Origin of the sequence: Falsiroseomonas sp. CW058 (assembly GCF_050563535.1) — a bacterium.
In the GTDB taxonomy this organism is placed as follows: Bacteria; Pseudomonadota; Alphaproteobacteria; order Acetobacterales; family Acetobacteraceae; genus Falsiroseomonas.
Window position 1 is genome coordinate 54,999 of record NZ_JBNXUO010000017.1, and the last position, 44,097, is coordinate 99,095.

The 44,097-nt window shown below is 72.0% G+C and carries 32 protein-coding genes and 2 pseudogenes (1 of these 34 cut by a window edge); 9 read left to right on the forward strand and 25 right to left on the reverse strand.

Annotated features, from left to right (window positions below):
- Positions 1 to 1,664, forward strand: partial view of a type IV secretory system conjugative DNA transfer family protein gene (locus ACK8OX_RS14850; RefSeq protein WP_430664944.1) — the 3' portion only. Its footprint begins 133 nt before the window's first position; only the last 1,664 of its 1,797 coding nucleotides appear in the window; its start codon lies beyond the left edge, outside the window; it ends in the stop codon at positions 1,662 to 1,664.
- Here ACK8OX_RS14850 and mobF read toward each other — a convergent pair.
- Together mobF and ACK8OX_RS14860 are read right to left on the reverse strand one after the other, a co-directional pair.
- Positions 1,653 to 4,988, reverse strand: a complete 3,336-nt coding sequence (mobF, locus tag ACK8OX_RS14855) for a MobF family relaxase (RefSeq protein ID WP_430664945.1) — start codon at positions 4,986 to 4,988, stop codon at positions 1,653 to 1,655. The genes ACK8OX_RS14850 and mobF overlap by 12 nt on opposite strands.
- 9 nt (positions 4,989 to 4,997) lie before the next feature.
- A complete protein-coding gene (locus tag ACK8OX_RS14860) occupies positions 4,998 to 5,297 on the reverse strand; it encodes a hypothetical protein (RefSeq protein ID WP_430664947.1) in 300 nt (99 codons plus the stop codon).
- Between the two features lie 182 nt (positions 5,298 to 5,479).
- On the opposite strand from ACK8OX_RS14860, the gene ACK8OX_RS14865 reads away from it, so the two are divergent.
- The 3 genes from ACK8OX_RS14865 to ACK8OX_RS14875 are packed head-to-tail and all read left to right on the forward strand — an operon-like array spanning position 5,480 to position 7,174.
- Complete coding sequence (locus ACK8OX_RS14865) at positions 5,480 to 5,908, forward strand: hypothetical protein (protein WP_430664949.1); 429 nt, start codon at positions 5,480 to 5,482, stop codon at positions 5,906 to 5,908.
- Positions 5,901 to 6,671 (forward strand): hypothetical protein, encoded by a 771-nt coding sequence (locus ACK8OX_RS14870; RefSeq protein WP_430664950.1) that lies wholly within the window; start codon positions 5,901 to 5,903, stop codon positions 6,669 to 6,671. Before ACK8OX_RS14865 ends, ACK8OX_RS14870 begins: the two co-directional genes overlap by 8 nt.
- Complete coding sequence (locus ACK8OX_RS14875; RefSeq protein WP_430664951.1) at positions 6,668 to 7,174, forward strand: hypothetical protein; 507 nt, start codon at positions 6,668 to 6,670, stop codon at positions 7,172 to 7,174. Before ACK8OX_RS14870 ends, ACK8OX_RS14875 begins: the two co-directional genes overlap by 4 nt.
- 330 nt (positions 7,175 to 7,504) lie before the next feature.
- On the opposite strand, the gene ACK8OX_RS14880 is transcribed toward ACK8OX_RS14875, so the two are convergent.
- From ACK8OX_RS14880 to ACK8OX_RS14895, 4 genes are all read right to left on the reverse strand, one after another.
- Positions 7,505 to 8,119 carry a DUF3800 domain-containing protein gene (locus ACK8OX_RS14880; protein ID WP_430664952.1) on the reverse strand — a complete coding sequence of 205 codons (615 nt, stop codon included), beginning with the start codon at positions 8,117 to 8,119 and terminating at the stop codon, positions 7,505 to 7,507.
- Positions 8,120 to 8,144: 25 nt separating this feature from the next.
- On the reverse strand, positions 8,145 to 9,152 hold the full coding sequence (locus tag ACK8OX_RS14885) for a replication protein RepA (protein WP_430664954.1): 1,008 nt from the start codon (positions 9,150 to 9,152) through the stop codon (positions 8,145 to 8,147).
- A 371-nt stretch (positions 9,153 to 9,523) separates the two neighbouring features.
- Complete coding sequence (locus ACK8OX_RS14890; RefSeq protein WP_430664955.1) at positions 9,524 to 9,853, reverse strand: hypothetical protein; 330 nt, start codon at positions 9,851 to 9,853, stop codon at positions 9,524 to 9,526.
- Between the two features lie 41 nt (positions 9,854 to 9,894).
- Positions 9,895 to 10,554: an AAA family ATPase gene (locus tag ACK8OX_RS14895; protein WP_430664956.1), complete on the reverse strand. Its 660-nt coding sequence runs from the start codon at positions 10,552 to 10,554 to the stop codon at positions 9,895 to 9,897.
- 241 nt (positions 10,555 to 10,795) lie between these two features.
- Between ACK8OX_RS14895 and ACK8OX_RS14900 the strand changes: the two are divergent.
- Together ACK8OX_RS14900 and ACK8OX_RS14905 are read left to right on the forward strand one after the other, a co-directional pair.
- Positions 10,796 to 11,008, forward strand: a pseudogene (locus ACK8OX_RS14900) (type II toxin-antitoxin system RelE/ParE family toxin); the annotation flags it as partial.
- 6 nt (positions 11,009 to 11,014) lie between these two features.
- Positions 11,015 to 11,473: a helix-turn-helix domain-containing protein gene (locus ACK8OX_RS14905; protein ID WP_430664957.1), complete on the forward strand. Its 459-nt coding sequence runs from the start codon at positions 11,015 to 11,017 to the stop codon at positions 11,471 to 11,473.
- 211 nt (positions 11,474 to 11,684) lie between these two features.
- Here ACK8OX_RS14905 and ACK8OX_RS14910 read toward each other — a convergent pair whose 3' ends face one another.
- The gene (locus ACK8OX_RS14910) at positions 11,685 to 12,782 is read right to left on the reverse strand and encodes a site-specific integrase (RefSeq protein ID WP_430664981.1); all 1,098 of its coding nucleotides are present in this window, start codon (positions 12,780 to 12,782) and stop codon (positions 11,685 to 11,687) included.
- A 204-nt stretch (positions 12,783 to 12,986) separates the two neighbouring features.
- Here ACK8OX_RS14910 and ACK8OX_RS14915 point away from each other — a divergent pair, with 204 nt between their 5' ends.
- Both ACK8OX_RS14915 and ACK8OX_RS14920 read left to right on the forward strand, forming a co-directional pair.
- The gene (locus ACK8OX_RS14915; RefSeq protein ID WP_430664958.1) at positions 12,987 to 14,222 is read left to right on the forward strand and encodes a hypothetical protein; all 1,236 of its coding nucleotides are present in this window, start codon (positions 12,987 to 12,989) and stop codon (positions 14,220 to 14,222) included.
- Positions 14,222 to 16,228: an RNA-binding domain-containing protein gene (locus tag ACK8OX_RS14920; protein WP_430664960.1), complete on the forward strand. Its 2,007-nt coding sequence runs from the start codon at positions 14,222 to 14,224 to the stop codon at positions 16,226 to 16,228. The genes ACK8OX_RS14915 and ACK8OX_RS14920 overlap by 1 nt, the downstream gene beginning before the upstream one ends.
- 108 nt (positions 16,229 to 16,336) lie before the next feature.
- On the opposite strand, the gene ACK8OX_RS14925 is transcribed toward ACK8OX_RS14920, so the two are convergent.
- The 12 genes from ACK8OX_RS14925 to ACK8OX_RS14980 all read right to left on the reverse strand — a co-directional run bounded on the left by ACK8OX_RS14925 (position 16,337) and on the right by ACK8OX_RS14980 (position 32,577).
- Positions 16,337 to 16,747, reverse strand: a complete 411-nt coding sequence (locus tag ACK8OX_RS14925; RefSeq protein WP_430664961.1) for a DUF6527 family protein — start codon at positions 16,745 to 16,747, stop codon at positions 16,337 to 16,339.
- Entirely contained in the window at positions 16,747 to 18,138 is a 1,392-nt protein-coding gene (locus ACK8OX_RS14930; RefSeq protein WP_430664963.1) for a ThiF family adenylyltransferase, read from the reverse strand. The genes ACK8OX_RS14925 and ACK8OX_RS14930 overlap by 1 nt, the downstream gene beginning before the upstream one ends.
- An 8-nt stretch (positions 18,139 to 18,146) precedes the next feature.
- Positions 18,147 to 19,010, reverse strand: a complete 864-nt coding sequence (locus ACK8OX_RS14935) for a multiubiquitin domain-containing protein (protein WP_430664964.1) — start codon at positions 19,008 to 19,010, stop codon at positions 18,147 to 18,149.
- Positions 19,011 to 19,107: 97 nt separating this feature from the next.
- Positions 19,108 to 22,497: a UvrD-helicase domain-containing protein gene (locus ACK8OX_RS14940; protein ID WP_430664965.1), complete on the reverse strand. Its 3,390-nt coding sequence runs from the start codon at positions 22,495 to 22,497 to the stop codon at positions 19,108 to 19,110.
- Positions 22,498 to 22,499: 2 nt separating this feature from the next.
- Positions 22,500 to 23,084 carry a hypothetical protein gene (locus ACK8OX_RS14945; RefSeq protein ID WP_430664966.1) on the reverse strand — a complete coding sequence of 195 codons (585 nt, stop codon included), beginning with the start codon at positions 23,082 to 23,084 and terminating at the stop codon, positions 22,500 to 22,502.
- Positions 23,081 to 23,881 carry a hypothetical protein gene (locus ACK8OX_RS14950; RefSeq protein ID WP_430664967.1) on the reverse strand — a complete coding sequence of 267 codons (801 nt, stop codon included), beginning with the start codon at positions 23,879 to 23,881 and terminating at the stop codon, positions 23,081 to 23,083. Before ACK8OX_RS14950 ends, ACK8OX_RS14945 begins: the two co-directional genes overlap by 4 nt.
- 130 nt (positions 23,882 to 24,011) lie before the next feature.
- Entirely contained in the window at positions 24,012 to 26,258 is a 2,247-nt protein-coding gene (locus tag ACK8OX_RS14955; protein WP_430664968.1) for a DEAD/DEAH box helicase, read from the reverse strand.
- Positions 26,227 to 27,570, reverse strand: a complete 1,344-nt coding sequence (locus ACK8OX_RS14960) for an ATP-binding protein (protein ID WP_430664969.1) — start codon at positions 27,568 to 27,570, stop codon at positions 26,227 to 26,229. Before ACK8OX_RS14960 ends, ACK8OX_RS14955 begins: the two co-directional genes overlap by 32 nt.
- Positions 27,567 to 29,927 carry a TerB N-terminal domain-containing protein gene (locus ACK8OX_RS14965; RefSeq protein WP_430664970.1) on the reverse strand — a complete coding sequence of 787 codons (2,361 nt, stop codon included), beginning with the start codon at positions 29,925 to 29,927 and terminating at the stop codon, positions 27,567 to 27,569. Before ACK8OX_RS14965 ends, ACK8OX_RS14960 begins: the two co-directional genes overlap by 4 nt.
- 214 nt (positions 29,928 to 30,141) lie before the next feature.
- Complete coding sequence (locus ACK8OX_RS14970; RefSeq protein ID WP_430664971.1) at positions 30,142 to 30,828, reverse strand: hypothetical protein; 687 nt, start codon at positions 30,826 to 30,828, stop codon at positions 30,142 to 30,144.
- Between the two features lie 197 nt (positions 30,829 to 31,025).
- Complete coding sequence (locus ACK8OX_RS14975; RefSeq protein WP_430664972.1) at positions 31,026 to 31,892, reverse strand: DUF932 domain-containing protein; 867 nt, start codon at positions 31,890 to 31,892, stop codon at positions 31,026 to 31,028.
- 283 nt (positions 31,893 to 32,175) lie between these two features.
- Complete coding sequence (locus ACK8OX_RS14980) at positions 32,176 to 32,577, reverse strand: hypothetical protein (protein WP_430664973.1); 402 nt, start codon at positions 32,575 to 32,577, stop codon at positions 32,176 to 32,178.
- Positions 32,578 to 32,692: 115 nt separating this feature from the next.
- Between ACK8OX_RS14980 and ACK8OX_RS14985 the strand changes: the two genes are divergently transcribed.
- Entirely contained in the window at positions 32,693 to 34,609 is a 1,917-nt protein-coding gene (locus ACK8OX_RS14985) for a DEAD/DEAH box helicase (protein ID WP_430664975.1), read from the forward strand.
- 96 nt (positions 34,610 to 34,705) lie between these two features.
- On the opposite strand, the gene ACK8OX_RS14990 is transcribed toward ACK8OX_RS14985, so the two are convergent.
- From ACK8OX_RS14990 to ACK8OX_RS15015, 6 genes and pseudogenes are all read right to left on the reverse strand, one after another.
- A complete protein-coding gene (locus tag ACK8OX_RS14990) occupies positions 34,706 to 35,023 on the reverse strand; it encodes a DUF736 domain-containing protein (RefSeq protein WP_430664976.1) in 318 nt (105 codons plus the stop codon).
- Positions 35,024 to 35,759: 736 nt separating this feature from the next.
- Entirely contained in the window at positions 35,760 to 36,686 is a 927-nt protein-coding gene (locus ACK8OX_RS14995; RefSeq protein ID WP_430664977.1) for a DUF2493 domain-containing protein, read from the reverse strand.
- Between the two features lie 303 nt (positions 36,687 to 36,989).
- The gene (locus ACK8OX_RS15000; RefSeq protein ID WP_430664983.1) at positions 36,990 to 38,018 is read right to left on the reverse strand and encodes a DUF7146 domain-containing protein; all 1,029 of its coding nucleotides are present in this window, start codon (positions 38,016 to 38,018) and stop codon (positions 36,990 to 36,992) included.
- 4 nt (positions 38,019 to 38,022) lie between these two features.
- Entirely contained in the window at positions 38,023 to 42,216 is a 4,194-nt protein-coding gene (locus ACK8OX_RS15005; RefSeq protein WP_430664978.1) for a strawberry notch-like NTP hydrolase domain-containing protein, read from the reverse strand.
- A 300-nt stretch (positions 42,217 to 42,516) separates the two neighbouring features.
- Positions 42,517 to 43,098, reverse strand: a complete 582-nt coding sequence (locus ACK8OX_RS15010; protein ID WP_430664979.1) for a DUF6927 domain-containing protein — start codon at positions 43,096 to 43,098, stop codon at positions 42,517 to 42,519.
- A 104-nt stretch (positions 43,099 to 43,202) separates the two neighbouring features.
- Positions 43,203 to 44,097 (reverse strand): annotated as a pseudogene (locus ACK8OX_RS15015) (DNA-binding protein); the annotation flags it as partial.

Here is a 44,097-nt window from a genome sequence, read left to right on the forward strand (position 1 = left end):
GGACGAAGGCGACCGCCTGGATGCTCTACGCGCCCCAGGCAGGAGCCAACTGGTGGGCGGCGGTCACCGTCGGCCTGTCCGGGTTCCTTGGCCTCGCGCCGCTGCTGCTGACGGGGACCGCGGCCGTCGCGGTGCGGCGCCGCGGCGGGCGGCCCCTGCACGGCGAATCCCACTTCGCCACCCGGCGCGAGGCGGAGGGCAGCGGGATCGTCTTCGCGGCCCGGCCGGTGCCGGATGGGATCCTGCTCGGCAAGTGGGGCCGCGGCCCCTTCGCACGCTACGCCTGCCTACCCGGCCAGCAGCACGTCGCGGTCTACGCGCCGACCGAGGAGGGCAAGGGCGTCTCCTTCGTGGTACCCAACGCGATGAACTGGGGCGGCGCGCTCGTCGCCTTCTCGGTCAAGCGCGACCTGGTGAAGTGGACGGCCGCGGAGCGGGCGCGGAAGGGCGACGACATGTTCGTGCTCGACATCGGCGACCCGGAGGGCCGCACGCACCGCTGGAACCCGCTCGGCCTCGTGCGGCGGGGCACGCCCGACGCCACCGACGACCTTCAGAAGGCGATGTTCGCCCTCGTGCCGGAGACGCGGGCGAACAACCCATACTGGGACAACGCGGGCCGGCGTGTCGCCACCGCCCTCGCGGTGATCCAGTCGGAGACGCCCAGCGCGCCGCTCACGGTGGCGGCCGTGGCCGGCCTCGCTCGCCGGGGCGACTGCGCGGCGCATCTTCGTACCCTGGTGACGGAGGCACGGACGGCGAACCGGCCGTACCCGCGCGCGGCCGTCGAGACCGCGCTCGGCTGGGCCGACGGCCTCGACAAGGGCAGCGAGGAGGCGCGCGGGGTGCGCCAGACGATCCTCACCGCGCTCTCGCTCTGGGAGGTGCCACGGATCGCCGCGGCAACGGCGGCGAGCGACTTCGACGTACGCGAGCTGCGGTCGCGCCGGATGTCGGTCTATCTCTGCGCCCAGCCCTCCGACCTGCGCAGGCTGCGGCCGATCTACGCGATCTTCTTCCAGCAGCTCATCGACGCGATGGCGCGGGAGGAGTTCGGCGAGCGGCCGGAGCACAGGCACCGCGTGCTGGCGATCCTCGATGAGTTCTGGGCGCTCGGCGAGCACCGCGTGCTGGCCGACGCCACGGCCTTCATCCGCTCCTCCGGCCTGCGCATGGCGATCGTCGTGCAGTCGAAGGACCAGACCCGGCTCGCCTTCGGCGAGGACGGGTCGCGGAACATCTACGCCAACGCCGGCGCCGAGCTCGCCCTCGGCGGGCTCGACCAGCGTCAGGCGGAAGAGATTAGCCAGCGCGGCGGCAGCGACACCGTCGTGGAGACGACGCAGAGCCGGCCGCGCTTCTTCGGCTGGCTCAGCCCGTCGCGGCAGAGCGAGAGCGAGACGGTGCGCCGCCGCGCGCTGATGCTGGCGCAGGAGGTGCAGCGCCTGCCGGCCGACAAGCTCCTCGTGCTGCGCCGCCGGCTGCCCCTGCTGATGCTCGACCGTCTCGTCTGGTATCGCGACCGCTGCTTCCGCAACCGCGCGGCCGATCCGCCCGCAATCCCGACGCTTGCCGTCACCGTGGAGCGCGACGCGGCGCCAGCGGGCGATGCCGGCCCGCCGTCCGATGCAGGCGCGGCGGCGGCCGGCCGCTCAGCGGCGTAGCGTCATGGTCGGTTCGTCCCGCCCGCGGCCGGGGCTCGGAGAGCGCATGCGCGCGACCCGCGCCCGCACCGCCCCTGCGACCTCCGCCCCGAGCCGGGAGAGCCGCCCGACGAGTTCCTCGCCGGCCCGCACGGCGCCGGCGATGCGCGCGGCGACCGGCTTCACCGCTAGGCGCTCGCGGCTACCTGCTAGCCGCTTTTCGAGGACCGTCGGCGGCAGTCCCGCCGCCTCCCGCCTCTCGGCCGGCCGCACGCCCCCGCGCAGCGCGCGCGTCGCGCCCCGGCGCACCTCGCCGGCGCGGGCGAGGAATTCGAGCGCGCCTTCCTGCCGGGGCTGGCGGCCGAGGTTGCGCGCCGCGTTCGCCCAGGCGTCCGCCTCGGTCACCGGCCGCACGTCGTTCAGCGGGCGGCGCCGCACCACCTCCGCGTGCTCGGCGCCGGCCGAGACGAGGAGCCAGGAGGCCCGGCGGTGACGCGTGCCCGAGGCGTAGGCCGCGAAGCCGGTGACCGCCTTCGTCCCGGCCGGGAGGGCGTGGACGTGCTCGGTTGCGGTCGAGCCCTGCGCTGTGTGGGTCGTCATGACCTCGCCGTAGGCGAGCCGCACGCGACCCGTGGCGCGGTCGGCGAGCGCGGACCAGGCGACCCGCCCCTCGCGGCCGGAGGAGGTGCGGACCTGCATGCCCCCTGCGTCGGCCGAGAGCACGGTGAGCACCGAGCCGTTGCGACCGATGCTGCCCCCCTCCCCCTCCGCGCGGGTGCTCGCGAAGAGCCGCACCCGGTCGCCCGGCGCGAGCGCCATCTCGTAGGCGTTCCCGTCGCGGTCCGCGGCGCGAACCTTTACTTGGTCGTCCCCGACTTGGCCGAGCCCGCGGCGCACCTCGCGGATGGCCAGCCCGAGCCGGTGCGCGTCGGCGTTCGTCGGCGCGGAGACGGTGAGGCTGTAGCCGGCGTCGCCGGCGTTCGCCCGCAGCCGCTCGCCGACGAGGGCCGCGACGCGCTCCACCGCCTCGCGGTAGCCGCCGGGCACCATCTCGGCCGTGCCGTCCGCCCGCTTCATGGCGAGCGCCTCAGCGGCGCGGCCCTCGCGCCAGTGGCCGGCGATCTCGCGCTCCCGCTCCGCGCGCTGCCGGACCGTGGTGAGGATCTCGGGCACCTGGTCAGGGCCGAGCGCGCGGCGGACGAGGTCCACGATCGGGCCCGCCTCGATCGCCTGGCACTGCCGGTCATCGCCGAGCATGGCGAGGCGGAAGCCGCGCGCCTCCTGCAGCCGCAGCAGCTCGAGCCCCTGGCGCGTGCCGAGCAAGCCGAGCTCGTCCACGACCACGACCGAGCGTCGGTCAAGTACGAACCGATCCGCCTTTGCGCCGTCGAGGAAGACGCTGAGCGCGTGGACGTTGCCGCGGCCGATGCCCGCATCGGCAAGGTCGTCGGCCTGCCGCCAGGCGAGGGATACGCCGTGCACCGCCCTCCCCTGCCCCGCCCAAGCCTCGACCAGGGGTCGGAGCAGCGTCGTCTTGCCGCTGCCGGCGGCGCCGACCACGACGCCGAAGCGCCCCCCTTCCCCGAGCCGGTGCATGGCGCGCCGCTGCGCCTGGCCGTGCTCGCACTCGAAGGCGAGGCCAGCCCGCGCGGCCGCGGCCTCGATCTCCGCGGGCCGCAGCGCGCCCGTCCGATCGGCCGCCGCGGCGCGCGCGAGGCGGATGAAGGCGGCCTCGTCGGCGGCGTGCAGCGCGGTCGTGATGCCGACGTCGCCGCGCTCCCCTGCCCTGCCCCAGACGAGCGCCGTCGCCTCGCCGTACTGGCGCACGCCCTCGCTCCGGAAGAGCGCGGTCACGCGCTCGACGTCGCGGGTCTCCTCGATGCCGGCAGCGATGAGCCCACGGAGCGCAGCCGTGCGCGCGTCGGCGCCGGTGACAACGGCGCGCCGGTCCAGCTCCTTCTCGAGCCACGGCAGCGCCTCCTCGTAGGCCAGCGCGATGCGCTCCTCGCGGGTCGGTCCGGGTCCTTCCCGGCGCGGCCCCTCGATCCCGCCGTAGTTCCAGCCGAGCTCGCGCGCCTGGCGGCGCCAGTCGGCGAAGTCGGCCACATCGTCCTTCCGGAGCTTCTCCCGCGCCTCCGCGTCGATCCCGGCCGGGGTACCCTGCACGCCGGCCTTCAGCAGCCCGGCCCGGCGCGCGGGCGGCAGGGCGTCCCAGTCGAGGCCGAGCGTCCTGGCATAGGCCCGCGCAGCCTCCTCGCCGCCGAGGGTGCGCTTCGAGAAGTGGTCGCGCACTCGGTCGGGGATCGCCGCGAGGCGAGCCATGCCGGTGCGGTCGTCCAGCGCCACCTCCGCGCCGAGCCGGCGGAGGTTCGCGGCCAGGTGCGCCTGGTAGAGCGCGCCGGCCTCCTTGATCAGTCCATCGAGCCGGTCGAGGTCGAGCGAGCCAACGCGGCCGTTCTCGCAGAACACCGCATTCGGCACGGTGAAGTGGGTGTGCAGGTCCGGGTCGCCGGCGACCTGCACGGCGACGCTCTCGGTGACGGTCCGCTCGCCCTCCTGGCGCGCGGTCCAGAGGGTCGGGCGCGAGGTGTAGTGGTCGAAGGCGATCCAGGCGACGTGGCCGGGCTCGGCGCCGTCGCGCCCGCCCTTGCCGTGGCGCGCCTGCCCGATCCGCCCCTCGATGGCGGCCATGGCTTCGGCGGCGGCCTCGCGGTGCGCGACGTAGATCGAGGCCGCCTCCGCGGGCCGGGCGAAGGCCCAGGCGACCGACACCGACTTGTCGGGCGTCAAGCAGAAGTCGACGGAGCCGATCGGCGTGATTTCCTTCGCCTCGCCCGTGCGGCGGTCCGTGACCTGACGGGCGACGGCGTACTGCTTGCCCTCGATCTTCGCCCCGTCGGCCCGGCGGCCGGCGAGCAGGGCGTTGATCTCGTCCCGGCCCACGGCGCGATCGGGGTCGAGCCCGAGGCCGCGCGCGACGAGGGGGTGCATGTCACGCCGCGGCTCAGCGACCGGGCGGCCGTAGGCGGCCTCGAAGTCGCGCCGCTCGATCGCCATCGAGAGCCGCTCGGCGAGGCGGTCCTCCTCGTCCTGGAGGTCGGCCCCGCGGTCGGCGTGCCCGACGACGAGCTCGTCCAGGGCTTGGCTATACGCTATCTGCTCGCTGCTAACTGCTTCGGCCAGCTCGGCGAGCGCGCGGTCCTCGGCGGAGACGGCCTCGACTCCCTGCGTGTAGTAGCGCGCGAGGTCGGCCACATCCCGCGGCAGGGTGCGGGTGAGGAGGTGGTCGGTCATCGCGCCGGCCGCCGCCGGCTCGCCCGCCGCGATCGTAGAGTAGGTCAGCACGCCGGGCGCTCAGGCCGGCTCGGTCGCCAGCGCCCCGGCGATCTCGCCGGGCAGCGCCGCGAGCCGGGCCTCCAGCCGCGTCATGGCGGCCTCCTGGCCCGTCAGCGCGTCCGCCATGCGCCGGAGCGCGTCGGCGAGGTCGCCCCCGTCGCCCGGCGGCTCCTCGGCGGCGGCGAGCAGGATCCGCTCCAGCATCGCGGTATGCGCCGCGAGGGTCTCGTTCATCTGCGCCACGCCGCGGACGAGCGCGTCCTGGCGCTCCTCCATCCGGGCGAGGCGGTCGTCGTCGCGGCTCGTGGTCGTCCGCATCCCCTGTCCTCTTCCATTCCCGTGCCGGATGCACGGACCGCACTGGTGGGTGCCTTGGTCTGTGCAGCTTGTTTCCTCCAACGGACGGTGAACACCCGCTCCACGACGCGCGTCACTCAACTCCACGCGGTTGAATCACCGGAACGTCGCAGACCGCTGCTGCGGCACGGGGATGGCGGGCGATGAAGCGCGACGCCGAACTGCGCCGGATCGCCGAAGTGGCCCGCGGCGGCGCCGGGCGCTCACCGCTCTACCGCTGGCTCCGGGGGCGCCACGACGCCTTCGCCGAACTGCTGGACGAGACGCGGCCGAGCTGGGGCTCGCTCACCGACGGCTTCAACGACCTCGGCCTCGCGGGCCCGGGCGGACGCGCGCTCACCCCCGAGACCGTCCGGCACACCTGGTGGCGCGTGCGGCGGGACGTGGCGGCGGCCCGAGCCAGGCGGGAAGCGGCCGCGCCGCCTCCGCCGGTCGTGCCCGTCACCCGGCCGGCACCGACACCCCCCTCCCCTGCCCCGCCGCCGGCCTCTGCGCCGGGCGGGGCGGAGACGGCCCTCGCAAGGCTGAGGGCCGAGATGGACCAACGCAGCGGAAGGAAGAGAGATGGCTAAGGGCAACGGACACGCGCTGGCGGCGGGCGACCCCGGCGCGCAGGTGGTCCTCGCGGTCGGCCTCGGGCGCGGCTTCGGGGGCAAGTCCACCGGCCTCGCCGAGCTCGTCTGGCGGGCGCGCAACGCCGGCCGCGAGGTGATCGTGGCGGACGGCGATCCGCGGAGCCGGACGCTCGCCGGCATGTTCGAGGGGGCGACCTACCCGCCGACGGAGGAGCTGCCGGACGTGAAGGCCTGGCTGACGGGCGTCCTGAACCGGATGGTGCGGGAGCGCCGGTCGGCCGTGCTCGACCTCGGCGGCGGCGACAGGGTGCTCCAGGAGTACGGGCGCGACCTCCGCCTGGTAGAATTCTGCGCGCGGCGGGGCATCCAGCCGCTGGCGCTCTACTTCCTCGGCCCAGAGGAGGAGGACCTGCGGCACGTCCTCTCCATCTGGGACGCTCGCTACTTCCGGCCGGAGCGGGCGCTGCTCGTGCTGAACGAGGGGGTCATCCGCGAGGGCCGGACGGTCGCCGGCGCCTTCGAGCGCACGCACCAGCACCCCGACTTCGAGCGGATGGTGGCCGAGGGCGCCGTCCCCGTGCTGATGCAGCGCCTCGCCTGCATGGACCTGCTCCGCCAGCGCGGCTTGGGCCTCTACGCCGCGGCGGCGGGGGACGGCGACGCCCCGCTCGACCCGGTCGAGCAGTTCATGGTCGAGGACTGGCTCGCCGACCTCGAGAAGCGGCGGACTGACCTCGGCGCGGCCGGATGGCTGCCGTGACGGAGGCCCCCTCCCCTGCCCCGGTCGCCGCGACGGCGCAGGACGTGCGGGGATGGTGCGACCTCGCCGGCATGCGCGCCGACAGCCCGCTGCGCGCGGCACTGCTGGCCACCGTCGAGGCGGCGTCCACGGCGCGGGAGGCGGCCGACGGCGTGCGGCGCCTCACGCCCGAGGGCGAGGCCGCCCTGGTCAAGCGGGTGGCGGAGGCCGCGGCGGCAGGGGCGGAGCGCGAGGTGGAACGGCTTGCGCGGCGCGTGGAGCTGCGCACCGTGGTCGCCCTAGCGGCTAGCGGCATCGTTCTACTTTGTAGCGGCTACGCGCTAGGGCGATGGGACGCGGGCGGGATGGGCGCGGCGCGCGGCGGCGTCAGCTTCCTCGCTCAAGTGGCGGAGCTGAACGATGCGGCGGCGCTTCGCCGGCACTGCGAACGGACCGCCTACGAGCAGGGCGGCCGGCGTGCCTGCTCCCTTCCTTCTGTCTGGATCGGGGCACATAGCCCATAGATCTCTCCATATAGGAGCTAGCAGCGACCTGCTACACTCGCCCGCTGGTTGTCAGCATGGCATCCATCCCCGGTAATCGCCGGTTGTGGCAAGCCAGTAGCTCCTATCTCGTAGCACATACCTGCTACGTGACGTCCTAAGCCCCGGGACGTCGAGTTCCTTGAATGCGGGCTGCTCAGGGGCTATCTCTGGCCGCGCAGGGAGCCCTGCGTGCGACTCGTCCGGCCGCGTGTCTGGCGAGCGCCGTGGCCACCCGGAGGCCGAAAGCCCCGGTTGCCGGCCACACCTCCCTGCCCCGAGGGCCGCCCCGCAAGGGCGGCTCTCTCGCGTTCAGGGCATCTGGATCCCGAACCGCTCCCGCAGGCCGGCCGCGTTCGCCTCGGCGCCGACGATCCACTTCCGCGAGTAGGCCACGGCGTCGGCGAGCTGGAGCAGCCGGGAGGTGGCCGAATCCAGCTTGGTGACGCGGTTGACCCCGCGGAACCGGCCGTCCTCTCGCCTGGCGCGCGCGATCTCCGCGTCGAAGGCGGGATGGTCGTTGTGGTGGTTCACGTCCGTGACGACATCCACGTTGCCGATAGTCTCGCGGCCCAGCACGTCGCGCTTGAACCGGGCCAGGCCGGCCTTGACGGTTTCCACGACGGCTGCGGCGTAGAGCACCGGCGCGGGGCCGCCCCGCGCAGTGGCCCTCTGGTTGACCAGCACGATCTTGTCGCGCGGCGCCTCTGCCCAGAAGCGCTGCAGCAGCCCCTGGAGGTAGCCGTCGTCGAGCCGTGAGGCGTGGATCTCGCCGGCTCCGGTTTCGAGGAGGTCGCTGAGGCAATTGTCCACCCGAGGGGCGTCGCGGGCGAGCACGACGACGGCGCCGAGGTAGAGGGGGCCCGTGCCGGCCGTGCCGTACTCGTCGAGGAAGACGAGGACCTTCTTGTTGAGCCGCCCCGCCAATCCCGCAGCGCCTACCTGCTAGCTTCTAACCTCTAAGCCTTAGGCGCTTCGGCGGAGCTGAGGACGACGGGCGCAGCCGCTCGGGCACCGGGGCAGGGGAGGGCATGAGGACCACGGTCTCCTCGTCCACGCGCACCTCCGCCTCGGGGTAGGCGGCGAGGGCGAGCGCCAGCGCCTCGCGCGCGTGGGCCCGGAACTGCCGCTGGAGCGCGAAGCCGGAGCCGAACTGCCGGTAGAGGGCCGGCCAGGGGACGCGGGTCGGCTTCGTGAGGTGGTGCAGCCGGTAGGCGAGCCAGATGTAAAGGTCGATCGCCATGCTGCGGCCGGCGAGCGCCCGTATGGCGGCCTCGCGGACGGGCAGGGGGTGCCGGATGAGGCTCTCGTAGAACACCTCGTCGAGGACGACCGTCTCCCGCCAGAGGGAGAGCTGCGCGCCGCCCGCGTCCCGCCCGGGCAGGATCGCCTCCCGGACGAAGCCGCCGTTCATCACGGCCTCGCCGCCCTCGCCGATGCGGTAGAAGGTCAGGCGGCAGAGGGAAAGGCGCCGGCTCTGCTCCCGGACCGCCTCATAGCCCTTTCCGCCGCTGTTCAGGCCCATCGCCTTGAGCCAGCTATGCATGGACCGGCCGAGCTCGACCTCGCGGGAGCGGGTCTTGATGGCCTCCGTCTGCAGGTAGAGGAGGATCAGCCGGGCCACGTAGCCGAACGGGACGCCGACGGACGTGCCGTCGTGGGTCTTGCCGCTCTCGATGCGGAGCCGCACGTCGGCGCCGTCGCGGACCCATTCGGTGGCCTCGATCCGCTTGTGGGGCAGGGCGGTCATCGCGAAGCCGGCGTGGACGAAGCCGGGCGCGCCGTCCTCGTCGGTGAGCACGAGGTGCATCGCCTCGACGCAGCGGCGATCGAGCGCTGTCTGGGCGAGGCCCAGGGCCTGCTGGATGCCGAGGGCCTCGAACCGGCCGCGGAGGCGCCCTTCAAGAGCCTCTTCAGCGCCGATGGACATGGGCCAGGCTGTGTCGATGGAGTCGCGCATCACGAGCTAACCTGCACATCCGGGGCAGGTGCCGCAATTCGTACCCTACCGACGCCGTCTGCCGGCCCCGATCCATGCCCAGCAGCCGTTCGTACCCTGCCGACGGCCCTAGGAGAGTTATTTGAATCCCTATTTGGATGCGTAACCAGGGTACGGGGGACGACTCCGGTTTGCGTCAGTCGGGTACGAATCGGCGTCACCCCGGTACGAATCGCCTGTGGATAACTCGCCGGGCCGCCCTGCACAGCCGGGCGTCACCAGGGTACGAATCGGCCCGGGGGGCGGAAGCCGCGCGAATTGGCGGTCTGCTGGGCCAGGGCAGGGGAGAGGCGGCCCCGATTCGTACTCCACTGACGCCCCGTCCGTAGCTGCTAGCTGCTTCCACGCCGCCGGGGCGCCGGCGTGGCGCGCAGGTCGTCCGGGTGAACGTCGAAGCCGGCGGCCGCCAGTGCCCGGCACACGAGGACCTTCTGCGTCGTTCCCTCGGCACGCGCCCGGTCGGCGAGCTGATCGCCGAGGGCACGACGGACGCGGATGTTCACCTGCACCAGCTCCTCCTCCGGCGCCGGGGCAGGGGAGGGGGGGCGCGGCGAGAGGGCCGCCGGCGGGAGCCCCGCCTGCTGGGCGACGGTGTTGGCGGCCGCCAGCGCGTCCCGCGCCGACGGCCTCGCGATGGCGGGCTTCAGCCCCTTGCTCGGCATCGTGGGTCTCGTGCTCCGTCGTATCTGCTAGCTGGTAGCGGCTATGCGCGTGCTCGGGCCGCGCGCGGCTTCGGCGGCAGCCAGCCGAGCTTGCGCAGCTCCGCAACGAGCGCGGCGATCTCCTGGCCGGCATCGCCGCCCGAGGGGATCCGGCCGGAGAAGGTCATCTCGGCGAAGGCCACCCGGTCGCCGACGCCGGCGGCGGTGCGGGGCAGGGCGGCCGCGTCCAGCTCGGCCACCGCGTGTCGCGAGACCGCCGTGGCCTGCTTGAGGCGGGAAGGGACCACCCGGGCGGGGATGGCGCGCCGCGCAGCCCGCGCGGCGCCGTCGACCAGCTCCAGGGTCTTGGCGGCCTGCTCGACGTCGGCGCGGCTGGGGGTGCAGGGCACGATGACGGCGTCGGCCGCAGCCATGGCGAGGAGGGCGGCGCGGTTGCCGAAGCCCGCCGTGTCCACCAGCACCAGGTCGGCCTGCGGCGAGAGCTCGTCGATCGCGGCGGCGAGGCGGGCCTCGTCGGCCTCGGCGCGGACCGCCACGGCGGGCCCCTCGTAGGCCTGCTCGGCCCAGGAGGCGTAGGCGCGATTCGGGTCGGCGTCCACGACGGCGACGCGCAGCCCCTCGGCCGCGAGCGTGCCGGCCAGCGCCATCACGATCGTTGTCTTGCCGGCGCCGCCCTTGGTGGACGCCACGGTCAGGATCATCGAAGCGCCCCCAGCCCCCTTGTGTCGAGTTCTACGCTAGCACGCACCACCTAGCAGCTACAATCTTCATGTGCTTCAGCGTAGCTGCTAGCAGGGAAGGGGAGAGCGTCCGCCATTCCACCCCGCGCCCTTGAAGCTCATGGCAGCCATAGCACTTCGTGCTATACATGGTTGATGAGAGTCTTCGCCGCCCCGCAGGTCGCGCGCTTGTTCCGAAAGGGGCGCCTACGCGGCGCTCTGCGCCGTCGCGCGGGAGATGGTGGCGGGCCGGCTCGGCGCGGGCGAGGCGGACCTCGGGGACGGGCTCTGGAAGAAGCGCCTGGCGCGGCCGGGCGGGGGCAAGAGCGGCGGCTTCCGCGCGGTCGTGGCCTGCCGGCGGCGGCGGCGGCTTTCGTCGGCGCGACGGACGCGCAGCTCGGCGCGCTGCTGGAAGCGGACGACGTGCGGGTGGTGAGGTACGATGGCGACGAAGGTTAAGGCCCCCGCGACAGCGCGGGAGGCGACGAAGCGGGCCGCGACGCGGGCGCAGGGCAAGGTAGCCACGGCGAAGAGGGCGCCGACGCAGCCCCGCGTGACGACGGAGGACGAGTTCCTTGCCACAGCGCACGCGCTCGGCGCCGCGCTGAACCGAGTGGGCGCGCTGGACGCGGCGACGGTGCGCGACCTCGACGCGCTCTGCCTGCCGCTGCGGCCCCAGTACGGCGGCGCGGATGTACGGCGGATCCGGGCGGCGGCGCGGATGAGCCAGCCGGTGTTCGCGCGGCTGCTCGGTGTGGACAAGTCCGCGGTGGCGCAGTGGGAGCGGGGCGCGAAGCGGCCGTCCGGCCCCGCTGCGCGGCTGCTGGAGGTGCTCGACTCGGACCGAGCCGAGGAGAGCCCCGTCGTGCGGTTGCGGCGCGCGATGACGCCGCCAACCTGAGCGACACGACCTCCTCAGGCGATCGGGCTCGCGGCGCGTTGGTAGTCGCGCCCATACCCCAACAGGAGTGTTGTCGGCGGGCGAGTTAGACCCTCGCCGGGGCGAACTTTATGCAGATCCAACGCTGCATCGGCAGAGTCCAGCATCTGCGGAAAAATGCTGTGATGAGGCCGCAAGCTGCAGCGATGCCTCCCCCACAGTAACTCCCATTTCATAGCGTCCCGGTCAGCGGGTGCCCCTCGAAGAGATCGCCGAACTCGAGATACTCGCCGAGCGTGTCGAAGCGCTTGTGGCGGCCTAGCCGGCGCAGCTGGGCGGGATGGGCACCGCGGCTCATCCCGGTGGTCAGCGCGCCGCGCTTGAGGCTGTGCCCCCCGAAGGCCCGCGGCTCGAAGCCCGCCGCCGCCGCGCGCGCCTGGACGATGTCGCCGACCGACTGCAGCGACAGCGGCTGTGTGCCAACCCGCGGCGGGGAGGGGGGCTCGCCCGGGCGCGCCTTCGGCGGCGTCCAGATGCGCCGGAACAGTGGCCCGGCCTCGACCCCGGCAGCGGCGCGCCAGGCGCGGATCGCCCGAACCGGGCAGAGCTCGGTGGTGCCGTAGGGCAGGGGGACCCGCACTGCCTCGGCCTGCGATCCCTTCGTCTGCGGCAGCTCGAGGACGAGGCCGCGCTCGGTTGGCGCGAGGCGCTCGACGGTGATCGCGGCGATCTCGGCGCGGCGCAGCGCGCCGGCAAAGCCGACGATCAGCAGGGCACGGTCGCGCAGGCCGCGGAGGTCGTCCGGGATCGGCGCCAGCAGCTGGCGGAGGATCGCGTCGGTCGCGGCGGCGACCTTGCGGGGCGTCTCGCCGGCCGCGGCGGCGGCGCGGCGGATACCGGCGAGCGTCTCGGCGACGCGCGGGTCGTCGGTCGGCGGCGCCAGGCCGGCGGCGCGGTGGAGGTAGCGGAGTGCCGCGCGGCGCAGCGTCAGCGTCGGCGCGGCGAGCCCCCGGGCGCGCTCGCCGGCGAGGAAGGCGGCCACGTCGCCGGGTGCGGCCGGCAGCGCCGGGCGGCCGTGGGTTGCGCACCAGGCGCACCAGGCGCGCACCGCGGCGCGGTAGGCGCTCCGGGTGTTGTGGGCGGTGGCGAGCCGCCGGAACGCCTCGGCGGCGGCGTGGTCGCCCGCGAGGCTGCCGTCGGAGGTGGGCGCGGTGGCTTCGGCGGCAGCGTCGAACCAGCGGGCGACCGCGCCGGGCGGGGCGCCGAGCGGGGCAGGGGGGGTGTCCGGGAGGAGGAGCTCGCCGTCGGCGGCGGTGTCGGGCTGGTCCAGGGCGGCTCTCCGGGCGGCGTCAGCGGCGCGCGTGGCGCGAGGCTAGCGCAACAACCCTAGTACACACAAGCCGCCTTATGGGTGGTAGGGGGCGCCAGAGCGGGCAGGGGAGGGGGGTCGGACGGGTTATCGGGGTTGTTTTACTTGTTTAGATGATTGGCGTAAGTAGCATGTGTAACCTTCTGAAAAGGCAGCGCACGCCCGGTGACCCGTCCGCTCGACAGCCTGATCCGGTCCGCGCCGCCCGGCGTCGCCGACGTCGAGACGGTGGCGGCGCTGGCGCGCGCCGCCGCGGCGATCGCGCGGCTCGACGGGGCGAGCGCCGGCCACCCGCTGCTCCCCGCGCTCCTCCACCGCGCCCGGCTCGACGCCGTCCGCGGCATGGCCGCCGTCGACGGCTACCTCATCGACCCCTGGCACCTCGCCGCCCTCGTCGAGGGCCTGCGGCCGCGGCGCTACGATGGCGCCCAAAGCCTCGCCGAGGCGGGCGACGCCTTCGAGGCCGGGCGCGCCGCCCTCGCCCTCCACCGCTGGCTCGTCGCGCCGGAGTTCGACGACGAAGGCGAGATCCGCGCCGCGACCGCCGTGCTGCGCGAGGGCCCGGCGACCGGCGTGGCGCTCCTCGACGCGGCCGCCGGCGCCTGGCGCTGGCTCGAGCGCGGCGGCGCCCGGTCACCGCTCCGCGCCGCCCTCGTGCGGCACTGGGTGCGGACCGGCACCACCCGCGCGCCGCTGCCGCTGACCGGCGCGGCGGCGCTGCGGGCCGACGTCGCGCGCGGCTGGACGGCGGCCTTCCTCGACGCGCTCGCCGGCGAGGCGGCCGACACGCTGCAGACCCTGCTCGACCTCGAGCGCGCCTGGTTCGCCGCGCGCCGCGCGCTCGCCGGGCGCCGGCGGCACTCCCGCGCGCCGGCCGCGGTGGATCTGCTGGCGGCGGCGCCGCTGCTCTCAGCGACGACGCTGGCCGCGGCGCTGGGCATCTCGATCAAGAGCGCGCTCGAGATTCTGGACGCGCTGGTCCGCGACGGCGCCGCGGTCGAGGTTACCGGCCGCGCCGCGCGGCGGCTGTTCGGGCTGCGCGGCCTCGCCCCGCTGGCCGCCGCGGTTGCGCCACCGCGCCGGCCGGAGCCCGGACGTGGCCGCGGCCGGCCCCGCATGCTGCCGGTCGAGGTGGAGACGCCCCCGCCGCCGCCGGCGATGCTCCCCCTCACCCCAGTCGAGCGGCAGGCCTACGACTACAGCGACCTGACCGGCGCCATGGATGAACTTGACGCGGTCCTCCGACGGGCGCGGCGCGTCCTGGAGAACAGGGCGGGACAAGGTGCGAGCGCAGCGCTCCTACCAGCAACATCAGCGCGGGTCGAACACCTCGAAGACGGAGAGGGCTTGGTGCATAACGAGAGCTCCATTGAGCCAGATTTCTGGAGCGCGTCCGACTAGTGATCCCGCTTTCCACTCTCGCCGACATACGGGTCCTTGCCGAGACAGAGGAACTCGAGTGCAAGCTCGCCGCCGGACGTGACGGATCAGGCCAGTTGCCGGCCGACCTCTGGCCCACTTACAGCGCTTTCGCGAATACCCGCGGGGGGATCATCCTGCTCGGCCTGCGGGAGACGCCGCGCGGCTTCGAACTGGCGGGGCTGGCAAATCCGGAGAAGCTCCGGTCGGACCTCTTCAACACACTCAACAATCCGCAGAAGGTGAGCGCCAACCTTCTCGACGCGGAGCGTGTCCGCATCCTCACCATCGAGGGGCGGCGCCTGCTGGCGATCGACGTGCCACCGGCCGGCCGCAAGCACCGCCCGGTGCACATCAATGGCAACCCGCTGACCGGCACCTATCGGCGTCTGGATGAAGGCGACCGGCTCTGCGACGGCGACACAGTCCGCCGCATGCTCGCCGAGCAGGTAGAGGACTCTCGCGACAACCGGACCCTGCGCGGCTTCGGGATCTCGGACCTGAGTCCCGAAAGTGTGCTGGCCTATCGGCAGGTTATGCGCGACCGCACGCCGAACCATCCCTTTCTCGACGTCGATGATGCGGAGTTCCTGCGCCGCATCGGTGCGCTCCGGCGCGATCGCGAGACCGGGGCGGAGGGCCTGACGGTGGCGGGCCTGCTGATGTTCGGCACCGCCGAGAACATCCGCGATGAGTTTCCGAACTACCATCTGGACTACCAAGAACGCCCGAGGGCACAGGTCGAAGGGCGCTGGGTGGACCGCGTCACGCTTGACGGCACCTGGTCGGGCAACCTTTTCGACTTCTATCGGCGCGTCTACCGCAAGCTCGTGGCCGAGCTGAAGGTCCCCTTTGCGCTGCGCGACGGGCAGCGTCAGGACGAAACGCCCGTGCACGAGGCGCTCCGCGAGGCATTCGTGAACACCCTTGTCCATGCCGACTACACAGGCCGCACTTCAGTGCTAGTGGTGAAGCGGCCGGACATGTTCGGCTTCCGCAATCCCGGCCGCATGCGGGTGCCTGTCGCCCAGGCGATTGCCGGCGGCGAGAGCGACGGCCGCAATCGCACGCTCCAGAGCATGTTCCTGCTGATCGGTGCCGGCGAGCGGGCCGGGTCCGGTGTGCCGAAAATCCACAAGGGCTGGAAGGACCAGCACTGGGCGCCGCCCTCGCTCTACGATCTCGACACGCCCTCGGAGCAGACCCGGCTCGAGTTGCGCATGAGCGATTTGATCCCCCCCGAGGCCACGGAGCAGCTCAGGGCGCAGTTCGGCGGGCAGCTGGACGCCCTATCTGCCGACCAGCGCCTAGTACTCGCCACGGCGGCGACCGAGCAGGTCGTGACCCATGCGCGGATGCTGTCGATCTGCAGCCTCCATCCGGTCGACTTGTCCCGGGTGCTTCAGGGATTGGTAGCGGACGGCTTCCTTGAGCAGACCGGGCGTACAAAGGCGGCCGTCTACCGGCTTCCGGGCACGGCCCTGCCCAGCCCGGACGCGGTGTTCGGCACGCCCGGTCCAACGACCGAGCGTTCGGAATCCGGGATCAAAGGCCCGGAGCTCGGAGCGCAAGGTTCGGAGCTACCTGCCCAAGGTTCGGACCTCATCTCCGAACCTTCTACTGGGAGTTATGGTCGCAAAGTCGACGGGCTCGCCCACCCGTTGATCGATTCGCTCGACGGGCTCGATCCAGATCTTCGCCGCGATCTCGAAACGATTGCTGCTCAGGTAAAGGGGCGTGGCAAGGTCGCTCCGGCAACCAGCCGAGCGATTATCTCCGAACTGTGCCAGGAGCGTTTCCTCACTATCCGGGTGCTGTCCTCTCTGTTGAGCCGTGACGAGGACTACCTACGCCAGCGCATCCTGAATCCGATGGTGCAGGACAGGGTACTTGAAAGGGCATTTCCACAAGCACCGAACGACCCTCGACAAGCCTACATAGCCACGGGCACTGCCACCGGGCCAAGCTGCCACAAGGAACAATCCTGACCGGCTTAGCGCAACTGCTCGGACGCCCGTCGTCTGCAGCTTCCTCACGCGCGACAGCCGGAGAGCGCCAACTCGAGCGCGCTGGACCACCACGACCGCGGACGCTACCTACGCCTGCCTCGCCGGCGAGGTAGCCTGAGCCAAGCCTTGTTGCCAGCGCTGGCTTTGTTCACCAGGATGTCCACCTCGGCACCACTCGACCCGACCGCGCCGGATCCAGAAATGGCAGCCGCAGCCGTCGCGGCGGTGAACGGACGGGCTCACGCTTGGCCGGCCGAGCCAGTCGCGCATGACCGTCCAGCGCGGTCGTCGCGAGGGGTTCAGCGACAGCTTGATCTCGGCCCCGCATCCGCCGGGACATTGCATACACGCCCACTTCAGGTGCTCGCCGTCGCGCACCACGATGAGGTCGTCACGGCTGACCGACGCCGGATCAGGATGCGTGCTTTGTTCGCGCGCTAGGAAGTCGAAGGACAGCAGGCCCAGCCTGCGGCAGAGGTGCGCAATTGTCCGGCGCATCAGCCCACCATACCAAGGAAGGGGTCGACGTCCCCACGGCCCCAGGCTTGGCCCGTGTCGCAAACCGGACAACCCGGCCGAGAGCGCACCGCCAGGAAGCGGTCGTCGCGCATGTGGAAGCGCCGGTAGCGCGTTGGGATCATGCCCCCGGCCCCGTGAAAGCCCGTCAGCATCGCCACCAGCTCGTTCACGGCGACGCTGGCCATCTCGGTCGTGAAGGTGACGACCGCCGGCGCCGGATCGCCGGAGCCGAGCACGTACGCCTCCGCCTTTCTCCGCGCGAACTCCTCGGGGTCGGCGCGCTCCAGGGCCTCCTCGGCGGCGCGCCTGGGGTTGATGAAGCCCCCGCAAAGAAGGCAGGGGTGGCCCGGCATAAGGGTCGTCACCCGGCCGTTCAGGTCGTGCCCACCGTCGGGTCGCCGGACCATGCGGAGGCCGACGTCGATGACTGGGATGCCGTAGTGGTAGGTAAAGCGATTGAGGAACGCGCGGCCGGAATGGTCGTCCGTGCAGCTGAAGACAGCGTCGCACGAGCGCAGGTCGTCACGGAGGCCGGCGTCGTTCACCCAGGCGCGCCTGGTGCGCACCTCGACGCCGAGCCCAGCGAGGCCGATCTCGCGTTCCAGGACATCGACCTTCGGCAGGCGGGCCTCCGCGTCGGACCGCCGCGAGCCGTGAACCCGATTCAGGTTGGTGACCTCGGTCACGTCCCGGTCCACCAGTAGCAGGTGACCCACGCCGAGGCGCGCGAGGAGCATGGCGGTGGGGCTCCCGGTGCCGCCGGCGCCGACAACCGCGATCTTGAGGGAGCGCACGAGCTCGTTGAAGTGCGCGCCGAATAGGCGCGCCTGCCGGTCGAGATGCTCGGCATTGCCGCGTCGCGCGGACGTCGCGGTCCAGCGCGAGAGCCGCCCGTCGACCGCCTGGACCCAAGTCGCGTCCCGCGTCGAGCCGTCCGGCATCCAGAGCCGCGCCACGACGGAGCCGTCACCACCGAGGACGATGCTGGCCAGCCCACGCAGCCGCTTGTTGCGGGCGGTTCGCGCGAGCTCCGCCTCGTTCGCGTTGTCCTGGTCGGAGAAGAACGCCCGGCCGTTCGGGTGTGTGTGCACGATGGCCGGGACCAGGTCGCGCGCCAATGCGTCCGACAGCAGGCGCATGTAGCCCGCTGTCCCCCAGGTGACGTGGCGCGCCGAAGCGCTCACCCGATCGGCCTCGGGTATCTCGCGGTGTTCGTGCGAGACGAGCCGCAGCCGCGCCTCGCCCGTCCAGGGGTCGGCGGCGACGGTGGCGTGCCCGAGCAGCAGATAGGCGGCAGCCTCCACGCCCTTGCCGTCGAGGAGGGTCCGGAGCCGCGCCCAGTGCGGCTCCAGGACCGTCACGTCGAGCATCGCCAAGGTCACTTCGAAACCTCGAGCGCATGCCGGATCCGGGCGACCATCGTGCGCAGCCCGTCAATGCCCGGGCGCCACTCCTGCGAATGCCGCGACCAGCGCTGCCAGCGCCGTCCGGCAAAGACATGCTCGACGTCGGCGTTGAGCGGGCTTCGGCCGTCGGGGAAGCAAATCCAGGGGGCGGCGTAGAACATGTCAGGACAGGCGTCCGGATACCCTGGGGGCAGCAGGACGAGGATATCGGCCCGCTCGCGGTTGTAGCGGCCCGCGGGCAGGGGAAACTCCCTCAGCACCACGCCCGGCTGACCGGCCTCACCGACGAGCTCGTAGGCGATGCCGTTGTCGGCGAGGAACGTCACGTCGGACGCGGGCAGGGCCGAGCGACCCTCCGTCGTGTCCTTGATGACGGTCAGGAAGCGCTCGATGCCCGACGCGTCCAGCCGAACCACGCTGTCGTCCAGCACCTTCACATCCTGGCCGCCACGGACCTCCAGGTAGAGGTCATAGCCCGACTGGACATCGGCGAGGCGCCGAAGGACGATGCCGGAGATAACGGGCTTGCCCCAGCTGAGATGCCTGCCGTCGATCTCGAACTTGAAGTCGCGGTCCGTCCGAAACATGACGAAGCGCTCCGCGCCGCGGCCCCGCAGGTCGAAGGCCTCGTGGAGGCGGACGTCCTCGAAGTCGCCACCCGGCAGGATGGCGAACAGGCTGAACTCCTCGACCGGCGCAGCCCCGGCGGCGGCGAGAATCTGACGCCCCAGCGGCTTGGGATCGTCGACCTGGAAGTCGCGGAAATCCAGCCTCTCGTCCGCGACCTCGATACGATAGTGTTCAGGGCGAGCCGCGCCCTCCTTGTGTGCTTCCACCTCAGTCGTCCCCTTGCCCCTCGGCACGATGCGTCGGGGCTCACCATGCCAATCGCCGGCGCCCGGCCCGGCCGGTAATGGGACCCGGAACTTTTTTTCAGGGGCTCGGGTCAGGCAGGGGACCGCAGTGAAAGAAGGACGGGCAACCCGGGCACCAAGGGCTCGGCTTTCGCCCGAACTCGCCGGCGCGGATCGCGGCGACCGCGTGCGCGACGGCGGCACGTCCCTTGGCGAGGCCCTTCTCGTCGCGAAGCAACGGGGTCACAGCCGGGTCAGCGAGGTGCACTAGCTCCACCGTGCAGCCTGGGTGAGCGGCGGCCGCGGCGATGTGGAACGCGACCGCCGAAAGCTTACTGGCGGCGGACGCCCTGCTGTGCCCGGTTCGGATCCGCCGGAGTACCAGGGCGCCTGGTCGCTCTTCGGCGACCTCATCCGGCCGCACGACGATCTCGCCGCCCTCAACCTCGAACCTCAACTCGGTGGCGGGCAGGCGGGCCCGGCCGCGCCGGAAGCCGACAAGATGGGCTAGCAGGCCAGAAGCTACGGCCAGATAGTCCGTGGAGTAGCCATGGTCGTGCGGGCCATGCTCTGCCCAAGCGGCCTCGAGGCGCGCCTGAAGATCGTCGGGTGTCGGGTCGAGGCGGTGGTCGGCACCGAGCCAGGACACCACGTCCTGCACAGCAGCGTGCATCTGGCGGAACGCGGCCTCGGCTTGGCGGCCGCCCGTGCGGAGCACGACGGTGTAGAAGAAGCGCCGCGGGCAGGTGTCGTAGAGGTCAAGATCCGATGGCCAGAACCTCGACGGCACAGCGATGCTCGGCGGAAGAGTGGCGACAGCGGGCGGCGGCGGCAACGCCAGAGCGGGGATGACCTCCTTCGCGGCCACCGCGTTCCCCAGTCGGTCAAGGAATGGCGACCGCGACCGCTTAACGCCATTTGCCTTGCGAAGCGGCGAGTAGAGGATGAGACGGTCCCGCGCGCGGGACAGCGCGACGAAGAAAAGGCATTCCTGCTCCTCGTCGTGCCCCTCGCGCATGGCCTCCTCGCCGGTGGCCTCGGTGCCCTCGATCATGCCGTCCGGCGGCAGGCACCCGTCGACCCTGAACCGCTTCGGGATCGTGTCAGCGCTGAGCCCGGGCAGATGCACGACTGGAAATTCCAGCCCCTTGCTGCCGTGGATGGTCATGATCCGGACGGCGTCGATGCCAGCCGCTGCGGCCGGGAGGCGGCGCAGCTCGCGGTCCTCGGAGAGCAGCAGGAGCCGGCGGATGCGGCTCAAGAATCGCTGGGCCGGCAGGCCACGCCCGGAAGGCTGGGCACGGGCGAAATGCAGCAGCTGCCAGACGGCGATTCCCCGGATCTGATCCACAGTCTCTGTCGAGACCGCCAGGTCCGCCGCGATGCGGGTGTGGTCGAGCACGAGGCCGGCCAACACATTCCATGGGTTGGCGTCGGGCTTCAACCCGGAGAAGGCGGCCGACAGTCGCTCCAGGCCCTGGCGTCCTTCGGCCGACAGGCCGGAGATCGTAGCGCCGATGTCTCGCCAAGCCAGAGCAGCCGCTCCGGTCTCAACCAGATGAGCGATGACGGCGGCAACGTCCCCGAGCGGCATTCGAAAGGCCGGCATGGCTGCGGTTCGCAGGAGGCCCGCGGCGCGCCGGTCGGTCAGAAGCGACAGTAGGCAGAGCAGGTCCTTCACCTCAGCCCGCTCGAACAGCTTCCCCAGGTGGAGCACGGGCACGCCGAGCGACTCCAGGGCCGCCCCGATCTCGGCAATCCGCTCGTTGCTGGTGCACAGCACCGCTTGGCCGCCGTAAGGAACCCCAGCCGCGTGCAACTCGCGGATCGCCTCTGTGACGACCAGCGTCTCGCCGTCCTTGTGCGGCGCTCCGCGAAACTCCACCGGATGCCCGGAGCGGCCGCGGAACGCCTCGAATGACACCTCCCCGGCCGGGGCTGCCTTCATGCCGTCGGACGCGAAGCGCGCAAAGGTGTCCACAATCTCGCTACGCGATCGGTAGTTCACTCGAAGGCGCTTGCGCTGGCCGCCCGGGAAATCTGCCGCCCCGAACCGCGCGACATTGAACGAGGACGCTCCTCGGAAACGGTAGATGGACTGGCGCACGTCGCCCACGGCCCACAAGTTCGCTCCCTTCCCCGCCAAGAGCTTCAGCAGCCGCACGCTGGCTCTATTCACGTCCTGGAACTCGTCCACCAAGACGTGCCGGTAGGTCTCCCGCAGTGCCGCTAGCGCGTCGGGATTTTGTTCGAGGAGGCGGACCGGCCGCGCCACAAGATCCCCGAAGTCGAGGCAGTTCCTCTCGCGCTTCAGCGTCTCATAGGCTCGGAAAACCACGCCGACTTCTGCGCATCGGCGGGCCGCGTTGCGCTTCTCCTCGGTTGTCGCAGAGGCCAGCATGGCAGCTGCGAGCTCGGCGTATTGCTCGGCGTCCACAACCTCGTCGTTCGCCCGCGAGATGGCATCGAGGATGGTGTCGATGTGCCCGGACGGATCGTAGAGGTCCCGGTAGATACTGAGATTCAGCCGCGGGAAGATGTCCTCCAGCAGCTCGATGGCCTCGACGCGATCCAGCAATCGCGGGTTCGGAGGTAACCCCTCGCGCTCATGAAACCGGTGCAGAAGGTCGAGGCCGAAGGAATGGAAAGTCCCCACCCAGACGCTCGACGCCGCCTCAGGGCAGCGGGCCGCGATGCGCTCCGCAAGTTCGGCCGCCGCCGCGTTGGAGAATGTCAGGACGAGGATGCTCGCCGGGTCTGCGCCGCCCTCGATGAGCCACGCCACCCTTGCGACGAGGGTGCGGGTCTTTCCCGTCCCCGGGCCAGCCTCGAGCAGCAGCGGTGAGCCCGCGTGCGTCGCGGCGTCCAGCTGCTCCGCGTTCAGGGGCGGCTCAGGCGTAGCAGCCACCGCACCCCGAGGTGGCGGGAGGAGGAGGGAGTCCAGCAACTGCAGCGCGACGACGTTCCAGGGCAAGCGGTGCCGGGCCGCGATGGCCCTTGCCGGCATGCCCTCCCGCAAGTGCAGGTCGCGCGCGACCTCGCGCGGGAGCAGGAGCTCCCGCGCAAACAGGTCCATCATTACCTCTCGGCGCTGCCGCCGTCCGTAGTCCGAGACTGCGTCGGGGCCGGAGGGTGGCGGCTCGGAGCCCCGCGTCGGGTCGACCTCGGATGCTACGTGGCGACCTGCGCCGTCCTCGAGCACGACATGCCCAAGTTCATGAGCGACGAGAAACGCCTCCTCGAACGGGTCCGCGCAAGCCTTGTGGAGGATAAGGCGCGTGTCCGGGTCAAAGGTGGCTTCGCCCCCATGAAGCAGCGGATTGCCGGCCTTCACCCTGCGCACGGCCAGATGCTCGCGGCTCGCCGCGGCCTTGGTGAGATCGTACGGACCTAAGCCTTCAGGTGCCCCTGCGGTGACCGCGCGATGCAGGCGCTCTCCGGCCTGCCTTGCCAGCTCCAGCCCGTCCACCGTCAGTCGACGTCGGACAGGAGGTCAGCGCGCTCTGCCTGCGTGAGGTCGAGGTCGTCCAGGAAGTCCGGAAAGGACTTCCGCGGCTGGACGGTTGGCTTGCGCCAGGACGAGTGCGCGGCCCTCGCGGGGAGTACTGGGGAAAGCGCCAAGTACGCCAGCATGTCTGCAGGGCGGACCAATGCGGCCTTGGATACGCGACGTACGAGGCGACGCGGAAGGGATTCCGGCACGAGGCATCGGTCGCGGATTGCCACCAGCACTTCCAATGGCAAAGCGGAGGCGCGCGCCAGCTCCGCTGTTCCCCGCAGCCGAAGCGCCTCTGCAAACGCCTCGGGGGAGGCGTCGCGAGCAGCGTCTGGCGAACAGTGGAGCAGTTTGCTGAGCGCCGTATCGACGACCCCTTCACCCAACTCCTCGTCCTCTCCAGGGCCGAACTCCTCCTCAAGCACCATCTCGTACAGGAGATCGAGTAGCTCATCCTGGAGGTGGGGGTACCGCCTGAGGTACCGCGCGAGCGTCTCCTTGTCGTGCAGCTTCTCCGCTGCGAAAGCGAGGATGATCTCCTCGTCCGAGGGCTCGCTCATCTAGCCAGCTCCAGCCCAAGAAGGCGTTGAAGGTCGCGGTGAATCCGATCACGCCGGTTTCTGACAGTCTGTTCTCCACAGCCGATTAGTCGGGCGACCGTAGTCACGTTCGGATCCTTCGAATGGATCGGAATGTCCCTGCTGAGAAGCATGAGCAGCCGCCTGTCCTCGTCTGGCAGGAGTTGAATCGCCGCCAGGAGCTTGCGGCGGTAATCCCGGCGCTCGATTTTTTCCTCGGTACCGGGAACGTGGCGCAAGAGCGCATCCTCGACGTCCGAAGAGGGCTCTGCTGCCTTAGGGTCGTCCGACAGCGGTGCCAGCCGGTTTCGCTGCCGACCGACGGACCTTCTCGCCGTCGCCCTGAGCGTCTTTAGGGCCGCGTCGAAGGTCGCCTCGTAGATGTCGAGTCTGTCGTCGTAACCTTGGCGGTCGAGGCACAGCATCTCGGTCAACCGGTCGATGGCAAACTCGCGCACAGCCAAGTCGACGGACGACAACCCCTTGGCGTCTGAACCAAGCAGCGACCGCTCAGGGACGGGGAAAGCCCGTGCGACACGCCTCGTGAAGATACGGAAGAGGCGCTCCAGGTGAGCCTGATCGTTGTCCCGGCCGGCCCGCCGCAGCAGATGCAAAATGCATTCTGAAGGAACGTAATCGTCGCTCCGCCTGTCATTCAGACCACAAACGGCCAAAACCCGCTCTCGCGACATACCCAGTAGTCGCGCGATCGCTGCCTCGACTTCGGGCGGCCGAGTGTACGGCGTGCCGTCGCCTTTCGCCTTGCGGAGTGGTGCCACCACAAACCGGTCCCCCCAACAAGCGACAAATACGGAATTCCTTTCGAGAGCGGAAGGCCGATTTGACATTTGTCGCCTCTGGTCAAGGCCAGCGGATACTGTGGCCGTTGAAGTCGGGCATGCACGACGCTCAAGAGGACTCGCTACTCAACGCCAAACGACCGAGATCGCGCCGCAGGCCGTCAACAACGTCCTGCATCGCCATCGCCCAGAAGCGGCGCAGCACCGCGGGCGCGAGCAGCCCGTCGTATTTCGCCGTCGCCAACGCGCTCGTGTCGGCGGCCAACGACTCCAGGTCGGGAGGCCCCTGCGCCTGCAACTCGCCGATGCCGCGTACGAGGGCTGTCGGCTCTGCGCGCGACACCACGACGCCGAAGTCGTGTGCCCACGTCCGCAGGCCCGCCGCGCCCAGGATCACGGCTAGCAGGCCGTTGGCGCGCGAGCCGCGCCAGGTCAGCAGATGGACGTCCTCGCCGCGTTGGACCACGCTACGCTCGTCCAATCCGAGGCACTGGAAGGCCGCGCGCCCCTGCGCGAGCAGCTCGCGAGCGCCGTCGTCGAGCCAGGGGGGAACGTCATCGTCGCGGTAGACAGCCAGCATCTCGGCAACGAGGCGGTCGTCGACAGGCTCGCCGTTCGTACCGCCGAAGCGAGGCGGACGGCCGCCCTTGTGCGGTTCGACCGTCACAACCTTCGCGGCGTCGTCCACGCCCTTGATGGCCCAGCGGCGACCGCCGAACACGAGCAGGTTCCCGACCAGCAGCGGCTCCGAGATCGGCAGCGTGCCAAGGGACTTCCCGGCGGCGACGAGGCGCCATTCCTCCGGGCTCTCGAACATCGCGTAGAAGTCGCGGCCGGCGGTAAGCCGCTCGCCCGCACGCCCGAGCATCAGCGTGCCGTCCGGGGCCTGCTCGATGAGAGCGGCCTCGGGCGCGCCCATGCCGCGCAAGAGGTCCGCGTAGAGCGGCACCGGAACCCCCGCGAAGGGACCGGGACCGCAGAGGGTGCGGTGGATGGACTCCGCGCGCGCGCCGCCACGCTCGCAGATCACCGACAGCACCTGGTGGAGCATGGCCGAGCCGAGGCCCCCAGCCGATTTCGGCGCCTCCAGGAAGCCCTGGCCCAGAAGCCGTAGCGCCGCCACGGCGCGCACGATCTCGGGCCGTAGCTCGTCGACGGGATCGGGGTCGCCGTCGAGTTCGTCCTCGATAACGTAGAGCCGCAGGACGGCGGGCTTGCCGGGCCGGCGCCCGGACCGTCCCAAGCGCTGCCGCAGCGAAGCCAGCGAGCGCGGCGCGCCGACTTGGGCCACGGCCTCGACGGTGCCGATGTCGATGCCCAGTTCAAGCGTCGAGGTGCACACCGCCGTCGTCGGCAGCCGGCCCTCCTTGAGGCGCGCTTCCAGCTCCTCGCGCAGATGCTTCGAGAGGTTGCCGTGGTGCGCGAAGAACTCGTTCGGCACGTTCTCCCCTTCGCAGCGCTCGCGTAGAAGGTCCGCCAGGTACTCGACCCGCTGCCGCGACCCCGCGAAGACGAGTGCGTTCCTGTTGCGCAGCGTCGCCATCAGGTGGTCCGCCACGTCCTGGATGGCCGACCGGTCCTGCTCGCCTTCGTTCTCTTCGGCCTTCGCGGGCTCCACGTAGCCGCGGACCTGGAGGCGCAGCTCGGCTCCTGAGGCCTGGGACGACTTCACGACGCGGACCCGGTCCGGGTCGGCGGGCCGCAGCCAGGCGCGGGCAGCGTCGAGGTCACCGAGCGTGGCCGACAGTCCGATCCGCCGCACCGGGCTGGACGAGAGGCCCTCGATCCGGCGGAGGAGGGACGCGAGGTGAAGGCCTCGCGGCCCGGCGAGGAAGGCATGGATCTCGTCCACGATCACGAAGCGCGCCCGTCCAAGCAGGGCAGAGGCGACGCCGGGCCTGCGGCAGAGCAGCGCCTCGATGGATTCGGGCGTGATGAGGGCGACGCCCCGGCGCGGCTTCGCCGCGATCCTCTGCTTGGGCGCGTCGGGCGCGTCGCCGTGCCAGCGCACGAGCGGCAGTCCGAGCCGGTCGCACAGGGTTTCCAACCGGCCGAACTGGTCGTTGATCAGGGCCTTGAGCGGCGCGACGTACAGGATGCCGAGGCCGTCGCCTCCGTCTTCCGCCACCGCTGAGAGGGCGGGCAGAAACGCCGCCTCCGTCTTTCCCGCGGCCGTCGAGGCGGAGATCAGGACGTCGGCCGTGGCGCTTCCCCTGACCTCGTGAATGCTGCGGATCTGGATGTCCCGCAGGCCCGCCCAGCCCTGGTCGTGCACCCAGCGCCGGACCTCTGGATGCAGGAGCTCGAATGCCGCCCGTGCGTCGTCAGAGACGGAAGGACGAGAGTTCGTCTTCACCCGATGCCTTCCCGTTCGCCGCCGGCGCCGCCACTTCGGCGGCGGCCTCCTCCGCTCCGTCGTCGCCGACGTCTGGTACGACATCCACCCCGCCCAGCAGTGCGCGCCAGTCTGCACCGGGGTTCTGCTCGATCACCGACAGGAGCTGGCAGAAGGCCTTCACCGTGTTCCTGGGCGTGCGGAAGTAGGCCTCGCCGATCCTCTCGCTGCAGTGGATCATGAACGCGGACAGGGCCTCGTCCGGCACGAGATGCCGCGCGGGCTCGCCACCCGCGAAGACGTTGCGCACGTTGCCGAGCAGGATATGGAGTTCCTCTGGCGTCAGGCTCTGCAGCCGCAGCACTGGGCCGGACAGGTCCACGAGGCCATCGCGCGCGAAGCTGTTCTCAGCAAGGCGCGATTGCAGGGCGGCGTAGGAGTAGAGGCCGCGCCGCGTGTCGGTGAGGAACTCCGGCGTTCCGCCGAATACGAAGCCAAGGTGCCGCGTGTTGCCCTGGAGCGTGTCGTTGAGGATGGCGAGGATCTGCTCGTAGTTCTGGTCGCGCGCCTGCTTCGACTGGAGCTTGTAGAGGTTCACCATCTCGTCGAAGAGCACGAGCAGGCCACCGTAGCCGGCGAGACGCGCGAGCGCGGCGATCAGCTTCAACCCGTCGTAGAGATCGGCGTCGTCGACGATGTTGCGCACGCCAAGCGCCTGCCGGGCCTCAGTCTTGGTCGAATACTCGCCCCGCAGCCACCGCAGCGCGTTCGACTTCAGCTCCTCGGCGCCGTCCTCGCTACCACGCCAGTAGGCCTCCACGACCGCCGCAAAGTCATAGCCGCCGCCGGCCTCCCGAAGGTCGCCGAGGCGCTCCTCCAGGACGCGCTTCACAGGGACACCCGTTTCCTGGCTCGCCTTCACCAATTCCCCGATGAACCGTTCCAGGACGCTGGCGAGCGCGCCGCCTTCGGGCTTGGTCCGCGTCGCGAGGTTGCGCACGGCCTCGCCATAGAGCGAGCGCGCCTGCCCCGCTGAAGCGTGGAGGCGCCGGTCGGGGCCGAGGTCGGCATGCACCGTCAAGAGGCGCTTCTCCAGCGCGACCAGGCGCACGAGGCTCATGAAGAAGCTCTTCCCCGCGCCGTACTCGCCGATGACGAAGCGGAGCGCCGACCCGCCATCCGCCACCCGCTCCACGTCGCGCACGAGGGCCGACAGCTCCCGCGCGCGGCCGACCTGGACGTGCTGCAGGCCGACGCGCGGCACGACGCCCGCCGACAGCGCCTGGATGATGGTGTCCCGGTCCCGTGGCCTGATCTTCGTCGTCGCGCTCATGGCTCCCCTCCCGCCTTCCGCAAGTCGTCGAGCAGGTGATCCGGGACGACCGCCCCGCCGTCGTCGAGCTCGATCACCGGTTCGCCGAAGCGGTCGAAACCCCAGTCGTTGATCGTCTCGGCGGCGCCCTCGGCCATCAGCCGCACGGCCTTGGCCTCGCGCTCGAAATCCTCGGCGCCGAGCCGCCCGGCGGCCAGTAGGGCGAGCAGCAGCCGACCGTGCGCCACGTCCAGCCCTTCGAAGGCCGGGCGCTCCCCGGGATCGCTTGCCGGCGCAGCGACCGGCGTCTCCTCGTCATCGTCCGAGAAGATGTCGGACAGCAGGGCCGAAACTGCCGTCGTCTCTTGGCGGATGCGTTCCATGCGCGCTGCGTCGAGCGCCAGGACCGGGTCGGCGCCCGCAATCGAGGCCGCCGCGGGCACCGCGACCGAAGGTCTCGGACGCGGAGCGGCCCCCTGGTGCAGGGCAGCGTGGACGGCTTCGACCGGGAGGCCGAGCGACCGGTGCACGCGCTCAAGGAAAGCGACTTCGCGCGGCGATGCCGTGCCGTCCGCGAGAATGGCGGACACTGCTGCGGCGGCGATGACCCGACGCTCGGCTTCCGGCAGCGCCGCGGCGCGCTTCAACGCGACGCTTGGACGCGCCTGCTCCTTTAAGGTCCACACCAGGGCGTCGAGACGCAGCCGCTCGGCCGGCTCCAGCCCTCCCATGGCGCGTGCGTCCGCCAGGAGGGCCTCGAACTCGTTGGCGCTGAGCTCGCCGTCGGCCACCGCCGCCAGCATGGCGACTTCCATCGCTGCCTTGGCAGCCACGAAGGGCGGGCGCTCCGGATCGACCGGCGCGCCACCCGCTGCGGCGAACAGCACCACCTGGCCATTGGAGGCGACGGCAGCGCCGCCGTAGCGGCGGTCGGGCTCCATGCCGAAGCCGAGGGCGTCGAGCCGTTGGCCAATCTGGTTCAAGATGGACGCCGACATCTTCGCGGTGTCCGGAGCCCCGATGTCCAGCGCCGCCAGCAGGCGCTTGACCCCGACCACGCCTGGGCCGTCGCCGGCGAGCAGCGCCGCTACGCGGGCCCGGACCGGTGCGAGGGCGGCCTGGACGGCGGCATCCCGCAAAGGCCCGGGGAGGAGGAGGGCGGCCTGCAGCGAGCCGCGCGCCTCGGGCTTCCGTCCAAGGAGCCGGCTGTAGCCCTCCAGGTCGACTTGGCATGCTTCCAGCATCGCGGTCAGGCCGCGAAGAGGTGCAGACAAGGCAGCGATATCCGGCAGGACCGTGTGCGCACCCGGTATGTCGACAGTGAAGGTGCCGCTAGCGGCACGGTAGGTCGCGGACAGCCGCCGCTTGGGCGCGCTGACCGACAGCCCCTGAGGGTGCCGCTCGGTGAAGCGGATTCTGAAGAGTTGGCGGAGCTCCGCAAAGCAGCGTTGCCCCGGCGTCCGCAAGTTGGTCTCGGGGACTCCAAGCACCCAGAGGAGGGCATCATCGGCGCCGAGAGGCCTCCCGTCGGCCAGGGCGGCCCCGAGGTGGACGCGCGTGGCGAACGGGATCTCCTGACGATAGCCGGGGATCGGCTGCGGCTCGATGCGCGAGGGCATCCGGCCTGTCGCCATGGCCGCCGCGGCGAGGAACTGGGTGGCGTATGCCGAGAAGGAGCCGTTGCCGCCGTAGATGCCGACGAGACGCTCGACCTCGGCGACCAACGCCGGCGCCTCGGCCAGCGCGCGTTCGAGGAACAGGCGACGTTCCAACCCGTAGAAGAAGAGGAAGACGAGACCGATGTCGGCCGTAGGATCTCGCCGCCCGGCTGCCAGCCAGTTCAGGTAGGCCCGGCGCCCCGCGGGGCTGATCGAAGCGTAGTCAGGCCAGTAGTGCAGGCCGAGCGTTTCGTTCGGACCAACGGACTTGGCGACTGCCAGTCGCGGGTTGATGAGGCAGTTGTCGTTGCCGTATCGGCCGGGAACGGCAAGCTCGAAGCCGACGTAGACCATGCCTCCCGGGATGGTCACGTCGGCCACCTTCGTGGGCTGTCCGCGCGGTACCCAGGCCTGCGCAGGCGCCGACGGGGCAGATCGGCGGCCGACGGACGGTGGTGCAGCGTCGTCGAGCGGGACGAGCCGGACGGCTTCTGTGCCTTCCGCCGCTCGTGCATGAGGACCGCCGCGAATGGAGGGTGTCGATGACCTCGGCGATGGTGGGGCCGTAAGCCCTGGCTTTGGCGGAGCGCGGCTTGACCGAAGCGGAGCGAAATCGGGTTCTGCAGCGGGCGCGGGGCGCGCGGCATCCCGCTTCCGATTGCGCGCAATCAGGAACAGCAGGACGAGCGGCACCCCAACCAGCAGAACAACTTCAAACACGGCTCACCTTGGGGATGGCAGTCAGCCATCAAGCATGTCGGAGGGCTCAATTCTGTAGCAGATCGAGACGAGTTGCGAGATCCATTGTACTCCGCGAGACTGCATTCCAGGTGGCAGCCGTGCGCTTCATCGCCGGTGCGGCGCGCGCCGTCCAAACGTGGGGCGGCGGCGCAAAAACGTTCGAGTTTTGCCGACTATCTCCGATGCCCTGTGGTCAAGTTGCGCGCCGTGCACGGCTTTCTGCAATGCCCTCGCGCCGTGTGGCGGTACGGCGGTTGGACTCCGGCGCCGGCGCCGCTGATGGACCCGGATAGCCATCGTCGGGCAACAGCCGCAACTGCACCGTCGGCCCCTGTGCAGGTGTCGGTACATCCAGCGGCACCGGCCATGCGCACGCGGCCTCACCTTCTTCGCCGCGCAACGCCAGGAACACCACCCGCTCAACCCGGCCGCCCTCGCCCGTCTCGACGGCCAACCGGAAGACGAGGCCCTCGGCCGCCTCGCCGAGCGCCAGCGAGAGCTGCTCGGCTTCCTGGGCGTGGCGGCGCAGGGCACGGGCCGTCGGCTCGTCGGCCGGTCCGCGGTAGAAGCGCACCGGCACGTCTTCGATGAGGAAGACGAAGGCGTTGCTCTCGTCTAGCACGCCGAGCCAGTTGTGCTGGCCCGATGTCGCAGCACGGGCGAGGCGGTGCCGCCCAAAAGCATAGGCGCGGCAGCCCACCGACCAAGCGTCGTCGCCCATCTCATAGGAGGCCATGACGAGCGCGTCGCGCCGCGCATTGGCCAGTAGCCGGGCGCAGATGCGCAGCCTGTCTTCCGTCAGAGCCGCGTGCAGCTCCCACGGGAGCGGCGCCGGGGAAGCGACGGCCTCGACCTGCGAAGCCTCGACGGGATGGGTCATCCTCGGCGCATAGCACATTCCGTGCGCCGTGGGCGCAGATCGCCGGCACGGCATTCAGGCCGCGGGGTTGATCCACGGCACGCCAACATCCCTAATGAACGGGACGCTTGTTGACGCGAGTGTGTATCGGCCCGCCCGTCGGGCGGGCCGAAAATTTTCGCGGCGAGCCGGGGCTTTCGCCCCGGCCCCGGTAGAGTTCAGCCCACTCCCTTCAGTTCGGCCATGCGCTCGGTCAGCGTCCAGAGCGCACGGTTGAGCCGCACGTCGCCGTCGATGCCGCTCACCTCACGCGAGGTGACGCGGCGCGGGCGGTTCCGGGCGTCGCGCGCCCACGCGGTCAGCCCGCCGCGGATGGCGTTCTCCTGCACCCGGTTGAAGGTGCGCCAGAGGTCGTCGCCGGCGTCGTCCACCCGCCGCGGCGCGAGCAACTGCTCCGCCGTGATCGGCGTCTCGGTCCGACCCTCGGCGTCGCCGAAGCGCAGCACGCGTGCGGCCTCGCCGAAAGCGCGTTGCTCATCCCGGTCAAGGGTCACGCCCCGCCACGCCTCCGCCGCGTCCAGCGCGCGGCGCGCGTCGTCGAGCACGGCAAAGCTGCCTTCCACGACCTGCCGCACGACGTCGCCCTTGTGCGGCACGCGCACCTCCGCGCCCTCGCGGTCGGCCACGATCATGCCGTTGAGGCAGACCAGGCGGAACACGCCCGACATGACGCGGTAGGCGCTCGTGCCGTCGTGGGAGTTGAGCAGCACGATCTCGGGGAAGGTCTGCCCGACGCGGCGCTCCGTTGCGGGCCGCGCATCGGCGTGGCGGAAGCGCAGCATGTGCTTCGTGTGCCCGCGCCGGCCCTCGTCGCGCGTGCGCGCCTGGCCCGCCGCCATCGGCAGGAAGCCGGCGTCGCGCATGCCGCGGATCACGTCGGCGGTCGGGATGTAGGCGTAGCGCGCGCTGCGGCTCTCGTGCGCCTCGGTAGCGAAGGCGGAAGGGGCCACGCGACGGATGTCCTCGTCGGTGAGGGGAGTGACGCCGTCGGGACGGAGGATGGTGGTGCGGCCGATGAACGACATGGTGTCTTGCCCTTTCTTCCTCTGGCAGCGGGAAGCAGCCCCGCTGCTTCCCTGGCGTCGCCGAGACCGGGGAAGGAGGGGTGGCATGCGGCAGGGCGCGGCCGGGCCCTGACGGAGCGTGGCCCGCAGGGACATGCGAGGGAGGGGTCCTGCCGTGCCGTAGGGCGCGTGCCGAGGGGGACCTTGGGCAGAGCCCGTGGTCCCCCGCGCAGGCCGCGTCCGCGGCCATGGTTGAAGGGCGCCGTCGTCCTTGGCGAGCGTCAGCCGGCGCCGGCCGAGCGCGTCAGGAGGGGTTTGCGCTTACCGCCGCAAGGCCGGCACCCAGCGACCGCCCGGGCGACGCGTCCTCGGCCTGCGGAGCGTCACGTGCCACGACACCGTGCGCCACTGCCGGGCGCGACAGGCTGTGCAGCAGGGCGAGCGGCGGAACGCGGTGGTTCGGCGCGCGATGCCGCCCGTCCCGCGCGCGATCCCACGCGAGCAACGCGCCGACGACACGCGCCGCCTCGCGCTCGGCGAGCGGCAGCGGCCAGGCGGGATGATGCAGACGAAAGACGTCCGTCGCCTCGGCCCAGGCGCGCGCCTCCGTCATGCCGGCAGCGAGCGCGGCGCGGTAATGCGCCTCCGCGGCACGGGCGGCGACAAGGTCCAGGTCGAGGGGCGGCGGCAGGCTGTCCGGCGGCATGCCGGGAGGCTAGCCGGCATGCGAACAGAACGCGAACAGATTCGCCGCGACGATTGCCCCTCGACAGGGATTCCGTGTCGAATCAAGTTTCTAGGCTGCACCAGGGGACGCCGTGATGTCGGGACCGCGGCTTCGCAGCCACCAAGCCGAGACGCTTGCCGTCATGCGCGCCATCGCCGGCGGGGCGCCGGTGCGTGACGTGCTGGCGGCGGTCACGCCGGGCGGCGGCAAGTCGCTGCTGCCGGTGCTCGCGGCGGGGACGCTGATCGAGGCCGGCCTTTGCGAGCGCGTGTGCTGGGTGGTCCCGCGCGACAGCCTGCGCCTGCAGGCCGAGGAGGCGTTCTGCGATCCCGCTTGGCGCGCCGCGCTCGGCCACGCGCTGTCGGTGCGCGCCGCCGAGAACGCGCCCGACCCGTGCCGCGGGCTGGCGGGCTACGTGACGACCTACCAGGGCGTCGCGGCAGCGCCCGACCTGCATCTCGCCGAGTTCCGCCGCCACCGCTACCTGCTCGTGGTGGACGAGGTGCACCACCTGCCGGCGGTGGGCGCGAACGACAGGGCGGCCTCGCCGGCCGACGACGCCGCCGGATGGTCGGCCGCCATCGAGCCGCTGCTCGCGCTGGCGAGCGTGCGGCTGCTGCTGTCGGGCACGCTGGAACGCGCCGACGGGCGGCGCATCCTCGGCCTGCCCTATCGCCGCGCTGCCGGCGGGCGCGAGGAGGTGGACCTCGGGGCACCCGGCCTCGCCGTCGTCGGCTACAGCCGCGCCCGCGCGCTGGCGGAACGCGCCGTGCTGCCGGTCTCCTTCGGCGCGCTCGACGGCGAAGCAAGCTGGCTCGGGCCGGAGGGCGAGACGGGTGAGCGGCCGCATCTCGGCCCGCACCGGCTGCGCGCGGTGGCGCCGAACGAGGCGACGCGCCCTGCCCTCTTCACCGCGCTGCGGACCGGCTTCGCCGAGGCGCTGCTGCGTCGCGCCTTCGAGGCGACGCGCCGCACCCGCGCGGAGCGGCGCGGCCGGCTGGGCGCGGCACCCGGCGAGGCGGCGCGGGGGCTCGGCAAGCTGCTCGTCGTGGCACCCGATCAGGCGCAGGCGCGGCGCTACCTCGACACGCTGCGCGGCTGGATGCCACCCGCACAGCGGATGACAGCTGCGCTTGCAGTCTCAGAGGAACGCGGCGCGCATGAGACGCTCGCCGCCTTCCGCCTCACGCCGGAGCCTTCCGTGCTGGTGACCGTCGCGATGGCCTATGAGGGGCTGGACGCGCCGGAGGTCGCGGTGGTGGCGGCGCTGACGCATATCCGCTCGCGTCCCTGGCTCGAGCAAATGGTGGCGCGCGCGACGCGCGTGGATCCGCGTGCCGGCCCCTACGAGGCGCAGCGCGCGACGGTGTTCCACCCCGACGACCCGCTCTTTGCGCGGTTCAGGTGGCGGATGGAGCGCGAGCAGGGCACGCGCGCGAAGCCGCCGACGCCGCCGCGGCAGAAGCGCCGGCCGCTGCCCGAGTGGCTGGAGGACGAGATCGCCGAGGCGCGCGAGAGACAGGGCATCGTGCCGCTGGAGAGCAACGCGCTCGCGCTGCGGCTCTCGACGCTGCGGCCGGGCCCGGACCTCGCAGCGGGGCTGGCGGCTGCGCGGGAGCCCGATCCGCAGGGCGAGCTGCTGGGGGCGCCCTCGGCCGCCGAGCGCCGGCTGCGCGCGCGCCTTGGCGAACTGGTGGCGAGCCAAGCGGTGGAGGACATGGCGGCGGGCGTCGCCAACGCCGTCGTGCCGGCGCGCGGCGACGGGCTCTATCACGCCTACAACGCGGCGCTGAAGCGCGCGACCGGCGGCAAGAGCCGCGCGGAGATGACGCTGGCGGAGCTGGAGGCGGCGGTGGAATGGCTCGGCCGCAACAGGCTGCGCGAGCATCTGCACCTGCTGGATGGCGACACCCGCTTCGGCTGGCGCGCGCGGCCGCGTGGCGAGTGGCGCCCGCCGGTCGGGCGGCGCGTCGGCCACTCGGAGCGGCGCGGCCCGCACCGGCAGGCCTGACCTCGCCGCGAGCGCATAGACGCTAGCCGATAGTGTCTTCGGCTCGGGCCAGAGCGTTGATGGCGCCCCGCCGAGGGCGGGGCGCCGTGCGGCCGGTCAGTCGCGGTTACGCTTGGGCGTGGGGCGGGACCAGATGAGTTCGAAGTCGCCGCCATCCACCGAGAAGAGGTTGGCCTGGATCGGCGCCGGCAGCGAGGGATCGTCGAGCTTCACCGAGAGGTAGTTCCGGCCCTCGTTCGAGGTCTTCTTCCAGGCCGCCCCGATCTCGGCGCGCCCGGCGAAGACCCGGTAGTCGGGCGCCTTCTCGCTCGTCTTCTCGGCCGGGCGGAACTGGACCTTCGCGTCGAGGGTGAGCGTCGAGACGGTGCCCTCGAAGCTGTCGCCGGTGCGGGTGAAGGTGCCGATGGTCGCCATGATCGTCTCCTGCTTCGTCTATCGGGACCGCGCCCATCGCGGCCTCGATGGCGATCGTCCGGCCCGGGGCGGGCGACGACGCACTCCGCAGGAGCCGGAGCAGGGCGGAGGACGGCACGGCGAGACTTTCTTGCCTCGCGAGGAATGCGCGGCACGCGCAGGGGAAGAAAGTCGCAGCGGCGCCGTTGCGGCCAGGAGCCCGAGGCGAAGCCGGCCCCGGGCCAGATCAAGCCGTGAGAGGACGTGATGGGCGCGGTCCCGCGGCAGAGGCAGGGGTATGGCGGCCGTCGGTGCCCCGCACAGCCTCGCAGGCAGAGGTGCGGTCTCGGCGCTTGCCCTCGATGGGGAGCGGGGTGCGCGGCGGGGCGCTGCGTGGGAGGTGCCTGTCGACCGTGGCTCTTCCCCGCGCCGGGAGTGGGGCGGTGGAGCTGGCTTCGCATGGGCCGGCACCGCGGGGCGGAGCAGCGTATGCGCTGCGGGCGTTGCTGGGCCTCGGCTTGGGCAGCATACCGGCGACGTCACTGAGCCCCGCACTGCCTTCTGCTGCGCGACTGGTCGGCCGCACGGCGTCGCGCGCAGCGCGGCGCCATCTCACCGGCCTGCAGATGGCGCGGCACGCGCCATCGGCTCGCGACGAACAGCACCGGAACAGGCAGCGCGTCACAGCCCGCCTTCGTCGTCGACCAAGCCAACGGGATGGCGAGGCCTACCTCGCCATCCCGTCGCGAAGGCGGCGTCAGCCGCCGCCGCGGAAATCCATCAGCGGGATGCCGAGGCGCTTCGCCTTGTCGGCGAGGTTGTCTGTCACACCCGAGCCCGGGAAGACCACGACCCCGATCGGCACCGCGTCCAGCAGCGCGTCGTTGCGCTTGAACGGCGCCGCCTTGGCGTGCCGGTGCCAGTCCGGCTTGTAGACGATCTGCGCGATCTTCCTCTGGTCGGCCCAAAGTGCGGCGATGCGCTCTGCTCCCCGCGGTGCGCCGCCATGCAGCAGCACCATGTCCGGGTGCTTCGCATGCACCCGGTCGAGTGCCGCCCAGATCGCAGCGTGATCATTGCAGTCAGTGCCGCCGGCAAAGGCGATCCTCGCCCCGGTCGGCACCAGCGGCTCGATGTCGGCCCGGCGCTTGGCGGCGAGGAAGTCGCGGCTGTCGATCATGACGGCGGTGAGCGTCCGGCGGTTGACCATCGATCCCGCGCGTGGCCGCCAGGCGGAGCCGGTCTGCGCCTCGTAGAGATCGGCGGCGACCTCGCGCATGGTCTCGTAGGCGTCGCGACGCTCGATCAGCGCCGTGCCCCCAACCAGCAGCCGCTCCAGCTCCACGGACCGCACCTCGGAGCCATCCTGCTCGCGCTGGCAGCGCCGCTGCTCGACCTCGTTGGTGTCGAGCTCGCGCCCGATCCGGTCGAGGCCGCGGTGGAAGATGTTGACGAAGGACCAGAGCAGGTCGGCCAGGTCCGGCTCCAGCCGGGTGTCGGCCAGCCCGGCGACGAGAGCCTCGACCGCTTCGGTGAGGGCGCCGGTGATCCGGTCGGGATCGGGCAAGGGGCGGAAGTCGGGCTCATCGGCGGACGGCCGGTAGCCGTGGAGCTGGAGGTCGTCGAGCAGGCGTGCGGTGGCGGAGGCGGCGTGGACGGGTTCGGCGTCGTCGTGGCGGGGCATGGGTGGCTCCTCGTGCTGGCGAAGCCGCGCCCGTCGCGGCCTTCGCGCGATCTCCAGGCCGGGGGCGAGGTGGGCCTGCACCCGAAGGCGCAGCCGGAGGGCCGCAGCGCAGCGGAGGACGGCGGGGCGCGGCTTTCTTGCCTCGCGAGGAATGCGCGGCACGCGCAGGGGAAGAAAGTTGCGCCCAACGTTGCCGGCCCTCCCCGGCTCCGGCCCGATCGCCCCTGAGAAGGCCAGGGCGCGCTCCCGGCGGCATGGGGAGCCTCGTGCCGGCGGTGCGGCGGTGGACCCGGCTGCGCGGCGTCAGCCTCGCCCCGCGTCGAGGAACCGTGCGATGTCCTCGGCGGCAAGCTGTCCGCGGAGATCCGCGCCCATTGCCTCCCTTCCCCGCCGGAGGAGGTCGTCGTTGAAGTCGCCGTCGCGCGGCGTGAGCACCTGCGCCGCAATGCCGAGCGCGGCCACCCTCGCGGTCAGGGCAGCCGAGGCGCCTGCCCCGGCCTCGTCGTTGTCGCGGGCGACGTAGAGGCGCCGCAGTCCCGCGGGTGGCACGAAGGCGGCGAGGTGGGCCGCGGAGAGTGCCGCGGCGGCCGGCATGGCAGGCATGACGGTGCGGAGCGAGAGCATCGTCTCAATGCCCTCGCCGACCAGCAGGACGTCGGTGGCGGCGCCGAAGCGCACGGCGTTGCCCAGCAGGTGCCCGAGCGCCCGACGCGGGCTGGCGATCGGCGCCTTGCCGATGCCGTCGCGGGTCAGCCAAGTGCGGTGGATGCCGGCGACCGTACCGTCCGCATCGGTGACGGCGGCCAGCAGCGCGGGCCAGGTCTCACGCGGAGCGTGATCGCCGGCACGGTAGTACAGACGCGGATGGAAGCGGAGCGCGACGAGTTCGCCGAGCGCGGTGATGCCACGAGACCGCAGGTAGGTCTCGGCGAGGGTGCCGCCGATTGGCTGCCCGGCGCGGAACAGGCGACGGGCTGATTCGGACGACCCGACCGGAGACGGAGGCCGGATCGCCTCGCGCGGCCGGCGCGGCAGGCTCAGGAAACGCCGGGCTTCATCGAGCGTGTCGCGGAGGTCGTCGAAGCCGCAGACACGGCCGATCAGGTCGAGCAGGTCGCCATGCTCGCCGGTGGCGGCATCGGTCCACTTGCCGGCCGCGCCACGGCCGCGCTCCGGCCCGTGCAGCCGCACGAAGAGGCTGCGGCCGGGCGTGTTGTCGGCATCGCCGACGAGCCACCAGCGGCCGTGCCGGCGGCCATTGGAAAGGTAGTGGCGGCAGACCGCCTCGGCCTCGCGCGCGAGGCGGTGTGCCAGATCGGCGGCGCCGGTCATGGCGTCACGCCGCGGCACGGTCGGTCACCCGGGCGACCGGATGGCGGGCGAGGACGCGCGCCAGGATCGCCGGCCCCTCCGCCCCGACCGGCACGAACAGCCGAAGCTTCCAGGTGATGATCTCGGAGACGAGCCCATCGGCCTTGAGCCGCGCCACCATCCCGTCCGTGAAGCCGCTTAGCTCGACGCGCGGCGCCCCCATGACGAGGGAGCGCCGGACCGAGAGCCCGTCGGCGAGCTGAAGCAGCGCCCCGCGACCGAGCACCGCCTCCCAGGCGTCCTCGGCCGAGACGGCCTGTGCATCGCCCCCGAGCGCCTCGGCAACCCAAGCGGGGGGGACCTGCCGCCCGATCACCCGCTCGCCCTCATCGGTCTGCAGGCGGTAGACCCGGCAGCCATCCTCCGGCAGCCGCCGCCAGATCGGCAGCAGCAGGCCGGTGACTATCCAGAGGCGGCTCTCGACGAGTTCGCGCAGGGCAGCGACCTCGGCATTCCACGCCTCTGCGAACGCGGCGCCGTCCGCTTCGTCCCAATGCGAGGCGAGGAAGGCCGCCTCGGGCAGGGTCCTGCGCTCCGTCGGGCGGACCAGGCGCACGCGGCGTTCCACCTCGCCGCTGTCGAGCGTGACGCTTGCGGCGCGGACCTGGACGGCGGCGTGACCGGAGCGGGCATTCACGAGGAGGCGCCCCGGCGCGCTCCGGGCGACGGTGAGCGCCTCGCCGAGGCTCAGCGGCTCCGTGCGGTCGAGGCGGCGGATCTCGAGCGCGACCGTCTCGGCGCCGGTGGCGGGATGCGTGTAGACGGTGCGGCGGTCCACCACGCTGAGCGATTCCGCCCGCAGCGTCTCCAGCCCGACGTCGAAGGTGCCGGCCTGGACAGCGGCCTCGACGCGGGCCTCCAGCAGCCCGTCGAACACCTCGAAGAGCGTGTTCTGCAGACCGATCGGCAGCGCGAGGACGCGGTTGAGGAACTGCGTGATCGGCGGGGTCTCCTCCCGCACCGCGCCGTCGCGGGTCAGGAGCGACAGGCCCGTCGCCTCCTCGAAGCGCCGCAGCGAGCAGCCCTCGACCCGGCCAGCGAGCAGCAGCGTGTAGAGCTGCCGCAGCGCTGCGCGGGCATAGTCGCTCTCCAGGTTGTCGGTGGCGCGGAACAGGCCCTGGCCGCCGGTCTGGCGCTGGCCCCGCGTGATCGCGCCGAGCGTGTCGAGCCGGCGCGCGATGGTCGAGAGGAAGCGCTTCTCGCCGCGCACGTCGGTGGCGATCGGCCGGAACAGCGGCGGCTGCGCCTGGTGGGTGCGGTTGGTGCGCCCGAGCCCCTGGATGGCGGCATCGGCCTTCCAGCCGGCCTCGAGCAGGTAGTGCACGCGGAGCCGCCGGTTCCGCGCGCCCAGATCGGCATGGTAGCTCCGCCCGGTGCCGCCGGCGTCCGAGAAGACGAGGATGCGCTTCGCGTCGTCCTGGAAGGCGGTTGTCTCGGCGAGGTTGGCGCCGGCGGGGCGGCCCTCGACGACGAGCCGCTCCACCCCGTCCTCGCCGCGCTTGCGGACGATGCGCCGCGAGCGGCCCGTGACCTCGGCCACGACCTCCGTGCCGAAGCGCTGCACGATCTGGTCGAGCGCGCCGCCGACCGGCGGCAGGCTGGCGAGCCGCTCGATCAGCGCGTCGCGGCGCTCCACCGCCTCGCGGCAGAGCACGGGTTGGCCGTCCGCGAAGACCGCCCGGGAGCAGAGGTTGCCCGCGCTGTCGGTGAAGGGCTCGTACAGCCCCACCGGGAAGGCATGGGCGAGGTAGTCGAGCACATACTCGCGCGGCGTGATGTCGACCTGCACGTCCGACCATTCCTCGGCCGGGAGCGCGGCGATGCGCCGCTCCATCAGCGCCTCGCCCGTCGAGACGAGTTGGACGACGGGAGCGTGGCCGGCCGCGAGGTCCTCGTCGATCCTGGCGATCAGGGTCGGCGTCTTCATCGAGGTCAGCAGGTGCCCGAAGAAGCGCTGCTTCGAGCTCTCGAAGGCCGAGCGCGCCGCCGACTTGGCCGCTGCGTTCAGCGTCGTCGAGCCCCGATCCGACGTCGCGGTCACGCCGGCGGCTTCGAGGGCGGCGTCGAGGTTCTGGTGGATGATCCCGAACGCGCCGGCATAGGCGTCGTAGACCCGCGTCTGCTCGGGCGTCAGCGCGTGCTCGACGATCTCGTATTCGATGCCATCGTAGGAGAGCGAGCGGGCGGTGTAGAGGCCGAGCGCGCGCAGGTCGCGGGCGAGCACCTCCATCGCCGCCACGCCGCCCGTCTCGATCGCCGCCACGAACTCGGCGCGCGTCGTGAAAGGGAAGTCGTCGCCGCCCCAGAGCCCGAGGCGCTGGGCATAGGCGAGGTTCTGGACGGTGGTGGCGCCGGTCGCCGAGACGTAGAGCACGCGGGCCTCGGGCAGCGCGTGCTGGAGGCGGAGCCCCGCCCGGCCCTGCTGGGAGGGCGCGGCCTCGCCCCGCTCGCCGGTGGCGCCGGCGGCGTTCTGCATGGCGTGGCTCTCGTCGAAGACGATCACCCCGTCGAAGCCGGCGCCGAGCCAGTCGACGATCTGCCGGACCCGCGACGCCCGCTTCTCTCGCGCGTCGGTCCGCAGCGTGGCGTAGGTGGCGAACAGGATCCCCTCCTCCAGCCGGATCGGGGTGCCCTGCCGGAAGCGCGCGAGGGGCTGGACCAGCAACCGCTCCTGCCCGAGCGCCGACCAGTCGCGCCGCGCGTCCTCGATCAGCGTGTCGGATTTGGAGACCCAGAGGGCCCGGCGACGTCCCTTCAGCCAGTTGTCGAGGATGACGGCGGCGACCTGGCGGCCCTTGCCCGCGCCGGTGCCGTCGCCGAGCATGAACCCGCGCCGGAAGCGGACCGCGCCCTCGGCGTCGTCGGGCGCGGCCGTCACGACGTCGAAGGTGTCATCCACCGTCCAGGCGCCCGCGAGCTGCGCGGTGTGCGCCTCGCCGGCGAGGACCACGGTCTCGAGCTGCGCGTCGGAGAGAAGGCCCCTCTCGACGAGGCCCGCCGGAAGGTGGGGCCGGTAGGTCGGCCGCGGCGGCCGCACGCTTGCCATCGCCGCTGACTGGACGAGCGGGGTCGGATGCGGGTGCGCGCCGGGGACGCGGATCGTCGCGGGCGTGAACGGCTCGTAGAGCGCATCGCTCAGGCGTGCCGGGCCGGCTTCCGCGCTCTCGACTGGCAGGTAGGTGAGCTCGACGGCATCAGCGGCCACCGGCGCGAGCGGGCGGGCGGCGGCCGCGGTTACCCGGCGTTGGGGGGTCGTGGCAGTCCGAGCAGCGGAGACTCGGATCGCCCGGCCCGCCGTGCACGCGGCCCGCGGCGGAACGTGCCGCTCGACGAGAGCGAGCAGCGCCGCGGCATCGCCGGCCATCGGGTGCGAGGCCGGCACTGAGGCCGGAGCGTGCGCCGGAAGGCGGTCGATGACGGTCAACCGCGTCTCGACCGCCGTGCCGTGCTTCGCGTAGACACGGCCGCCGATCGCCGCGCTGAACACCACGCGCCCGCGCTCGCTCAGCCGCGCGAAGGCCAGCGCCCAGGCCGGGTTGTCGGGCGAGAAGGACGCGCCGGTGATCGCGACCAGCCTGCCGCCATCGGCGAGGCGCGCCAGTGCCGAGGCGATGTGCCGATAGGCCGCGTCGGCCACACGCCCTTCGACATGCGCGCCGGTGGAGAAGGGTGGGTTCATCAGCACGACGCTCGGCCGCACGCCTGCGTCGAGATGGTCGTGGATGCGCGCCGCATCGTGGTCCGTGACGGAGGCCGCCGGAAAGAGGAGGCGAAGCAGCCCGGCGCGGGTGTCGGCGAGCTCGTTGAGCACGAGGTCGGCGCCGGCCATCTCCGCGAAGATGGCGAGCAACCCGGTGCCGGCCGACGGCTCGAGCACGAGGTCGGTGGGACCGATCGCGGCGGCCTGCGCGGCGACGAGGGCAAGCGGCAGCGGCGTCGAGAACTGCTGCAGCGCCTGGCCCTCCTCGGACCGGCGCGTGTGCGTCGGCAGCAGCGCCGCCACCTTCGTCAACGCCGCAAGGCGCGCCGCGACGGGCTTGGCAGCAAGCGCCGCACCGAAGCGCTGGAGGAACAAGACCTGCGCCGCCTCGCACGCCTCGTAGGCGTCCTTCCAGACCCAGGCGCCCTCGGCGTCCGAGCCGCCCGTCGCAGCGGTCATCGCGTCGCGGAGCGCGCGCGCGTCGACGGGCTGCCCGGCAATGAGAGTGGGCAGGAGCCTCTGCGCGGCAGCGAGCAGGGCTTCGGGCGTGACGGCACGGGCAGTGGACGGCGACCGCGCGAACGCTGCCTCGAGGGATGGATGGGGCACGAGGAGGAACTCCGGGAGCGGAACGGGGATGTCCGGGTGGCTTCCGCTCTCTCGAACCGGCTCCGGACACCCTCTCCCGGCCGCTCTCTCCCTCTCGATCCTTCCTCAACGAAGAAGGGGCCCGACGCGGACGCGCCGGACCCCTGCCCGTCAGCTCACCGCGCCCTCGACCGTGTAGCGGTGTCGATGGAGATTGCCGATGCGATAGAGGTCGCCGCCGGCGGGCCGGAACCGCACCGCGCGCGGCCGTCCCGGCTCGATCACCACCTCCAGCCGGGCGTGCGCCGAGCCGTCGGTGAAGGCGATCGGCGTTTCGAAGACGATCGTAGTGCCGTCGCGCAGGCGCGGACGATCCGCCCGTGCGGCGACCGCGGCGCGGCAGCGCTCGCGCCAGGCGAGCGCATGGTCCGCGTCGGTCGGCGTGAGCAGGTCGAGGATCGCCGCCGGGCACTCGGACTCGCACGGTCCCATGTGCTCGGTCATGTCCTTGTAGCCGAAGACGTCGCCGTTCGCGTCGCGCGGGTTGTAGCGGACGAGGCAGACGACCGCGAACACCGCGCGTGGCATGTCTGGACCGATCTGCTCGACCGCGGCGTAGTAGGTGCGCATCCGGACGAGCGCCGAGCGCAGCACGGTCGAGCGGACCGTCCCGCACGCGTAGGTGAACTGATCGTCGAGATAGGCGCGAGGGCCGCGGAACCGGCCGAGCGACGACATGAAGAGCCAGCCCATGGTGGGTCTCCTGAAACGACGAAGCCCGGCGCAATGGCCGGGCTTCGGGTGGGTGGACGGTGAGAGGGAGTGTCAGCGGGGCGACGAACCAACCGGCGCGGGCTTCACTCGGCAGCGACGGGAAGTCGCTCGGCCTCGGCGTCGGCTCCGCCCTCGCCCTCCTCGGCGAGGAAGGCCGGCAGGGCCTCGGGTTCGGTCGCCGTGCCCCTGTCGCGTACACCGGCGAGACGCAGCGGCTCGGGGGTCCAGCTGGTGTCGGCGAGAAGGCGCTCGGCCTCCACCGCCATGTCGGCCTTCTTGAGGTGGGCGATCAGCTCCGCCGCGGCCTCGCCCTTACCCTCACGCACCGCATCGAGAATCCGGGCCTTTGTGACCCGGCCGAAATAGTTGGCCACCGTCGGCCGCCACCCCGCCTCCACCATGTCGAGCCCGACTGCCCCGGCGAGGCGATCTGCATGCGCGATCGCCTTCGGCCGTCGGTTGTAGGCCTCGTGCACCGCGTTGACCGTCAGTCCGACGAGGTGCGCGAACAGCGCCTCGCGGCTGTCGGCGTCGAAGCCCGCGAGGACCTCCCAGAGCTCACCGGGATCCGCCGGCAGCTGTGCCTGCCAGCGCGCGTGGCGGGCCTCGATCGCACGCGCCGAGGCGGTGTCGGCCAGGCCAGGCGCCTGGGCCGAGAAGAGCGCGCTCTTCGGCTCGATCTCCAGGCAGGAATCGAGGCCGTAGCGGTAGAACAGCCGCAGGCAGAGCGCGTGGGTCGCGGCGAGGGTCGCGACCTGTGTATCACCGGCGACCGCGTCACGCAGCGCGAGCGTGCGGTGCGCGGTGAGTTCGGTCAGAAGCCGGTCAGGCAGTGGCCGGATGCCCTCGTCCTCCTCAGATGGCTCGGCGGTGCCTCCACCGTCAGGCTCGCCCAGGGCCCTGCCGCTCCCCTCAATGTCCGAACCGGCAACGGACCGCTCACCCGCTCCCGCCGCATCGTCGCCTGGTGCGGCGACC

Coding starts and splice junctions, on each gene's coding strand:
- ACK8OX_RS14890 (WP_430664955.1), bottom strand. CDS start 9,853: ATGCCGAGCAAGGGGCTGAAGCCCGCCATCGCGAGGCCGTCGGCGCGG.
- ACK8OX_RS14980 (WP_430664973.1), bottom strand. CDS start 32,577: ATGCCGCCGGACAGCCTGCCGCCGCCCCTCGACCTGGACCTTGTCGCC.
- ACK8OX_RS14985 (WP_430664975.1), top strand. CDS start 32,693: ATGTCGGGACCGCGGCTTCGCAGCCACCAAGCCGAGACGCTTGCCGTC.
- ACK8OX_RS14925 (WP_430664961.1), bottom strand. CDS start 16,747: ATGCGCCGGACAATTGCGCACCTCTGCCGCAGGCTGGGCCTGCTGTCC.
- ACK8OX_RS14970 (WP_430664971.1), bottom strand. CDS start 30,828: ATGACCCATCCCGTCGAGGCTTCGCAGGTCGAGGCCGTCGCTTCCCCG.
- ACK8OX_RS14865 (WP_430664949.1), top strand. CDS start 5,480: ATGAAGCGCGACGCCGAACTGCGCCGGATCGCCGAAGTGGCCCGCGGC.
- ACK8OX_RS14990 (WP_430664976.1), bottom strand. CDS start 35,023: ATGGCGACCATCGGCACCTTCACCCGCACCGGCGACAGCTTCGAGGGC.
- ACK8OX_RS14945 (WP_430664966.1), bottom strand. CDS start 23,084: ATGAGCGAGCCCTCGGACGAGGAGATCATCCTCGCTTTCGCAGCGGAG.
- ACK8OX_RS14860 (WP_430664947.1), bottom strand. CDS start 5,297: ATGCGGACGACCACGAGCCGCGACGACGACCGCCTCGCCCGGATGGAG.
- ACK8OX_RS15010 (WP_430664979.1), bottom strand. CDS start 43,098: ATGGGCTGGCTCTTCATGTCGTCGCTCGGCCGGTTCCGCGGCCCTCGC.
- ACK8OX_RS14960 (WP_430664969.1), bottom strand. CDS start 27,570: ATGAGCGCGACGACGAAGATCAGGCCACGGGACCGGGACACCATCATC.
- ACK8OX_RS14975 (WP_430664972.1), bottom strand. CDS start 31,892: ATGTCGTTCATCGGCCGCACCACCATCCTCCGTCCCGACGGCGTCACT.
- ACK8OX_RS14905 (WP_430664957.1), top strand. CDS start 11,015: ATGGCGACGAAGGTTAAGGCCCCCGCGACAGCGCGGGAGGCGACGAAG.
- ACK8OX_RS15000 (WP_430664983.1), bottom strand. CDS start 38,018: ATGACCGGCGCCGCCGATCTGGCACACCGCCTCGCGCGCGAGGCCGAG.
- ACK8OX_RS15005 (WP_430664978.1), bottom strand. CDS start 42,216: ATGACCGCTGCGACGGGCGGCTCGGACGCCGAGGGCGCCTGGGTCTGG.
- ACK8OX_RS14885 (WP_430664954.1), bottom strand. CDS start 9,152: ATGCGCGACTCCATCGACACAGCCTGGCCCATGTCCATCGGCGCTGAA.
- ACK8OX_RS14930 (WP_430664963.1), bottom strand. CDS start 18,138: ATGCTCGACGTGACGGTCCTGGAGCCGCACTGGGCGCGGCTCCGGACC.
- ACK8OX_RS14995 (WP_430664977.1), bottom strand. CDS start 36,686: ATGCCCCGCCACGACGACGCCGAACCCGTCCACGCCGCCTCCGCCACC.
- ACK8OX_RS14895 (WP_430664956.1), bottom strand. CDS start 10,554: ATGATCCTGACCGTGGCGTCCACCAAGGGCGGCGCCGGCAAGACAACG.
- ACK8OX_RS14870 (WP_430664950.1), top strand. CDS start 5,901: ATGGCTAAGGGCAACGGACACGCGCTGGCGGCGGGCGACCCCGGCGCG.